Origin of the sequence: Pseudoalteromonas sp. S2755 (assembly GCF_005886535.1) — a bacterium.
Lineage (GTDB): Bacteria > Pseudomonadota > Gammaproteobacteria > Enterobacterales > Alteromonadaceae > Pseudoalteromonas.
In genome coordinates this window covers 1-54,202 of record NZ_PNDS01000131.1, presented here as the reverse complement: position 1 = coordinate 54,202, position 54,202 = coordinate 1, and the positions used below count along the sequence as shown (strand labels likewise).

At 44.2% G+C, this 54,202-nt stretch carries 41 protein-coding genes; 17 read left to right on the top strand and 24 right to left on the bottom strand.

Annotated features, from left to right (window positions below; genetic code table 11):
• Window positions 1-83: 83 nt before the first annotated feature.
• On the bottom strand, window positions 84-599 hold the full coding sequence (locus CWC03_RS18800) for an acyloxyacyl hydrolase (protein ID WP_138583187.1): 516 nt from the start codon (window positions 597-599) through the stop codon (window positions 84-86).
• 180 nt (window positions 600-779) lie between these two features.
• Here CWC03_RS18800 and CWC03_RS18795 point away from each other — a divergent pair, with 180 nt between their 5' ends.
• The 8 genes from CWC03_RS18795 to CWC03_RS18760 all read left to right on the top strand — a co-directional run bounded on the left by CWC03_RS18795 (window position 780) and on the right by CWC03_RS18760 (window position 10,746).
• The gene (locus CWC03_RS18795) at window positions 780-1,523 is read left to right on the top strand and encodes a substrate-binding periplasmic protein (RefSeq protein WP_138583186.1); all 744 of its coding nucleotides are present in this window, start codon (window positions 780-782) and stop codon (window positions 1,521-1,523) included.
• A 75-nt stretch (window positions 1,524-1,598) separates the two neighbouring features.
• The gene (gene ygjK / locus CWC03_RS18790; protein ID WP_249314081.1) at window positions 1,599-3,956 is read left to right on the top strand and encodes an alpha-glucosidase; all 2,358 of its coding nucleotides are present in this window, start codon (window positions 1,599-1,601) and stop codon (window positions 3,954-3,956) included.
• 78 nt (window positions 3,957-4,034) lie between these two features.
• The gene (locus tag CWC03_RS18785; RefSeq protein ID WP_138583185.1) at window positions 4,035-5,237 is read left to right on the top strand and encodes an iron-containing alcohol dehydrogenase; all 1,203 of its coding nucleotides are present in this window, start codon (window positions 4,035-4,037) and stop codon (window positions 5,235-5,237) included.
• 205 nt (window positions 5,238-5,442) lie between these two features.
• Complete coding sequence (locus CWC03_RS18780; RefSeq protein ID WP_138583184.1) at window positions 5,443-5,913, top strand: sigma-70 family RNA polymerase sigma factor; 471 nt, start codon at window positions 5,443-5,445, stop codon at window positions 5,911-5,913.
• 10 nt (window positions 5,914-5,923) lie between these two features.
• Complete coding sequence (locus CWC03_RS18775) at window positions 5,924-6,889, top strand: FecR family protein (protein WP_138583183.1); 966 nt, start codon at window positions 5,924-5,926, stop codon at window positions 6,887-6,889.
• A gap of 83 nt (window positions 6,890-6,972) precedes the next feature.
• Window positions 6,973-9,702, top strand: a complete 2,730-nt coding sequence (locus tag CWC03_RS18770) for a TonB-dependent receptor (protein ID WP_138583182.1) — start codon at window positions 6,973-6,975, stop codon at window positions 9,700-9,702.
• A 67-nt stretch (window positions 9,703-9,769) separates the two neighbouring features.
• Entirely contained in the window at window positions 9,770-10,360 is a 591-nt protein-coding gene (locus CWC03_RS18765) for a biliverdin-producing heme oxygenase (RefSeq protein WP_138583181.1), read from the top strand.
• Window positions 10,357-10,746 carry a YbaN family protein gene (locus CWC03_RS18760; protein WP_138583180.1) on the top strand — a complete coding sequence of 130 codons (390 nt, stop codon included), beginning with the start codon at window positions 10,357-10,359 and terminating at the stop codon, window positions 10,744-10,746. The genes CWC03_RS18765 and CWC03_RS18760 overlap by 4 nt, the downstream gene beginning before the upstream one ends.
• Before the next feature lie 237 nt (window positions 10,747-10,983).
• On the opposite strand, the gene CWC03_RS18755 is transcribed toward CWC03_RS18760, so the two are convergent.
• Both CWC03_RS18755 and CWC03_RS18750 read right to left on the bottom strand, forming a co-directional pair.
• Window positions 10,984-11,415, bottom strand: a complete 432-nt coding sequence (locus CWC03_RS18755) for an antitoxin Xre-like helix-turn-helix domain-containing protein (RefSeq protein WP_138583179.1) — start codon at window positions 11,413-11,415, stop codon at window positions 10,984-10,986.
• Between the two features lie 211 nt (window positions 11,416-11,626).
• Window positions 11,627-13,651, bottom strand: coding sequence for a methyl-accepting chemotaxis protein (locus CWC03_RS18750; protein ID WP_138583178.1), 2,025 nt, complete (start codon window positions 13,649-13,651; stop codon window positions 11,627-11,629).
• 198 nt (window positions 13,652-13,849) lie between these two features.
• Between CWC03_RS18750 and CWC03_RS18745 the strand changes: the two genes are divergently transcribed.
• Window positions 13,850-14,302, top strand: a complete 453-nt coding sequence (locus CWC03_RS18745) for a HugZ family pyridoxamine 5'-phosphate oxidase (RefSeq protein WP_138583177.1) — start codon at window positions 13,850-13,852, stop codon at window positions 14,300-14,302.
• Between the two features lie 3 nt (window positions 14,303-14,305).
• Here CWC03_RS18745 and CWC03_RS18740 read toward each other — a convergent pair whose 3' ends face one another.
• The 3 genes from CWC03_RS18740 to CWC03_RS18730 all read right to left on the bottom strand — a co-directional run bounded on the left by CWC03_RS18740 (window position 14,306) and on the right by CWC03_RS18730 (window position 17,142).
• On the bottom strand, window positions 14,306-14,716 hold the full coding sequence (locus tag CWC03_RS18740) for a GNAT family N-acetyltransferase (protein WP_249314080.1): 411 nt from the start codon (window positions 14,714-14,716) through the stop codon (window positions 14,306-14,308).
• A gap of 103 nt (window positions 14,717-14,819) precedes the next feature.
• Window positions 14,820-15,785, bottom strand: a complete 966-nt coding sequence (locus tag CWC03_RS18735; protein WP_138583175.1) for an AraC family transcriptional regulator — start codon at window positions 15,783-15,785, stop codon at window positions 14,820-14,822.
• The gene (locus CWC03_RS18730) at window positions 15,769-17,142 is read right to left on the bottom strand and encodes an MATE family efflux transporter (RefSeq protein WP_138583174.1); all 1,374 of its coding nucleotides are present in this window, start codon (window positions 17,140-17,142) and stop codon (window positions 15,769-15,771) included. The genes CWC03_RS18735 and CWC03_RS18730 overlap by 17 nt, the downstream gene beginning before the upstream one ends.
• A gap of 237 nt (window positions 17,143-17,379) precedes the next feature.
• Here CWC03_RS18730 and CWC03_RS18725 point away from each other — a divergent pair, with 237 nt between their 5' ends.
• Entirely contained in the window at window positions 17,380-18,834 is a 1,455-nt protein-coding gene (locus CWC03_RS18725) for a hypothetical protein (protein ID WP_138583173.1), read from the top strand.
• Between the two features lie 43 nt (window positions 18,835-18,877).
• On the opposite strand, the gene CWC03_RS18720 is transcribed toward CWC03_RS18725, so the two are convergent.
• From CWC03_RS18720 to CWC03_RS18655, 13 genes are all read right to left on the bottom strand, one after another.
• A complete protein-coding gene (locus CWC03_RS18720) occupies window positions 18,878-20,149 on the bottom strand; it encodes a sensor histidine kinase (protein ID WP_138583172.1) in 1,272 nt (423 codons plus the stop codon).
• Window positions 20,142-21,476: a sigma-54-dependent transcriptional regulator gene (locus tag CWC03_RS18715; protein ID WP_138583171.1), complete on the bottom strand. Its 1,335-nt coding sequence runs from the start codon at window positions 21,474-21,476 to the stop codon at window positions 20,142-20,144. Before CWC03_RS18715 ends, CWC03_RS18720 begins: the two co-directional genes overlap by 8 nt.
• 40 nt (window positions 21,477-21,516) lie before the next feature.
• Window positions 21,517-23,943, bottom strand: a complete 2,427-nt coding sequence (locus tag CWC03_RS18710; RefSeq protein WP_138583170.1) for an ABC transporter permease — start codon at window positions 23,941-23,943, stop codon at window positions 21,517-21,519.
• Window positions 23,943-24,665, bottom strand: coding sequence for an ABC transporter ATP-binding protein (locus tag CWC03_RS18705; protein WP_138583169.1), 723 nt, complete (start codon window positions 24,663-24,665; stop codon window positions 23,943-23,945). Before CWC03_RS18705 ends, CWC03_RS18710 begins: the two co-directional genes overlap by 1 nt.
• An 11-nt stretch (window positions 24,666-24,676) precedes the next feature.
• On the bottom strand, window positions 24,677-25,933 hold the full coding sequence (locus CWC03_RS18700) for an efflux RND transporter periplasmic adaptor subunit (protein ID WP_138583168.1): 1,257 nt from the start codon (window positions 25,931-25,933) through the stop codon (window positions 24,677-24,679).
• Between the two features lie 174 nt (window positions 25,934-26,107).
• Window positions 26,108-27,217 carry a hypothetical protein gene (locus CWC03_RS18695; RefSeq protein WP_138583167.1) on the bottom strand — a complete coding sequence of 370 codons (1,110 nt, stop codon included), beginning with the start codon at window positions 27,215-27,217 and terminating at the stop codon, window positions 26,108-26,110.
• A 27-nt stretch (window positions 27,218-27,244) separates the two neighbouring features.
• Complete coding sequence (locus tag CWC03_RS18690) at window positions 27,245-28,042, bottom strand: MBL fold metallo-hydrolase (RefSeq protein WP_138583166.1); 798 nt, start codon at window positions 28,040-28,042, stop codon at window positions 27,245-27,247.
• A gap of 76 nt (window positions 28,043-28,118) precedes the next feature.
• Window positions 28,119-30,632 (bottom strand): ATP-dependent helicase HrpB, encoded by a 2,514-nt coding sequence (gene hrpB / locus CWC03_RS18685; protein ID WP_138583165.1) that lies wholly within the window; start codon window positions 30,630-30,632, stop codon window positions 28,119-28,121.
• Window positions 30,633-30,708: 76 nt separating this feature from the next.
• Window positions 30,709-32,577 (bottom strand): GGDEF domain-containing protein, encoded by a 1,869-nt coding sequence (locus tag CWC03_RS18680; protein ID WP_138583164.1) that lies wholly within the window; start codon window positions 32,575-32,577, stop codon window positions 30,709-30,711.
• Entirely contained in the window at window positions 32,577-33,461 is an 885-nt protein-coding gene (locus CWC03_RS18675) for a type 2 periplasmic-binding domain-containing protein (protein WP_138583163.1), read from the bottom strand. Before CWC03_RS18675 ends, CWC03_RS18680 begins: the two co-directional genes overlap by 1 nt.
• A gap of 472 nt (window positions 33,462-33,933) precedes the next feature.
• Window positions 33,934-36,558 (bottom strand): methionine synthase, encoded by a 2,625-nt coding sequence (gene metH / locus CWC03_RS18665; protein ID WP_138583162.1) that lies wholly within the window; start codon window positions 36,556-36,558, stop codon window positions 33,934-33,936.
• Between the two features lie 9 nt (window positions 36,559-36,567).
• A complete protein-coding gene (locus CWC03_RS18660; RefSeq protein WP_138583161.1) occupies window positions 36,568-37,647 on the bottom strand; it encodes a homocysteine S-methyltransferase family protein in 1,080 nt (359 codons plus the stop codon).
• Complete coding sequence (locus CWC03_RS18655) at window positions 37,637-38,584, bottom strand: homoserine O-succinyltransferase (protein ID WP_138583160.1); 948 nt, start codon at window positions 38,582-38,584, stop codon at window positions 37,637-37,639. The genes CWC03_RS18660 and CWC03_RS18655 overlap by 11 nt, the downstream gene beginning before the upstream one ends.
• A gap of 177 nt (window positions 38,585-38,761) precedes the next feature.
• Here CWC03_RS18655 and CWC03_RS18650 point away from each other — a divergent pair, with 177 nt between their 5' ends.
• The gene (locus CWC03_RS18650) at window positions 38,762-39,652 is read left to right on the top strand and encodes a DMT family transporter (protein ID WP_138583159.1); all 891 of its coding nucleotides are present in this window, start codon (window positions 38,762-38,764) and stop codon (window positions 39,650-39,652) included.
• Between the two features lie 45 nt (window positions 39,653-39,697).
• Here CWC03_RS18650 and CWC03_RS18645 read toward each other — a convergent pair whose 3' ends face one another.
• Window positions 39,698-40,429: an Ig-like domain-containing protein gene (locus CWC03_RS18645; protein ID WP_138583158.1), complete on the bottom strand. Its 732-nt coding sequence runs from the start codon at window positions 40,427-40,429 to the stop codon at window positions 39,698-39,700.
• A 251-nt stretch (window positions 40,430-40,680) separates the two neighbouring features.
• Between CWC03_RS18645 and CWC03_RS18640 the strand changes: the two genes are divergently transcribed.
• A complete protein-coding gene (locus tag CWC03_RS18640; protein WP_138583157.1) occupies window positions 40,681-42,297 on the top strand; it encodes a tetratricopeptide repeat protein in 1,617 nt (538 codons plus the stop codon).
• Window positions 42,298-42,342: 45 nt separating this feature from the next.
• On the opposite strand, the gene CWC03_RS18635 is transcribed toward CWC03_RS18640, so the two are convergent.
• On the bottom strand, window positions 42,343-42,813 hold the full coding sequence (locus CWC03_RS18635) for a hypothetical protein (protein ID WP_138583156.1): 471 nt from the start codon (window positions 42,811-42,813) through the stop codon (window positions 42,343-42,345).
• Between the two features lie 368 nt (window positions 42,814-43,181).
• Here CWC03_RS18635 and CWC03_RS18630 point away from each other — a divergent pair, with 368 nt between their 5' ends.
• The 3 genes from CWC03_RS18630 (at window position 43,182) to CWC03_RS18620 (ending at window position 48,359) form a co-directional block, all read left to right on the top strand.
• A complete protein-coding gene (locus CWC03_RS18630) occupies window positions 43,182-44,783 on the top strand; it encodes a hypothetical protein (protein WP_138583155.1) in 1,602 nt (533 codons plus the stop codon).
• Window positions 44,784-44,833: 50 nt separating this feature from the next.
• Complete coding sequence (locus tag CWC03_RS18625) at window positions 44,834-46,822, top strand: hypothetical protein (protein ID WP_138583154.1); 1,989 nt, start codon at window positions 44,834-44,836, stop codon at window positions 46,820-46,822.
• A 91-nt stretch (window positions 46,823-46,913) separates the two neighbouring features.
• Window positions 46,914-48,359, top strand: coding sequence for a metallophosphoesterase (locus CWC03_RS18620; protein WP_138583153.1), 1,446 nt, complete (start codon window positions 46,914-46,916; stop codon window positions 48,357-48,359).
• 252 nt (window positions 48,360-48,611) lie between these two features.
• Here CWC03_RS18620 and CWC03_RS18615 read toward each other — a convergent pair whose 3' ends face one another.
• The 3 genes from CWC03_RS18615 to CWC03_RS18605 form a co-directional block, all read right to left on the bottom strand.
• Window positions 48,612-49,148, bottom strand: coding sequence for a hypothetical protein (locus CWC03_RS18615; RefSeq protein WP_138583152.1), 537 nt, complete (start codon window positions 49,146-49,148; stop codon window positions 48,612-48,614).
• Between the two features lie 14 nt (window positions 49,149-49,162).
• A complete protein-coding gene (locus CWC03_RS18610) occupies window positions 49,163-49,744 on the bottom strand; it encodes a hypothetical protein (protein ID WP_138583151.1) in 582 nt (193 codons plus the stop codon).
• 108 nt (window positions 49,745-49,852) lie between these two features.
• Window positions 49,853-51,988 carry a TonB-dependent siderophore receptor gene (locus CWC03_RS18605; protein ID WP_502705375.1) on the bottom strand — a complete coding sequence of 712 codons (2,136 nt, stop codon included), beginning with the start codon at window positions 51,986-51,988 and terminating at the stop codon, window positions 49,853-49,855.
• A gap of 318 nt (window positions 51,989-52,306) precedes the next feature.
• Between CWC03_RS18605 and CWC03_RS18600 the strand changes: the two genes are divergently transcribed.
• Together CWC03_RS18600 and CWC03_RS18595 are read left to right on the top strand one after the other, a co-directional pair.
• A complete protein-coding gene (locus CWC03_RS18600; RefSeq protein ID WP_138583149.1) occupies window positions 52,307-53,461 on the top strand; it encodes a PepSY-associated TM helix domain-containing protein in 1,155 nt (384 codons plus the stop codon).
• A 6-nt stretch (window positions 53,462-53,467) separates the two neighbouring features.
• Window positions 53,468-53,941 (top strand): PA2404 family protein, encoded by a 474-nt coding sequence (locus CWC03_RS18595; protein WP_138583148.1) that lies wholly within the window; start codon window positions 53,468-53,470, stop codon window positions 53,939-53,941.
• Window positions 53,942-54,202 lie beyond the last annotated feature (261 nt).

Here is a 54,202-nt window from a genome sequence, read left to right as displayed (position 1 = left end):
CCGCAGCTCAGGTTATTTAGTAAGAAAAAATTTCATCCTTGAAATCACAAAGGGAGATAAAACTAACTCAATGAAATTAAGCGTTAAAACCGCTTAACGTAGAACACATTAAAAAAATCAAGACCAGGGTTGTGGTCGCTCAAACCTGCATTAGAATAATGTAGATATCGGATCCCAACTTTAGTACTGGGGTTCAAATTAACACTAAGTCCAATGCGGTCTTCAAACTGATAGTGAACACCAATGTCTTTGCCCGCAAATCGAGTATCACTGACGTAGGTCATGCCAATCCCAAACTCAAAATTCACCGGCTTTCCAGCAAACTCGGTCAGTGGAACACTAAGCACTGGTGACAATGCAATAGCAAACGTCGTGTCTGAGCGTTTTGGTTTGCCGTATTCCCAATAGTTGGTGCTCAACTCAAAATAAACATAGGCACCTTCTCCAAAACCATAATCCGCTAAACTATAATGCAAGGGACGATACCCAAGCCGCAGTCCTTTTACATCCCCCTCTCCCATCACGTAATCAACTGCAACTTCACCAGCATGTGAGTAAGTAGACACAAACAACATAAGCAAGAATAAAACTAAGCGCATAACAACTCCTCTACAACAAGAGCAATTTTACGCCGTTATTTAATTCTTAAAAGACACCAAAAAACCATATAATAATTGCCAAAAAGGCACCAGTCAGGAATTTTAATAGGCACATTAATTTAACCAAAACCAATAACAAATTATGAGTTATACTGTTAAAAACGATCTTGAGAATGTGGTATGCAGTATATAATTGGGAGCGTTATAGGGATATTTAGTGTATTTAGTGCCTTAGCCGCACCAACAAAAGTAGATATCTATACCGAGCATTTCCCTCCGTACCAGATAGAACAAAATAATGGTACCATTACTGGGCTTGCTACTGATATTGTGCGCCTCATTATGTGGGAAGCGGAGCTAAGCTATCAAATTTATATGTTGCCTTGGACTCGCGCAAAAGCCTTCTCCAAAAAATCCCCATATTCATTGCTCTACTCGATCGCCAGAACCGAGCAACGTGAAAAAAATCATATCTGGATTGCACCACTTTGTGAGCTAAAGGTCGCATTTTATAAGCGTGCCGATATTGCCGATCAGCAAGAGTGGGAAATATGGAAAATCAAACAACATGTTGTCGCTGTGGCGGCCGATCAACTCTCCGAAAATTATTTAAAAGCACAAGGCTTTGTCGCTGATAACAACATGCTATCAGTAACCAGCTTGAGTCGTGCAGGTGAGCTGCTTGAAAGAGGCAGAATTGACTTTATTTTTGGTGCTGAAAATTTTGTAGATAGAATGGCTGCTAGAATGGGTTTGACGGAGCAATGGGACAAAGTGCTAGAAGTTCCAGAGTTAAGTAAAACCCTTTATTTAACGGCCAACCCCAGCGCTCCTCCTGAATATATAAATAGGCTACGCGCCGCCGCTGAACGAGTACAGATGCAACGTAAAAAGGTTGATGTCGGTTGCCCTATTGACGAGTAATTCATCGTTTGCTACTGAACTTTACGCATAGCTATGATAGCATTTTAAAATTGTATACTTTATTCAAAAATAAAAATGAAAGTACTCACAGGTCTGTTATTACTCTTGCTCTTTGTTGCATGCGAAGCGTACGCGAGCCCAAAAATCATCAACGCGGTTTCACGCTTTGGTCAGCCTCAAGTGATGAAGCCCGTAGACAAGTTTGGTCATAGCCCCTACTCACCACTTTTTGATAACGGCGCATGGCATGGTCACTTACTTCCTGATAGCGCTGTGGAATATGGTGGTTTCACGGGTAATGCGATTATCACCGAAGAGTATTTAACCTATTTATTTGAACGTATTGAACGCCTACAGATTTTTCATGATGAGACCAAATTGCAATTTGATGCGGCGCAGTACAGCCTACCCGGAGAGCTGGTACAAACACTCAGACATGAGCTCGCGACAGTGACGATCCGCTTACGCTTTGTAAGTGAGCGTGTTTCTCTTATTCAAACCACTATTCATACAAAGCAACGACTTACTTTAAAATTGGATGGCAAGTTACTCCACCAGCTTAATCAACAACAAACACTGGACCAACAATACCCTAAGCTCGCACCAACCATGATTGCCAACGAACGTGGGATCAGTACCACTTTTGGTCGTGTTCGCGATCCGTGGGCGCTTCTGACCTCTGGTAGCAACGAGTACTCAATCACCCGCACAATCCCTTTCAACAATGTGGTGGAAAACGACCGTTATTATAGCGAGACACAAATCTCTGGTGATCTGCAGTTTTATACCGCAATAAGTTATGTACACAATCAACAAGAACGCGTACAAACAGCAAAAATCGTTGCCAAAATACTCTCATCCCCTTTTACATATTGGCAACGCTCTAAAGCTCGCTGGACGGGCTATTTAGCACGCTATCAAACTTTACCACGAGATAAACAAACATTGGCGATAAAAGCTGTTGAAACCCTCATTGGTAACTGGCGTTCTCCTGCTGGGGCAATCGCGTTTGATACCGTATCGCCTTCGGTCACTGCTCGCTGGTTTTCCGGCAATTTAACTTGGCCTTGGGACAGCTGGAAACAAGCATCAGCACTGAGACTATTTGCACCAGATTTAGCCAAGGCCAACATTGATGCCGTATTTTCCTATCAAATAGCAGCGAACGATCCTGTACGCCCCCAAGATAAAGGCTTATTACCCGATTTAATTGGTTATAACCTGCCACCAGAACGCGGTGGCGATGGCGGTAATTGGAGCGAACGGAATTCAAAACCCTCGCTGGCCGCTTGGGCGGTGTTGAATACCTACTATGCCAGCAAAGACAAAGCTTGGCTTGCACGAATTTATCCTAAACTTGTCGCCTATCGTGATTGGTGGCTGCGCAACCGTGATCACAACCAAAATGGTATTCCTGAATTTGGTGCAACCATAGATAAACACCATAATAATCAAGCGGGTGAATTATTATTCTATCTACATGAAGGAAAGCAAAAGCATGCCCGCTTTGGGCTAAAAGCCTATCGCGATGCGCAAACACAAGGTAAACAGATAAGTATTCCCGCACAGACCGCTGCGTCATGGGAGTCTGGAAGAGACGATGCTGCTAACTTTGGTTTTATCTCACCACAGCAGCTTGAGATCTATGTGAAACAAGGTGGTGATGCTAAAGACTGGCAAGTCGAGTTTGCCAGCAATAAGGACGCCCAAGGCCAACTGCTAGGTTACTCTTTGATGCAAGAATCTGTTGACGGGGCCAGTTATTTTTATTCTGACACCAAAAACTTGAGTACCATCGCCAATATCTTGGCTAAGCCACAGGAAGCCAAAGCCTTTTCAGCACAAGCAAAGCAGATCGCCGATTATATTAACCGCTGCATGTTCGACGATAACAGCGGATACTACTACGACATTCGCATTGCCGCATCACCGCTTGAAAATGGCTGTGCAGGGAAACCAATCATTGAGCGTGGTCGCGGCCCGGAGGGTTGGGCTCCGCTCTTTAATCAAGTAGCAACAGCGTATCATGCTAAACGCGTCTCTGAAGTAATGCTCAGCCCCAGTGAATTCAACACCTATATTCCTCTGGGATCTGCATCCCAGACCAACCCTGCATTTGGCGCAAACATCTATTGGCGTGGTCGTGTCTGGCTTGACCAATTGTATTTTGGCTTGATGGGGCTAGGTTATTATGGTTATGGAACTGAAGCGAACACTTTGCTTGATCGATTTATGCAAAATGCAGATGGTCTGCTGCAAAACGCGCCTATTCGCGAAAACTACAATCCACTCACCGGCGAGCAACAAGGTGCACCGAACTTTTCATGGAGCGCGGCCCATATTTTGCTCATGATAGAAGCATTTGAGATGGACAAGCCCAAAGCGCCAATTAAAGAAGAAAAGCCAGTTTCGCAGCAAATCACCACAAATTAGCCTAAAATTTGCTAGCAATCCAGTGATGATCCGTCTACATTTTTTAAATGATACAAAAACAAAATTAGACGGATCGCAATGAGTTGGTTTTACCGTATTTACCACTTTGCCCTAAAGTGCATTGTTATTTTTATCGGGATCCCAAACCCCAAATTACATCAGGGAAAAACGGGGTTGTTAGACGCCATTGAGGCGCTTGGGTTAAAAAGTGGAGATAACGTCTTAGTCGTGACCGACCAAGTGCTCCTCAAACTCAACTTGCATCAGATTGTGGAAAACACACTACGTGAGTCAGAATTAGTTACGCATTATTACGCAGATGTTTTACCCAACCCAACCATAACAAACGTCGAAGATGGTCTAAAGGTCTACCAACAGCATCAATGTAAAGCAATTATCGCACTTGGTGGTGGCTCGGTACTCGACACAGGCAAGTTAATCGGTGCTCGGGCTGTCAAGCCGAACAAACCGGTGACTAAGCTCAAAGGGTTGTTTAAAGTCTTAAAGCGTCTACCGCCGAATATCGCGATCCCAACAACAGCGGGAACCGGTTCGGAGACCACCGTTGCCGCCGTCGTTAACGATCCTAGCAGTCACGCCAAATATGCCGCGACTGACTTTTGTTTAGTGCCGCACCATGCCGTGTTATTACCGGAATTAACCACAAGTATGCCCGCACATATCACCGCGACTACGGCAATTGATGCGCTAACCCACGCCATTGAGGCACTGCTGAGCATTAACTGTCTTAAGTTTAGCCGCGATCGCGCTCTTGAGGCCTGTAGAGTCATCTTTGAATATTTACCCAAAGCACAACAAGACCCACAAAATCTAGAAGCAAGAGCGCAACTACTGCTCGCTTCCCACTACGCAGGACAAGCTTTTACCAGAACCTCTGTCGGCTACGTACATGCAATCTCACACCAATTGAGCGCTCAATATGGTACGCCGCACGGACTTGCCAATGCAGTGTTACTCATGCCCGTGTTAACCTGGTATGGTGAGCGCATTAACCAGCAACTCGCACTCATCGCCAGATACTGCGGATTAACCTCGTTAGACTATCCCGTCGAGCGCCAAGCAGATGATCTTTTAGAGCACATTGAGCGCTTATTGCTTGATTTACATATCCAAACCACGCTCACTGAAGTACTCCCTGATGATGCGGCGCTACTCGCAGAGCTGGCGCTAAAAGAAGCACATCCGGATTATCCAGTGCCCCACTTTATGGATCACAGTACCTGCCAGCGCATTATCAAAGGTATCGCTCCTACGCCTTAATAGACACTCCATTTAGTGGTTGGATCCAAAAGAATTAAAAAACCTAATTTTTTCATAATCTTGCACTCGAACATCAAGTAAAAGCACTAAAAACATAAAATCTATTAACGAATGTTTTAAAACCAACAAACACAAACAAAAACGATTCTCAATAACAATTTTTAATGCTAGTATGCGCGACTTTTGAAAAGCAAACTGGTGTATTTTGGAACGTTATTACTCAGAAGTATTAAGTTATATCGCTCGTTCAGTGGGGTGCAAAGACAAAGCTCAAAATATAGTTCAAGAGGCGTATACCCGAATACTAAGTTATAAAAGCAACAATCCAAAGCAGGATAACACGCAAGAGCGCGCACTATTTTTTAAAGCCGCGAAAAATATTGTGATTGATCAGTATCGCAAAAATCAGGCTATTGCTGAGCCCGATGACTTCGAATTAGTCGCACCAAGTTATTATGAGCCCGAAGCTAAGCTCGCAAGTCAACAACAACTGGCATTACTGAATCGAAGTATCGACTCCTTACCCCTAAAAACCAAGCAAGCATTTGTGCTCTATAAATTTAAAAACTTAAGCCAGCCACAAATAGCGGAGCAAATGGGGATATCTGTCAGCATGGTCGAAAAACACTTAGCAACTGCCATGCTCGCTTGTCGTAACGCATTACAAAAACAATAAGAGAATCGCAATGGACCGTCATAATGTAACAATACAACAGCAAGTAAACCACTGGCTGGAACTCGAAAGGCAAGGGCTCACTATGGAGCAGCAGCAAGTGCTCAATCGTTGGCTTGGTGAAAGCAGAGCTCACCAAACAGCCTACCAGGAAAGTAAACAGGTAGAGCAACTGTTATCACAATTTTCAGAGCAAGACATTGCACAATTAGAGAGTCCTGTTACACACTCGAAGCTTAAATCAGAGATAACTCGACGGTACTTCGCCATTGCTGCATGCTTTGCACTTCTTACGTTGAGTTTCTTTGGCTATCAAACGTGGTTCTTTCAAGTAAACAACGACACCTTTCACGCCAGCTATCAGTCATCACGAGGCGAATTGCGCAATATCTCACTGCCCGATAACTCGCTACTGACCTTAGATGCCAAAACTTCCCTCGCTATTGATTTTGATGGCAACCGGCGCAGTAATAAGCTACTCAGTGGTCGCGTGCTGTTTGACGTTGCAAGTGACAAAAGCCGACCATTTGTTATCAGTGCCGGCAGCACAAAAATTACCGTATTAGGTACCCGCTTTTCCGTTGATAAAAAAGCCGATAGCGTTCGCATTGTGGTGGATCATGGCCGTGTAAACGTGCAAAGCCAAAATCAGCAAATAACGCTAACAAAAGGTCAAATGGCGGTCGTGGGCAGTGACGGCATTGTCAAGACTGAGTTTGCTCCAAACCTCAATCTCGTTGATGCGTTTAAACAAGGACGACTCGTGTTCGACAATGCGCCACTCAACGAAGTATTTGAGGAATTTAAACGGCATCATGCGATAAGTTACACCTTAACCGCTCAATCAACTGAGCAATTAGTAATTTCGGGTACTTTTTTAGCATCAGAACTAGAAAACTTTTTAAACTTACTTCCAAGTGTTCTCCCTGTAGAAGTTAAAGAGTCTAATAATCATATAGTTATAGTAAATAATCGATAACAAGAAAAAATATTCAAATTTTTATTGAGGAGTTCTCATTCTCATTCGTTTTCATCTTAGGTAATCTATTTGGACGCATAACAATGAGAACTCGCTCTGTTTTACACACAAGACTCACCCCCTTAGCATTTGCACTCGGGCTTAGCCTGAGCCCGCCTGCAACTGCGCAGAGTCAAGTTGCAATATATCAATTTAATCTTGTGCAGCAACCTATTAGCCATACCTTAACGCAGGTAGCTGAAACTGCGAATATGAATCTAATTGCCGATGCGAAATTATTAAATGGTCTGCAGGCTCCAGCACTTAAAGGTGAGGTAAGTTTAGCCGAGGCGCTAGAGCGCACACTAAAAGGTAGCCAGTTAACAGCGAGCATTATCGACAATAACATTGTTATTAAAGCGGCGATAAACGGGTCAGCGCCAGTAAAAAGCAAAACCAATAATACTCAGGCAAAGGCTAAGCACGACCAAACACCAGATCCGCAAGATAATATTGAAGTCATCACTGTCAAAGGCGATAAACTCAATCTTAATCGTGAACAGATTACTCGAACCAAGGGCTTATCTAACTCGGATATTTTCTCAACGTTTTCTGGTATAGAGGCAAACAATATTCGAAACGAAGCTGGCGCACTTGATATCGGTATTCGTGGCGTGCAAGGCGAAGGTCGAGTGCCGATTTTCATCGACGGCAGTTTGCAATCAACACACACAAACCGAGGCTATATGGGTTCGTCTGACAGAACCTATATCGATTCAAACTTGATAAGCTCGGTAAATGTCGAAAAAGGCGCATCGGCCAAAGCATCACCTTTTGGCTCTGGCGCAATCGGCGGAACAGTCAATATCCGTACCTTAGGCACGCAAGATATTCTCCAAGACGGTCAAAATCTCGGCGCTTTAGTTAAAGTAAATACACACAACAACAATAGAACACCTGAAATACCAGAAAGCTTTGCTCTACAAGAATATTATGAAATCAGCAACCACAACGATACGCTTGATTTTGCGGGTGGTGGGTTTACGCTAGCGGCCGCTTATCAACAGGATAACTTACAAGCGGTACTCGCTTACAGTAAAAAAAAGGTTGGTAACTACTTTGCTGGTAAAAATAGCTTTAGCGACTTTGTTGAAGCCAAGGAGTACGTACGTTGGGTACCTTCAACTGAGCAAGAAGGTCAGTATGAGCTGATCAATGAAGTAAAGCTAATACCTCCACCGGTTAACCAAAATGGCGAAGTCGTTAACACGAGCTTTGAAAGCGACTCATACCTAGCCAAACTGACCTATGCATTTACGGACGAGCAATCGTTAGAGGTGAACACACGTTATCATAAGCAAGAAGCAGGAGAAATGCTGGCCACCTATTGGTACAAGCAAAGAGCCGGTGACACCAAGGTTTGGCAAGTGATCGATGAAAATGGTCAAGTGCAATGGATGTCTGAGGAAATTCCAGAAGGCGTAGAAACTATGCCACAATGGGAACCTGGGTCTGCACTAGTAAACAGTGCCAGTGCCCTATACCGCTTTTTACCGAGTAATAACTCATTAGTCGATCTTAGTGTGAACGTATGGCGTACCAGCGCGAGGTTACAGCAATATAACGCCCTTGGTAGCAACCTAGGGCCAAATGCTGGACAATACTTTCACCGTTATAACAATAAGCGTCATGGGATAAGTGCATTCAATACCTCAGCATTATCGCTGGCAAGTACACCCGTTATTTTGACCTATGGCCTATCCTGGCAAGTTGAAAAATTGAGCCCACATAAAGACTGGAGAGACAACTTTAGAAAAGACTGGCACTCTGATGATTTTAAGCCGCAGTCCACTTCGCGACACGGTAAGCAAACAAAGCAGGCATTATTTACGAATGCCACTATCGACCTTGCACCTTTAGAACTCACACTAAACGTAAACCTTCATGACTCGGTAAACGAGGACTATCAAACAGGCGAAAAGCTTACCTTTGATGCCAAAGCAGATATGACTGTGCTAGCAAATTACCAATTGCTTGATAATACAGTCATTAAAGCCAAATATAGCAACGCATATCGTATGCCAAACCTGTACGAAACAACGGTTTCCAATGAGGTATTTTCTTACTCCAGTGACTACCCGATCATCCCTGAAAAAACGAAGTCGTATGATATTGGCTTTGAGAGTGACTTTAGCAACTTACTCAGTCACGGGGATAAGCTAATTATCTCGGCGGAGTACTTCTACACCCATATTGAAGACATGCTGGCCACTGGCTTTTTACCTAAACTTGATGCACCTTCATGGGAACAAACATTTACCTTTACCAACTATGACAAGTTTGAACTACCTGGCACGGAGTTTGGTCTTCATTACCAAAGCAACTTATTTTACAGCAAGTTATCTTACACCAAGTACACAAATGTAGAAATGTGTTCACGTTTAATTGCACAGGCTGAAGGCGCCGCGACTTGTAACGCAACGGGCTTTTCAGGCAGCTTAACCCCACTTCGTGTACCGCCAGAAAAAAGCTATATCGCTACACTTGGTATGACACTCTTTAACGACACAATTGATACGGGCTTCACCTACAAAAAACACTCCGAGAAACATCACCCTGGTGGCTTTTTGTCAGGGACAGGAGTAACTGCCCTTGAGTTTATTCCAGCAGGCTATCAACTCGACTTTTATCTTGATTATATCTTTAGCGACAACATCAAAGGCAACCTAGCGATCACCAACTTGACCGATCAGTATAAGGTTTCAAGTGGCTCAATCGTCGCGATGCCGGAGCCTGGACAGACTATTTCGATTGGTTTAGAAATCAAACTTTAATCAACACCTAGGCGCTGTACTTTTGCTTAAAGACAGCGCTATATTTTTACATCACCTTGGAGCATTAATGACTACCGTTACCTCTGCACTTTCTCGAGCGCAAAACTTAAAACATGCAACTGCAGATACCCACGACAATGTAGACAAATCCATTATGGCGCAAAACCCATTCGCTAATACACAAAGCTATCTCGATTTCTTGCGATTACAGTTTTATTTTTTAAAAGATGTGAGCGCCCTTTATGAACACCCAGAGCTGTTAGCGCTTATTCCTGATTTGGCCGCGCGCCGCCGCTTAGGTTTGCTAGAGCAAGACTTTATCGACCTTGAAACCGCCATCCCTGCTCCCTACTTAATGCCAGAAGTAACCAATAAGACCGACGTCGCCAGAGCGCTCGGCTGGTTATATGTGGTTGAGGGGTCAAAAGTAGGTGCAGCCATGCTGGGTAAACAAGTTGAGGCCAAGCTTAGCTATAATGCGCAGTACGGCGCTCGATATCTAGCAGGCCCAGGAGCTGGCCGCGGCAGCGCTTGGCGAGAGCTTGTGCAAATCATAGACTCAATTGAACTAAGCGAGCAGCAAGAGCAAGCGCTCGTTGAAGGTGCTCGTCAGGCATTCACTCGTTTTCAAGCATTCCAGACATACGTTTATTCATGATGTTTAAAGCCGCCTTAGCCAACTATAAAAAAATAGCCCTACTGCTATGTGGATACCTATTTGTAGCCCTCGGTGTTATTGGTATTGTTTTGCCCGTCATGCCAACCACTGTGTTTTTTATTTTGGCTTTGGCGTGCTTTTCAAAAGCTTCTCCTAAGCTTGCCTTGTGGCTGCTAAATCATCCAAAGTTCGGTACTTCATTAACATTATGGAAGCAATACAAGATTATTCCGCTCAAAGCCAAAGTCATGGCAACGGTGGGCATGGCTACAAGTTATGCTTTACTCATTTTACTCTCACCAGTGGCTTGGTTGGCTTGTGTTGTTGGCAGTATAAAAATCGCAGTGATGTCTTATATTTATTCCAGACCATCAAAGCGTTACTAAGTAACATGAGCTTCGGATAATGGATGACTTTCTAGCAGCCAGTCAGTTTTAGCGCTAACTGCGTTAAAAACTTCTCGTTTAGAATAACTAAATGGCAAAGTTTTCACCTTGCCACCATGGATGCAGATACCTTGGCGATTACAGGCCGTGTTAGGGGGGCTATCGACAAGGTTTTCTCGCCTCAAAATAGATCAATAAATTCAGGGGATTGGCACTATTTGTAAGCCAAGTTTTACTCTATATTACGCCATGTTCTAGACGCTTAATTAAACTTGAAACCTGTGCACTTCCCTCATTATTCACAAATAGGCTAAGCGGTTTTCTGCCGTTAAGCCATATTGCTGGATTATTCACAAAGAAGATAACAGAATCCCAATCTCCTTCGAAAAGCGTCAAAGCTTCATCAAGCACCATTATCATCTTATAAAAACGCTGGCTCTGTGAGCGAGAAAGCTTATTATTCTGCGCGATTTCTATCAAACTTGATGGTGATATACCCACCGCCTTTGCTAAATCAAACTTATCAAGCTTTAGCGATAAGGCAAGTTCGGTAAAAACGGAGAACGGAATACCGTCTTCCAGTCGTTTATTGGGATTCACTTCGTTCGTTAAGCCAATCTCATTTAATATTGTTTGGAAACTATTTGTTGCTGGACTACGATGCTGCATATACACCCCAAATCAAATAATGCGGATGAATATAACAGAAATATTAACAAGCACAACCCACTCTTTAACCAAAATTATGCAATAACATAAACTAAATTACACTCCCGATAATACTAAGATTGTTATTCCACAGTTTCACCAGTGCCTACTATCTATATGTCTTTTAAGAATAAAAAAAATGACTAAGTATAAAGTTAATTTAGAGAACGCTTCACAGTTTAAATCGCTCCACGAGAGTGGCTAGACGGTGCGAGAAGCTACTGAGTGACTCACTGCCTTTCGCCAAGCTTTGCATCGCCTGAGCATTATCACTTGCGGTACTTTGTGCATCTAACATCACTTGCTCAATTTGCTGGCAATCTTTCGCTTGGTGATCAGCGGCTTGACTCACTTCTTCGCTTAGCTGAGTGACCTGCGCAAGTGCATTGGCAATTTCATCCATCGCACTGGCAAGTGCCTCGCTTTGTTTTACACATAAGGCTACATCGCGCTGGCCGGAATTAATGGCCTCAGAGGCGGCATGTGTATCTTGTCTCAGTGCTGCGATCATTTGGTTAATTTCATTGGTCGACTCCTGCGTCCTAGACGCAAGCGTTCTAACCTCATCGGCAACCACCGCAAACCCTCTTCCCTGCTCACCAGCACGGGCTGCCTCAATCGCTGCGTTTAACGCCAACAGATTAGTTTGCTCAGCGATAGATACAATGGTGTCCAAGATGCTGCCGATATTCTCGCTATGAGTAGTCAGCTTGGTCATACTCTCTACTGCTTCACTCATGCGTGTGCTAAGCGATAGAATATGTTCTTTATTGTCTTGCGTGTACTTACTCACTTCGGTTTTATGCTGGTTGGCGGTATGGATACTTGCAAGGCTGTCAGACGAGCGTTCTGAGACCGCCAAAGCACTTGCTGAAATACTTTGTGCTAAACGGTTGGCATTGTCCATACGACGCATTTGCTCGGTCGCATTATTGGCTATTTGTTTGCTTTCGCTTAATGATGACTCAGATAGATCTTCTAGTTCATGAACTTGGTTATTGATTGACTCTAGCAAAGCACGGAGGTTGTCTTTAACCTGATTGATATTATCAATTAACTGACCAAACTCATCATCACTGCGTTTACTCATTTGCCTAGAGAAATCTCCAGCAGCGAGGTATTTGAGCATTTTATTCACCACAGCCAACGGCCCAAGCATTGCTCGGCTGGTTGAAACCGAGATAAATGCGCCTAAAGTAATAAAGACAACCACCAATAAGATGGCAATATTTTGCGCTCGCTCGATAAGGGTTTCAGCATTATTTTGAGAATGATTAAACGCCGCATTAGCGCTTTGCTGTATTTTCTCAAGCTCGGTTAAAATGGCAAACGCATGCTGCTCTGACTGCTTGTATAACATCGCTGCTTGCTGCTGCTGACGCAGTTTCTCTTGTACCGCAATATAAAGGTGACCTGGCTCACCAAGCTTTTCTCTGAGCTTAGTCATGCCCTCACTAAACTGATTTAACAAATCATCTGCATCCATGTCATAGGCTTGTCGCTTTAAAAACGTTAAGTTGTTTTCAATATTATCTAACAAAAACAGCATGTCTTGCTGATGCTGTTCTACTTGCTCTAGCGTTAACCCACTGATCCGCTGACTGTTGTTTTCCAAAGTAAACAACATGTCATCAATACGAACGCCGGTCCCGACCATTTCCTCCAACTGCCGAGTGTTGTCTGTCTCGATTAACTCAAGATCCAGCATGGCATTGCTGGCTTGTTCTTTACCCTGTTTAAGTGCTTGATATTGCGATTGGATCCGGTGCTTCGCCTGTACAACATCTACCTTTGCCTGCAACATTTGTGCTGCGGCACGACTGAGTTGGTCACCCAACGCCAGCGTTTGCTTTAATGGTGTAACAAATTCAGGCATGGCTTGCGTTAATGACGTTAAGTGCTGCTGGCGCTCAACATACAGTTGCTGCTGTGTGGTAAATTGCTGTCGAGCCCGATTGATATCTTGCTCGCTTTCGAGGGTATAAGCTTGGGAAATCAATTTACTGAGCTTAAGCTGCTCAAGTTGTAAGGCATCAGCACTGCGCTGAATCGGCAAAGTGACTTGCCCCATATTTTGGTTAGCTGACTTTATTTGCGCCAGTGCTAAATAGGCCAGCACGCATGCAAGTAACAGCAGCACGCCTAATGCACTAAAGCCTAAAGTAATTTTTTGTTTTATTGTTAGTTTACTTAGCATAATGTCATTGCTCTATTTTGAGTAAACAAACTATGTTACAAACGAGATAAAAAACCAAGTAAATACTCTAAAAATTACCAACATACCTTTTAAAAAGGTAGCTTCAAATTTGCAGTTTTGCTTACTTAGTTTTTGATTTTATTTTTAGTTTTAGCGATCATAGCAGTTAGGAATTGTATTATTTAAGGGCATAACAAGATGAGAGAAACTGCAATCAGCGAAGCAAAAGCCTTATGCCAAAGCCATAAGAGCGCATTTTTATCTACTTTCTCTAACAATCAAAAGGGTTTTCCTTTTTCTTCTATCGCTCAATATATTTTTCTTGAAGATAATCACTTTTACTTCTTTATTAGTGATATCGCCCAGCACACCAAGAATTTAGCCAAGCACCCGGCACTTTCGTTTATGGTGCTTGGTGATGGCACGGTTGAGGATGTAGAAAATGCGCGAGTTACTATTCTTGGGCATGCCCACAAACTGCCAAGAGCAGATAGTGAAAGCCTGATTGCACAATTCGTAAAAAAGCACGAAAAAGCTCAGCAATATGCCATGCTCGGTGATTTTCACCTATGGCGAATTGAAGTGGCTAGGGTTCGATATGTAGGCGGTTTTGGCCGTGCATTTTGGCTAGAAAAACAGGAATGGTACTAGGACCTACACTGCAAAAGCGTGTTCAAACTCGCTTTCTCGTCCAAGCGATTGATTGGTCATTTCAGCCAAGGTTTTGCGCCAAAACCCGCACGAACTTTCAATCTTATCTTGCATGCGTACTTTCCAACGACCTTTGTATACCGACCAAATGTGTGCCATAAACTCGGTGGCATAACGCTTTCTGCGCTCGGAAGGGGTAATATAAAGCGCGCAGACTTCAAACTCTCGGCGGTTTGAAATACCAATTACGGTAAAGCCAACCAGCTTACCACCTGCATAAAAAAGATAAGCGATATTGGTTGCGCTACACAGTTCAAACGAGCCCACTTGCTTTTGATAATGGCTCGCTTTTAGCAAATGTGTAAAAGTCTGCTCGCTGTATTTATCAACTCGAATTAACTCTAGTTCAACCACTTTTCTAATCTCCCGCTTGGTGTACAGTTGATCATGCTTAAAGTTTGTGGGCGAATTGTGAAGTTTAAAAAAAACACCAATAAAGTATTTTAACAATTTAATTTTATTTGAATTTTAGCGGCTTGACCTTTAACCAAATTTCCAGCGCAATCACCTTTTCACTTGGCGAGCCTCCATTTTCTTGTGAAATTACTTCAGGATAATGTTCTATTAAGGGCGTATCTTCTGGCTCGTACCCGCTTTGTGGCAGCCACTTTGCGAAAATATCTAATTGGAAACTCAACAAGTCTTTAATTGCTCCACGGTAGTCAAAAATTGCGTATTTTCCCGCGCTGAGCACATTGAGTTGATATGGCCGAGTCACCGCAGATTTTAACTCATCGTTAATCACAATTGCGCCATCGTAACGCGCTTTATCTAGTGGCGTAAAAACGGGATTATCATGACCAAAACCAAACTTTTGTACTTGGCTATAATCCAGTCCGTGTGCACTAGCCCACGCTGCAAGCTGCTGCCAACAGGCGCTAATTCCTTGCAATTGGTAGCCTTGTGACGCGCGTAATGTACATAAGGGTAGCTGTGAAATAGAGTGTAGTTTAACCGGCTGAATAACACTGTGTCGCTCAGCTCTTAATGCGTGTATCCGGGTAAGTTGTATCGTGTTAAGGGCCGGCTCAATGTTATTGTTTGCCACCAGCTTTCGTAGTTGTTCTGTTTTTCGCACACTTGAGGGAGTCACACCAAAGTGCTCTTTAAACGCTCGCGAAAAGTTTGCGCTACCAGAAAAACCAAACTGTAGCGCAATATCTGTCACACTGTACGCTTCGGCTAGCAACAGCATATTGGCCGCGCGCTCCAACCTCACGCGATTAGTGTACTGGCTCAAAGACTCACCAATCACAGCTGCAAAAATGCGCTGGAAATGAAACTTAGAAAAATGGCTAAGTTTCGCCGCTTGCTGTAACGAAAGCGGCGAACTTGGATTGCTATGCACCCACTCAATGACAGGTTGTAACCGCCCTAAATATATCTCTTCAGCGCTTAACTTTTGCTCAGTTGATTGATGCAAGCTGTATCTCTCCCGATTGACTCTTAGCTTGTTGATAGTGCCGCCAACACAGTATAAGTGTTAACCCTGCCGCTATAAAATCAGCCCCCACAAGTGCCATAAATACACCATTTAAGCCAAAGTAGTGCGGTGCAATAACGATTAATGGAACTAGAATAAACATCACCTTCAAGGCACTGTAAAAACAAGCGCGTTTGGCATCACCTTTCGCTTGATAAAATCCAGACGCTAAAATTACCACACCAAATAGCGGCATCCCCCATAGTGCTGAGCGAAAAACACGCTCTCCTATTTCGAGAAATTCACTCGCTTCGGTAAACAAGCTCAGCCATAGCCTCGGCAATCCCATCAACCCTAGCGTCAACAACAGCGCAAATCCTGTCATACCCAAAAAAGCAACACGCGTACACGCTCTTACTCGCCCACTATGTCCTGCCGCTAAGTTGTAGCCGACAATAGTTTGAAATGCGATCAACATTGCAATCGCGGGTAGAATTGCGAAATTAATAATACGTCCCAGCATGCCGTGGGCGACTACCCAATTTTCGTTTGCAAAAAACAACAGCTGCCAGTTAACCACCGCCGTTTGCACGCCAAGGCAAAATTGCGTGATCAAGATAGGCATACCGATTGCGAGGATCGGTAGCCAAGCTCGAGGTTTCCAACACACCTTAACCGCAAGCAAGTTAGTACGCTTTCTTTTGAGCTGAAGCGCAATAATCAATGCCCCCAATTGCGCTGCGATTGTCGCATATGCCGCACCTGCAACCCCCAAACCAAATTGCGCGATAAATAGATAATCAAGTAGTATATTGAGCACAGCTGAGACTAATAACAACAGCATCATCAACTGCGGTTTACCCTGACCACGGAACATATCAGCCACAATAGGTAATAAAACTCCAGTAATGGCACAAAGATATAACGGCTGTATGTAGCTAAGCGCATCCTTTACAAAAACCGCTTCCACTTGCAAAAGTGATAAGAGCTCAAGTGGATAAAGCCAACCAAGTACCAAGAATACCACGCTAACTATACCGCCAATTATCAGTCCATGGCCGATAACCTCCGCGGCTTTATCTACTTGCTTTGCTCCGATTAACCTTGTCATAGTGGCCGCCATGCCTGCAGATATCATAGCGGTTAGCGCTATCATTAACACCTGCAGCGGGTAAACCATAGCCACCGCGCCAAATGCCATCTCTGACACATAGCGACTAATAAACCAGCCGTCGACCAAGGCATATAAACCCACAACGAGTAAACCGATACAAATGGGAATACAGGTTCGAATAAACAGCGCTAATATGGGCATCTCAGCGAGCTGCACGAGTCCTAATTGATTTTTATCTTTCATGTAAACTAATCCTCAGTTGCCATAACATGGCAAGGTAAAACTACTTATCTGGAGAGGTTACAAATTCCAAACAAAGATAAATATTCAAATATTGCGAAGTTGATGAAATTGACGCACAAAAACTGGCATAACAAAAAATCCCGCTAAGATAACATTCTTTTACAACTCTATTTTGTTCCTAAGTTAGTATATTTTGTAACCTCTACTTCTTTGATTCACTTTTGAAAGGATTTTACTATGCGTTTAGGATTAACTATTGCAGTTGCAACTATTACCCTACTAACTGGTTGCGGTAGCTCTTCAACTGACTCACAAGACCAGGCACCGCCACCCAAAACGGTCACACCACCCCCCTCTGCCACAGAAAACAAACTCAATATCACGGCACTGGACCAAAACAATCATGTTTACTCGAGCGACTTGGGTTACACCACGACTTTGGAGCGCGTCTTCAACTTAAAAGACAACAAACTATTAGTGCTTGGAGAAACATCAAGTGTTGAAGAATCAGGTAATAAAGAAGGATTTTATGCGATCACGAACCTAGAGGGTCAAACTTATCAATATGAGAAAACGCAAGAAGGATTTGTTGATGCCTGTGTTTTTGACTCAGGAGAATACGTCATAGGTCGATTTAAACGTGAAGATACTGATCAGTTCAGTGTACAACTTGAACGCTACGATGGCTCTGGAACTTTGCTACAAAGTGCTGAAATGAAGGCGTTATCAATGGACGTTAAATATGATATCCCAGCTGATAAGAGTGCTTGGCTTCAAAAGCCATTCACTATTATTCCGACAGACAATCCATTGAGTGAGATTCCATATACGCAAACTAGCATTACATGGTGGCGCTTTAACAATGTAAAATTTTCCTGCCATGACAACAACTTGTACGTCAGTTATAACAACGGAGGTCAAAAGGTTGCGAAATACGACGTAAACCTCCAACTTAAATGGCAAAAGCTGATCGATATTCGTTACTGGGCTAACAGTTCGCGTGCGTCTGAAGCAATTGAAATGGCGCTCTCTGAGAACGGATTTTTATACACAGTGCAAAATATTAGTACTGATGCAATTCCTGCCTACAATCATAAGTTTTCAACCAACCATGTGATACCCGATAACACAGAGCAAAGTGCGATGCACATGATTGTAAAAACCTTTAATGTAGACGGCGAACAACTCAATGAACAATTTATCAGTGATACTGACTCATCGTTAGTGGAGGATGTTCAAGTACACCAAGACAGTGTATTTGTTGGTATATCGGCACGCCGCAACAAAACGGGTAAAACAAGGTATTCAAGCGAATGGGATATTGGCTTAGTAAAAATTTACCATGGTGAAAGGGCTGCTGAGCGTTATTGGTATGACTTAGATAAAGAAGATGTGCTACGTGGAGTAAAGATCAGCAACGACACATTATTTGTGTACGGCCATACTGGTGGTGTACAAGTGGACACAAATAGCTGGGTTGAACATAGCAAGGCGTTTATTGGAAAAATCAACCTTGAAAACCTAGCCGATATTGCTGTTGAAACCACTAGCACAGCACGTTCCGCCAGTTTCCAAGATTTAACCATTCAAAATGGCGTGTTAAGCGCCGTGGGACTTGAGAATGCGCCCATGACACATTCTACTGATATCTCTATGGCGGGTTTGTTGATTAAAAAAACACTCAACGATTAGACCTGCCAGATGGTGATAACGACCAAGTTATCACCACTTATTATTAACGCGAAAGCAAAGTAACCACAGCTTGAGCTCCTTTATTGTCAGGTAAATTCGCCAAATGCAACTCCCCTTGCTGATTACGAATAAGCTCCCGGCTCAACACCAAACCGATACCTGAGCCATTTGGTTTAGTGGAATAGAAAGGTACAAAAAGGTTATCTGGATTGGCGATACCAGCGCCGTTATCTTCTAGGGTAAAGCACCAATTTTTTGGTTTATCTAGGGTTAGCGTTATGCCATCATTCCCCGCAGATTGATTTGCTTGCTCAGCATTATTGACAAGGTTTATCATAGCCTGCGTTAGCTGAGCTTCATCACAATAAACCAAGCCTTTATTAAGCGCCTTTATCTCAACACCGGGAAACAAAGCTTGCCAGCGCGATACCAGCAACTCTACCTCAATGCTGTGCATATCAACGGGTGGAAGCTGTGCTACTTGTGCGTAGTTTGCAACAAATTGCTGTAAATGAGCGGCACGGCTTTCTATTATCCCGAGCATAGTTTGCTGCATCTCAGGTGAAATTATATGACCATCTTGTTGTAGGGATTGTGCCATTGAGTAGACCGGAGTTAAGGCGTTTCGCACTTCATGATTGAGCACCGACAGTAGCTTTTGCCATACCTGCTTTTCATTATCTCGCAGCGCTTGCTCTACTGAGAAAAACACCAGTAATTGATAGACCCGCTGCCCCCGGTATAGCTTATGAGCCGCAATGCTAAATCGAGAGATGTGCTGCGTATGCTGCCATTGTTCATCCACATACTGAAGCGCCAGTGTTTTAGCATGTGCACCATGCAACACCTGCTCTGGATACACCGTATTCATAGCATGATTGGCAAAATACACATGATGATGCGCATCAAGTACCACAATTGGCAGGGTGAGTTCGCTAATAAAATTAAATACAAAAGCTTCATTCTGACCATATTCTTGACGCTTTTGCTGTAGTCGTGTGGCAGCTTCTTTGAGCTCGGCCTTGAGCAATTCAACCCGGCCCTTGCGGTATTGCGCTAACTGCCATACACCAAACTCTTCGTTGGTCACACCGTCCAATTGGACAGCCAAATTTTCAAGCACCTGCATTACTGCCCGATAACTGTAGCTCAGTGCGAATGCAGAGGGGAGCATCATACCGAGCAACAAAGTGATTGCACTTAACAGCGTAAGCTCAAAATAGTAGATCATCCCAAGCGCGAGCATAGCAAGTGTGATTATAGGTATCGCAAAGCCCACCTGTAACTTGTGCTCAAGTGATGCCAGCTTAGTCACCAAGCTCTGCCTTTGGGCTAATATCATGCTTTTCTAGGCGTCGATAAATTGCAGATTTACTCAAGCCCAAAAACGCTCCTGCGGCCACTACATTGCCATCGAAATGGCGGATCGCTCTTGCAATCATGCGTTTTTCGGCTTCTTCTAGGCTCAAAAGTGGGATCTCTTGCTCTGGTACACCTTCCTCAAGCTCAATATCATCCGCCGTTATCTCAGGCTGAAGTCCTAAAATCACTGCTCGTTCAATGACATGAGATAGCTCACGAATATTACCAGGCCAGCTGTAACTCAATAATTTGTCCAGCGCCGCAGCAGTTAGCGTACGCGCCCGTCCGGTATCATTACCATGACGCCTAGTGTGTTTAGCTAAAAAATGGGCTGCTAAGTTTGGAAGCTCTGCTAACCTCGCTCTAAGTGGTGGCACCTTTAGCACCACCGTATTTAAGCGATAGAGTAAGTCCTGTCGAAACTGCCCAGCGTTAATCGCTTCTGACAAATCCGTATTAGTGGCAGACACGATCCGCGCGTTACTGCGGCGCGTTTCAGAATCTCCCACGGCTTCATATTCACCCGTTTCAAGCACGCGTAATAGCTTGCCCTGAAGTGGTAGCGGCAAGCTGCCGATTTCATCTAGAAACAAAGTGCCATTTTCAGCCATTTCAAACCGTCCAATGCGGTTTGCTTTTGCATCGGTGAATGCGCCTTTGCGATGGCCAAATAACTCACTTTCAAATAATTCCGTTGGAATAGCGGCCATATTCACGCTCACAAAAGCGTGCTCAGAGCGACCGCTATTCTCATGAATATATTTAGCTAACTGACTTTTTCCGCAGCCATTTTCTCCCAAAATAAGTACGTTGGCATTGGTTTTTGCAACCCGCTGAGCTTGCTGAAATAACTGAGTGGTTGCGTTCTTGTCTGTGCTTAGATCATGTGGTGACGATAGCGCTTCAGCACTTTTGGTGTAGCGTCTAACGGTGTTCAACAGTCGCTGGTTTTGCCAAGGTTTTTCAATGAGGTCACATGCGCCCAACTGCATTGCTTGGACCGCAAGTTCAACCTTGGCCCACGCAGTAATAACAACCACAGGCACACTTATTTGCGCTTGTCTCAACCAACTAAGAAATTGCAGCCCTTCTTTTCCTGAGGTTGTATCTCTATTGAAGTTCATATCAAGCAAAATAAGCGCAACGGGCTGCTGCGATAAAAGAGCTTTAGCTTCATCTGGGTGTGCGGCTTCAAGACTCATAAAACCATGACTTTGTAGCACTATGGTGGCTGACATTCGCACGTCAGGGTTGTCGTCGATGATTAAAACTGGCGTCATCACTTCCTACTTATATTTTATTTGGGCTTACGCCCAAACTTTAATGTTTTAATGCACGCATTGGTGTCGAGTTTATTAACTGTTTCATTGGGTAAATCGCCGTGGCTAACGCAAAAGCCAACATGGTAACAATCACCACCAGCAACCAGCTAGATTTTGCCAACAACCAATCTGACGAAACACTCATATAAAATCCCGCAACAACCATAATGGCAACCAACATCGCCACTAGCATAGGCGCGATGGTATCTGACAATAACAACCGATATAAACGGTGTCTTTTGGCACCAAGTGCCATTCGCATTCCAAACTCGTAGCGTCTTTGTTGAAAGCTATAGTTAAGCACACCGTAAATGCCCACCCCAGATAACAACAAACAAAAACCACAAAGCGCAAAGCTTAGCAGTAAAGTCAGGCTCTCCAAATAGGTAATGCTCTGATACGTCTTTGTTAAGTTTGAAAAACGCCATATTCCTGCCTGACCATTCACGGTACTGATGGCATTTTGGATCTGAGCGCGAGTAAGTGATGCTCCCGGCTTCATTTCTATCATAAATGGATAACCTAAAGGCAGCGCGGGTAGCCAAACCGTTTTACCTTGAAGCGTATGATGACGTTTAGGGTGGTTGAAGTTTTTTGAGATACCGACTATTTCAACAGGTACGTCTGGGTTAAAAATAAAATACGTTTCACCAATCACATCACCACCTGGTTGTAACGCCTGTGCCGCAGCCCAAGAAACAATAGCCTCTTCCTTTTCGCCTCGAATTGCAGCTTCGCTAAAAGTGCGTCCGGCAACGAGCTCAAGCCCAGTTAATGCAAAATAATCCGGCCCAACGTTACCTCTAACCATGCTCGGTGTCCATTCACCCGCCATATCCTGCATAGCAACCACAGGGACATCGCTTCGTAATGGACTTTCTCCATGGGCGACGCCTAACACGCCCGGAATGTTAGCCAACGCGAGTTTGAATCCTTCAATATTGGCGTAACGCGCGGGAAATGGAGTGGGATCTGCAGGAATATGTAGCATCACGCTATACATATTGTCCAACTTTGTTCCGAGCGGTCTAAGCAAGGTATCGGCGCTTTTACACAACACCAAAGTCGCCCCAAGTACCAGCACTGTGGTAAAAAACAGCTGTACCGCAACCAGTGTTTTTGTCGTCGCTATGCGTACCGCTTTTACGCTGCCCTTACCTGACGACCGTATGCTTTGCTTAAGCTGGCTAAAATCAATCATGCGTGAGGTGACAAACGCAAACAATAAAGCCAATAACAGTACGGTTAGGATAGCACTAAGCAGCACTGTGGTATCTATGGTTAAGGTATCAATCAGCGGCAAATAACCACTGGTAAGCGCTTTAACTAATCTCAACTCCCACGCCGCGATAAATAACCCCACCAGCACAGCACCTGACACCAATAACAGCGCTTCTAGCAAAATGCCACGAAACAACAGCTTACGCTTCGCACCGAGCATAGCTTGTAAGGCTAGTTGCTGCTGGATGGTGTGAGCTCGAGAAATAAACAAATTACTCACATTAAAAATTGCAATGAGTACCAAGCATGACACACTCAACAACACGATAATGGCAAGCTTGTCATGTCCCGCCAATTCTACCTCTCGATATGAACGTACTATAGGTTCAATATCAAGTAACGCTTCGTCGGCCGATTTCCATTCGCTTTGGTGCAGTTGAACATTTTGATATAGCTGCTCTGCGAGGATATCCTGACCACTATTGGCTGGTAATATCGCCAGTAACTTCAAGTTGTTTAGTCTGCTACTCCAAGGATGATACTCGCCGCGCTGATCACCAAAAAATCTCTCATCTTCAGAGAAACTAAGCCACAGCGCCCCATTTCCTTCACTTAAAAAGTAAGGATCACTATGCGTGCGCGCAGCAACACCGACGATGGTGTACAGTCTGCCAACAATCCGCAGACTCTCCCCAAGCACATTGTCATCACCATTGAAGTATTGTTGCCAAAGTTTGTAGGAAATAATGATCTCTGGATTTTTCTGGCTAATGCTATTCGTCGGCGTTAGGTATCGCCCCAGTGCTAGCGGCATTTTCACCATACTAAAATAATCCGAACTTGCAAAAGTCAGCGTAAGCTTTGGTTTGCCAGCTAGATTTTCAACCACATCGGAAAAGCTACTGATCAAAGCTCGCTTTTCGTATATGGAAGGAGTCTGATACCAGTTCAGCATATTTTGAAAGCTTTGCAGCCCTTCAGACGCCCTGTCTTGGTATACATTTTTTTGTTCTACCACCACAAATCGTGATTCATTTTCAATCTCAAGCGGCTTAATAAAAAAGCCACTAAACAGACTCAATGCGACAAAAAAGCAGCTTAATGCGAGTGCCAACGTCAGTACTAGCGTGATACAAAAATTTGGTACTTGAAGCAAACTTTTAATTGCCAGCCCTAATTGACGCCGAAGTTGCAAAAACCCCATTACATCACCTCCGCAGTACAAATATCACGTTTTGCAACGCTTGATGAAACCTGTACACCATCTAAAAGCTGAATTTGCCGCTTGGCATAACCTGCATAGCGAATATCGTGCGTCACCATACAAATGGTTGTGCCTTGCCTATTCAACTCCCCCAGCAAGGCCATTACCGCATCACCATTTTTAGAGTCGAGGTTTCCAGTTGGTTCATCAACTAATAAGATACTTGGCTCGCCTGCAAGCGCACGCGCAATAGCCACTCGCTGTTGCTGTCCACCAGATAGTTGGTTTGGTTTATGTTTTGCTCGGTGGGACATTTCAACTTGCTTAAGCGCGCCCATCACACGGCGCTCAATTTCGTCAGTCGCAAGCGCAGGCTCTCGATATTGAAGCGGTAAAGCCACATTATCAAATACCGTTAACCCATCCAGTAGATTAAATGACTGAAAGACAAAACCGATATGCAAATTACGCAGCTCTGCTTGCGTGTCTGCGTCTAGCGTACTGGTTTCTGTATCTTGGATGCGATAGCTGTCCGAAGTGATGTCATCTAATAGTCCAAGAATGCTCAATAGAGTGGATTTTCCCGATCCTGAAGGACCTGTTATCGCAACGTAATCGCCCGTTTCAATTTCAAGGTTAATGTTGCTAATGGCGTGAGTTTCAACATCCTCACCAAAGAACACTTTACTCACTTGATGTAATGCCAAAATTGTCTTGTCCATTTGTTCTTCCTTTACCGATTGAGTGATTTAATTGTTATTTTTTCTAGGTGCTGGTAGTCAGACATTTCTGACACCACCACTTGCTCACCGGATACACCGCCTTCGAGTACTTCTATGGCATTGCCGACTAGTTTACCAAACTTGAAACTTTTTTTGATAAGCATGTTGTTTTGTTTATCTAAAACAAATAATTGACTCTGAGAATGTGGAATTGCACGCGGTGGCTTAATCAGTGAAAGTGCGGCGGTCTTTTTTGCTGTAAAAATTTGCCCTTCAACAGTCAAAAGTGGGCGGGCATTGCTTGGCAGCTCTCCAAGTAACGCTAGCTCTATCGCAATACGCCCGTCTTGTACGATGGGCACAATGCGGCTGACCTTAGCCTCAACCTGACCAACAAAGGTGTCTACTAGCGCTCGTTGACCTAAGATAATCTCGCTTGCTTCTCGCTCTGGCACCAGTAAATCGGCTACCAAAGTTCGCTCACTGCCCACCACGGCTAGCGCCTGCCCGCGTGTAATTGCTTGACCTTGACTAACATGTACTTGTTGCAACATGCCGCTGATCCCTGCTGTGACTTGTAATCGCTCAACCGCCTGAAGCGCGACCTGATAGCTCAGCTCATATTCTTTTAATAGCTCTAGCTCAATCTCAATTCTTTGCTTGTGTAATGCTCTAGTTTGGCTAAGTTGCTGCTGAGCGAGCTTTACTCGCTCGCTTAACTGAGCGACCGTTAATATTGAGCGCTGATGATCTAAGCTTGAAACTATACCTTGAGTGACTAATTGGCGCTCAGCCTGCTCTCGCAATTTGGCATTTTCAAGCTCACTGCTGAGTAGGGTATTTTGTCCTTTCAATGCTAGTCGCTCACTTTCTTGGCTTAGCCTTAATGCTTCAACATTGGCTTTTTGCCTTGCAAGTACTAGTCTTTCTCGGTGGAGTTGCTGAGTTAACTCAGGATTGGTTAACTGTAAAATAATGGTGTCTGGCTCTACCCTGCTGCCAGGAAGATGCAGTACGGTTTCAACTTGCGCTGCAAATGCGGTCGTGATCTCTCTACTGATCTTTGAGCGTAATCGGCCATAACCTTTAACACTAAACTGTATCGGTCCGGATTGAACGGTGGCAAATTTAAGCTTTTTTGCATCTATTTGCTGGTCGTGAGGCACAATCCATACGCGCATTGCAGCGAGCAAAATAAGAATTGTTAACAACCACCGCAAACGAAATGGCTTTTTAGTTGTTTTGGCAAGGCTAGTGTGAATATCCATCGAATTACCATGTTATTATTTTTATACGGTAATACGATATTCAGGCCAAATTTAACCTGTTGATTTTTATTAAGTTAATATAATAAACCTTTTTGAACTTTCCCTAACTTGGGACTGTGTAATATCAGTTATGGGAAACCTGCCGCTCAGCAAAGAATAACTGGTTTAGATAGCCTATTTAATTCGCCAAATCGCTTTAAAGGTTTTGCTCGCCAAATAGAAAAACAACAGCGGCATTAATACTAACTTCAGCACTAAAAGCGATACCACGTTTAAGAAGTCGATAAAGAGTGACTCAGCGGCGTCGAGCATATCGCTAATACCACTAGAAACCGCTTTAATTGCTCGGCTTAGCGTCCCCTCATTGCTACCGTGAAGCTGCTCATTGAGCTTTTCGATTGCGTGTTGATGTTGATCTTTTTCTCTATTGATAAGCGCTATTTGAGTGTCGAGTTTTGTTTTATCGCTGGCCAATCGCTGTTGCTTTTCAATCAGTGGTTTTGCCTCTTCACTTTTGGTAAATGTTAACCATTCGGATAAACTTCGGTTCGCTTGAGCCGCTTCAATATCACCTTCCAGCGCGGTAATTTCAGCATTTAGTTCAGTCGCTTCACCATGAAGACGGATCTGCTGTTTAGTCAACAGCGCTATTTGCTCACTATGGCTTTGCTTTTGGCTGGTGATTTGGGCTTTTATTTTTGCACTTTGCGCACTGGTCTTTGTTGCTTGAGATTGAAAGAGGTCAACACTGCTTGACACCACTTCACTTTGTTTATTTATTTCTTGGTCCAGTAACAGTTGGCTAGTGAGACCCGTCGATAGAATGACAAACGGAACCACAAAACGGATCAGTAGCATCGTGGCTAATATTTTAGTTCTAACCGTTTGCCAAAGCCTTAAATAGCAGCATACGAAATACCCAATTACGATGACGGTAAAAGCAACACTGAATAATATATGAGTGGAAATAGTGTAGAGAATACGTTGGATAAACAAAGAGCCAATGGCTAGTTGCATCACATCAGAAATGTATTCGGCTAAATCATTGATAGGATCGAGTAGCTGCGCAGGCTGAATACTGGCAACACCAATCCCAACCTCTGCAGATTGCAGCAAAGAAATAGCACCATTTACCGTACGTGCTGAAGCATAGACGAGTGAAGACTGCAGTAGCGCATCATCAATAAAGGTCATCATGGCAGTATTAAATTCTGGCAACCAACTTATCACCACAAGGATGACCAACAGAAAATATAAAGCTATTTTTCCACTTTTTGTTTGCATATCAGCCCCAGCCTTTTAGCAGTTTTATTAAGCTTTGTTCGCTTGCTCTAGCACGGTAATAGTGCGCTCAATGAAGCGGGTAAGCGCCCGCTCTGGAAGAAAAGGTTGTCTTCCTTCAAGATTAAACTGCGCTAATAAGCGCTTGATCTCCTCATCGTTCTTTATTTGCTCAACCGACTTACCTGCCTGATTCAAAATCTTCACCCGCTCAACTAAAGCGAATGTTTGAATTCTATGTTGTTCGAGTTCTCTTTTCGTTGTAGGTTTGCCATGACCTGGCACAATCAGCGTATTTTGATCGCCAATAGACAAAATCAAATCGACCGCTTTATTAAAACCCGTTAAGCCCCCAGCATAAAATGTTGGATGCCAGTTTGTGGTGTAAATGTCTCCGGTGAACAAAATATTGCTCGTGGGATGATAGAGAATGTTATCATTGGCGGTATGTGAAACGGCTTGAGTATGCTTTATCACCCCAAGCTCCTTTAACCCTTGTGGGCTCTCAACAAGTGTAAAACCTTGTTGTTGGAAAAAAGCATTACCACCTGTGTGATCCGAATGACGATGTGTATTTAGCAGGTATTTTTTCTCGCTCTGAAAATTATTCTTTATCAAATCATTGAGCTTTGGCAAATCCGTATCTTCAGCGGTGGGGTCAATGATCACCACTCCCCTGTTCGTTGCAAAGATCCCAATGTTTGTGCCGTAACTTTTATCTCTAACGACTTTTGCTGTGTCAGATTGATAAAGCACTTCAAACTCGCCGCTATAAGTTGGCTGAACAACAATTAAGCCCAATAAGATGAACGCCATAATAGACCGCATTTCACACTCCTTTCTACATTAGACTGTTCACGTTATAGTCATTATGACTTCTTTACAAGCCTATTGCTCCACCAGCCTACTTTCCTCTCGGTTTTATGGAGCGGCCAGGCTTTTCCTCGAGCGGTTTATCTGGCCATCGGTGTTTTGGATATCGACCACGCATTTCTTTGGCCACCTCAAAATAAGAAGTTTGCCAAAAGTTGCTTAAATCGCTGGTGGTTTGGATTGGCCTTTTCGCTGGAGATAACAGCTCAAATCGCACTGCGACTTGGCCGTTGGCGAGCGTTGGCGACGTCAATTGACCAAACATTTCTTGTAACACCACAGAAACGGTTGGCCCTTGGTGCTCATCGTAGCGGATCGCGACTCGCTTATCGCTTGGCGTAACATAAAACTCAGGTGCTTGCGCTTCGAGTTGCTGTTGCTGATCCCAAGTGAGTGTCGCTTGAAGCAGGTTAAAAATATCCAGTTGCTTCAGTTGTTTGATAGTGTTTACGCCCGTCAAATAGGGCAATAACCAAGTATCAAGCTGCGCTATCAAACTTGCCTCAGAGATCTGTGGGAAGGTATTCAAGTGCTCACTTAACCATTTAGCTCGAGCGAGCCAAGCGTGACTTTTTGCCGACCAATTGAGTAAACCAAGCCCTTCCGATGTGATAATATCCTTCACACATTGGGCAAACGCTTCTTTGGGGATCTGACTCAGGTTTTGCTCTTTTAATACCAGAGCATGATATTTAACTTGTTGCCGGCCCTGAATCCCCTCCTTTTTACTATCCAGTTGATACCGCACCACCTCACTCAAATATGGCGCCAGTTTCTCAAGTAATGTGCTCTTTTCGATTGCGCAGCTCTGAAATATCAAGCCATCCTTATTTTTGCCATCCACATCACAAACTATCAAATAGGCCTGACCTTGCAGCGGATCACCGTCACGTAATGTTACTCCCCGACCATTCGCAAGCAAGTAGCGGTTATCCCCTTGAGGACGTTTTTGCGCAGCTCTGTCAGGAAAGGCATGGAGCAATAAAGTAGGCACTAAGGTTTGAATATCTACAAGGGTGATTGTTTCACTCTTGAGCTTAATTCCCAGTTTGTGCGCAAATGATTTGGCCAATTTTACGGCCTGCTCTGCGGCAGCTCTATGCAAGCGATATGCTTTGGCGGCACGGGTACGGTCTTGAACAAACTCAATCAATGCCAAAACTCGCTCACATACATCGCTTGTATTGGCTTGCACTAAAATATCTCGCTCGCTCAATATCGCCGCCAAAAAACAAGCTAGTTGTTGCGCAATTGGTGTTTCACATCGCAGTAGCATGCTGGCAAGACGAGGCGAAACACCCAGTTGTAGTGCTCGCTGCCCAGCAGTTAACACTTTATTATGCGCATCTACCAAGCCAAGCGACTGATTTAATTGACAGGCCACCGAAAAATGTTGCACCGGTGGCGGTGTTAGCCAATTCGCGTCCTTGTATTGTGTCACTCCCCACGCGCTGAGCTCCAGTGCTAAGTCACAAAGGTCCGTGGTGGTGATTTCTTCTGGCTGAAAGTCACTTAAATTATTATGCTCACTTTCGCGCCAAAGACGTAAACAATGGCCCGCTTGTAGACGACCCGCACGCCCGGCTCGTTGTGTTGCTGATGCCTTTGAGATCATCACCGTATCGAGCCGCGAGAGGCCGTTTTTAACATCATAGGTTAAGCGTTTCTCAAGGCCGGAGTCTATAACCATAGTGATCCCGGCAATAGTCAAACTGGTCTCAGCAATATTGGTTGCAAAAATAATACGTCTTGACGCGCTACCGCTTTTACTGAGCACCTTTTCTTGTTCAGATAAGGGTAATCCGCCGTACAAAGGCAGAAGCTCAATATTACTTTGGTCAAGCACTTGGCAAGCTTCAATGCAGCGCTGAATATCAGCCTGCCCGGGGAGAAATACCAATACATCGCCATCGCTTTGTAGAGTGAAAGCATGGCGCAGCGCACTTAACACATGATCTGCCAAGTAACGGCTCGCTTTACCGACATATTCAATTTCAACAGGATAAGTATTACCGGGGCAAGATAACCTTGGTGCGCCATCCAGATAGTTAGATAAAAGCTCGGTGTCTATCGTTGCGGACATCACCAGCAATTTGAGGTCATCGCGATACGCTTGTTGCACTTCAAACGCGAGCATTAAAGCTAAATCCGCATGAATAGAACGTTCATGGAATTCATCAAAGATAATAAGTGCAACATCACTGAGTTCGGGATCCGCTTGAAGACGGCGAGTCAATACGCCTTCGGTGACGATTTCCAAGCGGGTGTTGGATGAAACACGTTGCTCGTTTCGGATTTGATAACCAACTCGCTCACCGACCGATTCTCCCAACTGTTTGGCTAAAAAGGTCGCAATAGATTTTGCCGCAACGCGACGTGGCTCAAGCATAATGATTTTTTTATTACCGGAAAAAATATCAGCTTGCAGTAAACGCAGTGGCACTAAGGTCGATTTACCTGCGCCGGGCTCGGCCTGTAATACTAAACGGTTATCATTGGATAAGGTGGAAATAATCTCAGGTATAAAGGCTTCAATCGGCAGCAAAACTCTAACACTTTATTATTCTGTCTTGCTCAATATGATACACCTAAACTTGATGCCGCCAAACAGCCGAATTCGCTTAACGAGTATTACAAACATAAATAAGATCGGATAGATTTGACCACGTTTTTAGTTTGCCCGCTTGTAAATATGAGCGTAGATTTTGCACCATGTGCTCTGCCGGACTTTGCACTTCCTCTTCTCCAGTGTGGACGCCAACCCAAGCGTTACGATGAGATTCTTTCGCAAGATATAAACCACCGTCGGCTAACTCCAACACGTGCTCCCAGCTAAGCTTATCTGGTTGTGTTGGGTCAAACGGGAATGGCGCAAAGCCAATTGAACAAGTACAGTTAATCGTTTGATCGTTCACCACAAATGGATAGCTCTCCACTTGGCGACGGATCCGTTCTGTTACTTCGTGTGCAGCCGCTCTGTCCATATCCGGCATTACCAGCAAAAACTCTTCTCCACCCCAACGCACTAAAATATCTGACTCTCTTGTGCATTGCTTAAGGATTTCAGCAAAGTCTTGCAGCACAATATCTCCCGCCGCATGACCAAAGCTGTCATTGATATTTTTAAAGTGATCAATATCAACAATGACAAAAATCAGATCGGCACTCTGCTGTCTTTGCGGAACTTGCCACTTTTGCCTGTGTACCTCAATGGTACTATCAATCATACTAAAAAAGTGGTGTCGATTACTCAGCCCGGTTAAGCTATCTGTGAAGCTTAGGGTTTGCAAACGCTTGTTTCGTTCCGCCAGCTCCTCAGTCCGCTGCGCAACCTGACTCTCTAACAGCTTGGTGTAACGGCGATTCTGCCATCGCCAATAAAACACCAGCACCAGAGTAAATGCAAGCAAGGCTATCAATAGCCAACGCTGCTGGCTTAACCTAGCGTTTTCTATCTGTTGTTGGTGCGCCATAATCTGTTTTGCCTGCTGGGCATTATCACGCTCTAGTTCGTTAAGCGCTTGCTTTTGTTGTGCAAGAGAGTATTGCGCTTCTAGCTTAAGCAGTTTGTTATTACGCTTTTGCAAATTTAGCGACTGCTCGGTAACGGCATAACGCTTTAGATAGCGATGTGCTTGTTGATAATCTCCAAGCTGAGCATAGGCTGACGCCAGTATCCATTGCAACTGAGATTGAAAAAGTAAGAAACGTGTGCCGAGCGTATCTCTCAGCCCAGCCTGAGCTAAATCAATTGAAGTTGCAAAGTCACCACTTTGTAAAGCAACTCTGGCACGCTGCACTGCCGACATAATCCGCATTCTTTGGTTTTGAACCAAATAACCCGCATTGTCTAACTCATCTAGAATTTGTTTGGCTGGTAAATATTCACCGAGCTGTAAATGAGCCCAAGAACGCGTCAGCTTTAACTGTGCTAGTGTCTCCTGGCGAATACCTGAAACCTCTGGTACTAAAGCAGACTTAAGTGCTAAACGATAAGCGCCCTTATCCATATTCAAGCGCGACTGCCATAAACTGATATCGGCTTTTATCTGAGCATTATCATCAATTTGCTCAGCCAGCAATGAGGCCTTATCCAAATAGCGCTGCGCTAACTCATAGCTCTCTAAGTCAATATCAAGGTGTGCGATGGCGAGATAGGTGTTTGCCTTTAAAAATGTATTGTTATCGGCTTCGGCCAACTGCAATGCTTGTTGGTGCAAATTCAGACCATCTTCAAAATCACCAAAGTGTTGAACTATACTACCCTCTAACAGTAATGCTTTGATTTGCAGCGGCTTATTACCTTGCGCACGCGCTTGTTCTCGCAGCGCTCTGATATCCGGTAATAAAGACAAGTCATAATCTTGTTCAGCCGACATTTGTAGCGCATTTAAATTGCGCTGTATTTGTTCCGATGATTCGTAAGCAAAACCACAAAATGTAATTAGCGCACTTACCAATATGCAAAGCGATACCACAGCTGGTTGCATTAGTCCCCCCCCACCAGCATTTCAGCGTTAGCCACCTGCCAATTCGCCACTTTTTTGTTGATAAAACCAGATTCTGTCAACGCCCGTTTGATCACGCCTCGTCGTTTAAGTATGTTTAACCCACGATTGAGTGCCGCAAATATTTGCACGCCTTCAGGATGGTTTTTACTGACAACAAAATGCCGAGAGTCTGGCAAGACAACCTTAATATTTTCGATTGGAACATATTCTTTACCTTCAAAATTTAGAGTTAAAGAATCACTCACGCTAAAATTAATCAACATAGTGTCGACAACATCGCTTTCTACCATTGCCAACATGGTTTCCCACGGGCCAATAAAGCTCACCATGTGTAAGTCTGTATTCATCAACGCACGCCAATCCACTTCCCATTGCGGGTTAGACACAACATTCAACTGCCGAAGCTGTGAAAGCGGCGTTTGCTGCAGTGCGACGTTACGCTTGGTGACGTAAAGCCCTGCTTCGTAATCTCCAACTTCAACAAGCGGATCTGAGATAAATAATGAGCCGCGATAGTCCACGATATTTTCATGCCAAACACTGCGAGCAAGGATTAAGCTTTCCCCAGCGATCAGATCAGAAAACTCTAGAATATTCACCGAAGGTTTTGGATTAAATACGACTTTACGTGTTTCACCACCAAGAAACAGGGCCTGCTGTAATAGCACCATTTCGATGATTTCAATATGAGAACCTTTGGTGGTAGGAAAGAAAGAATCAACGTCTAAGACGTCACGACCAGCAAGAAAGTGCTCGTAACGCTGACTGAAATTTTCGCTACTGATTATATCAACAACCAGCTGATTGCTCCCCCAACAGAGATTGGAAATAAAAAGGAGTGAAAACAGCCATTTCATCTTCATTGTTGAGTAAAGCCTTATTATTAACAGTTATTCAATTCAGTATACTTGAATTTAGCGCGCTCTGTTAACCACTAAACAACATATTCTAATGAATTTGGATTTACTGCTAGCACACAGGTAAGTAGCCAGACTTGAGCCCGAATTTAAGAAACAAAATTACGCTTGACGTAAATGAAAAAATATCCAGCCTACAAATCAACAACAAAGAAAAAGGGAGTTAAAATGTTAAACATAAAATTAAATAAGAAAATAATTAAGCAACCTCTAACCGCCTAGATAATAAAATGACACCTCTAGTGAATGGTGCAAATGGATCTATCTGAGCGGATCCTGTACCAAGCAAACATCACGCATCTTGTGAAAATAAAGGAGGCTGTCATTCAGCTATAGGTTGTACCATGTAACGAAAGCTTAACTACAATCGAAAGCGGCCTTGCGTGTAAAAGGCCGCCTTAGTTAAGTACAAATTTGCTTAAGTTTCATATCCTAAATTAGGACCAAGCCAACGCTCCGCCTCTTCTAACGACATTCCTTGACGCGCGGCATAGTCTTCTACTTGATCTCTTTGAATACTCGCAACGGCAAAGTACTTAGAATCTGGATGCGAGAAATACCAACCCGACACTGCTGCTCCCGGCCACATGGCGTATGAACTAGTCAACTTCATACCGATACGGTTTTCAACATCTAACAACTGCCAAATTTTTTGTTTTTCGGTATGTTCAGGGCACGCAGGATATCCCGGCGCTGGACGGATCCCTTGATAGTTTTCACGGATAAGCTCTTCGTTACTTAGCGCTTCATCCGCCGCAAATCCCCAGTGCACTTTACGCACTTGCTCATGCAAGTATTCGGCAAATGCCTCGGCTAAACGATCTGCGACCGCTTTAATCATGATCTTGTTGTAGTCATCTTGCTTGGCATCAAATGCATCTGCTAAGTCATCTTCTTCAAGGCCACCAGTGACGGCAAATGCACCAAAATAATCAGGTGTGCCTTTGGGTGCAATATAATCCGACAAACAATAGTTAGGGAAATCGGTTTTTTCGGTTTGCTGGCGCAGCTGACATGACGTAACCAAGACCTCACTTCGTGACTCATCTTTGTAAATCTCAATATCGTCACCCACGCGGTTAGCAGGAAACAAACCAATCACACCCAGTGGCTGCAAACTACCATCTCGCTCTAGTTGATCTAACATGGCATTGGCATCATGAAACAGCTTTTGCGCCTCTTCACCAACCACTTCGTCTTGTAGAATACGTGGATATTTACCGGCCAATGACCAAGTCATAAAAAATGGCGTCCAGTCGATATAATCACGTAGCGTTTTGATGCTCACATCTTTAAACTCGGTGATCCCCAACTTACTTGGCACTGGTGGCGTATAGTTTTGCCAATCAAGTTTTACCGCATTATCGCGAGCTCGCGCCAAGGTAACCGGTTTTGAACGTGGTTTTTTACGCGCCTGCTGCTCTCGTACTTTGACGTATTCATCCGCGGTTTTTGTTAAAAATTCTGGCTTTTGTGTTTTACTTAGCAGGCTAGATACCACCCCAACCGCACGACTGGCGTTGTTGACGTAAATCACACCTTTGTCGTACTGGGGTTCAATTTTAACCGCCGTATGCGCTTTCGATGTGGTTGCACCACCAATGAGTAGAGGAATATCGAAGCCGCGACGCGTCATTTCTTTCGCAACATGCACCATTTCATCAAGGGAAGGCGTAATAAGACCAGACAAACCAATGACATCAGCGTTTTCGTCAATGGCCGTTTGCAGAATTTTCTCTGCTGGCACCATTACACCCAAGTCCACAACTTCGTAGTTATTACATTGTAGTACCACGCCCACAATGTTTTTGCCAATGTCGTGTACATCGCCCTTAACCGTGGCCATGATCACTTTACCGTTACTCGAGCCTTCTTCTTTTTCGGCCTCAATGTAAGGGTCGAGGTAGGCAACTGCGCGCTTCATCACTCGAGCAGATTTCACCACTTGAGGCAGGAACATTTTGCCCGCGCCAAACAAGTCGCCAACCACGTTCATGCCATCCATCAGAGGCCCTTCAATCACTTGAATTGGCTTATCAAACTGTTGGCGACAGGCCTCGGTATCCTCGTCGATAAACTCGGTGATCCCTTTAACTAAGGCGTGCTCCAAGCGTTTTTCAACTGGCCAAGAACGCCACTCTAAATCTTCCTGTTTTTCGGCTTGCGCCATACCCGAGTATTTAGGCGCGATTTCAACCAATCGCTCGCCAGCACCGGCGTCGGTATTGAGGATCACATCCTCAACGGCATCACGGAGCTCTTTTGGAATATCGTCATACACGGCTAACTGACCCGCATTGACGATCCCCATATCCATGCCCGCTTTAATCGCATGGTAAAGAAACACAGAGTGGATCGCTTCACGCACCGGGTTGTTACCACGGAATGAGAAGGATACGTTCGACACGCCCCCTGACACTTTACAATGCGGCAGGTTTTGCTTAATTCTGCGCGTACCCTCGATAAATTCTACGGCGTAGTTATCATGTTCTTCGATACCCGTTGCGACCGCGAAAATATTGGGGTCAAAAATAATGTCTTCTGGCGGAAACCCAAGCTCGTCAACCAAGATTTTGTAAGAGCGCTGACAGATCTCAAACTTTCGTTCCGCGGTTTCCGCTTGACCAACTTCATCAAAAGCCATCACCACCACGGCTGCACCAAAACGCTTGATGATTTTAGCTTGGTGGATAAATGGAGCCTCACCCTCTTTTAAGGAGATTGAGTTTACAATGGCTTTACCTTGAATACATTTCAGGCCCGCTTCAATGACTTCCCATTTAGACGAGTCAACCATGATAGGAACTTTAGAAATATCTGGCTCTGACGCTATCAGATTAAGAAACTTCACCATCGCAGCCTTTGAGTCCAACATGGCTTCATCCATGTTGATATCAATCACTTGCGCGCCGTTTTCAACCTGCTCTCTGGCAACATCCAGCGCGGTTTCGTAATCTTCTTCTAAAATTAAGCGCTTAAATTTTGCCGATCCCGTTACATTGGTACGTTCACCGACATTAGTAAATACTGCTGTTTGTGTCATGGTGAATTCCTAATTTAAGTTACAGGCTTCAAGACCTGCCAAACGCATCCGCACTTCGATGTCAGGCAAACTACGTGGCTGGGTTTGCTCAAGGCCTCTCGCGAAGGCGCGAATATGCTCAGGTGTGGTACCACAGCAGCCGCCAACAATATTGATAAACCCTTCTTTACCCCAATCGATAATCTCTTTTGCCATGTCGTCGGCTTCTAGGTCGTATTCACCAAACTCGTTAGGCAGCCCTGCGTTTGGATGCACAGAGGTAAAGGTCTCACAAACCCGTGACAGCTCTTCTACATATTGTCTTAATAAATCTGGGCCTAATGCGCAGTTGAGGCCGATAGAGATTGGCTTAATATGGCGAATAGAGTTATAAAACGCCTCGGTGGTTTGCCCTGATAGCGTGCGACCGGAAGCGTCGGTGATCGTGCCCGAGATCATAACAGGCAGAGTGACACCCGCTTGCTCGAAGGCTTCTTCTACGCCGTAAGACGCAGCTTTGGCGTTGAGCGTATCAAAAATAGTTTCAATTAAAATAAGATGAGCACCACCCTCGATAAGAGCAAGTGTTGATTCAACATAGGCTGCAACCAATTTGTCAAAAGTGATATTGCGAAAACCAGGGTCGTTTACATCTGGAGAAATTGAACAGGTTTTTGACGTTGGACCAAGCACACCAGCCACATAGCGAGGCTTGCCGGGGTCTTGGGCGGTAAATTCATCACATACCGCACGTGCAAGCTTCGCCGATTCAAGATTAATCTCTCGGCTTAGGCTTGCCATGTCATAATCTTCCATCGAGATGGTGGTAGCATTAAAAGTATTGGTTTCAATGATATCCGCGCCAGCAGCTAGATAATCGCGATGGATCTGTTTGATTATCTCAGGCTGCGTCAAACTTAACAGATCGTTGTTGCCTTTGATAAGGACATGCCAATCTTTGAAGCGCTCACCGCGATAGTCTTGTTCTTCTAATTTGTGCTTTTGGATCATGGTTCCCATTGCACCATCTAAGATCAGAATACGTTGCTGCATTGCTTGCTTAAGCTGCTCTGCTATTTGCTCACCGTTTACGGCTACATTATTCGGCATAATTGTTAGTCCTTACATCTTGGCTAACTAAGTTAATATCATAAGGTGTGGTTTGGTAAACATAGTAGTTTAACCAATTTGAGAATAACAAGAATGCATGGCTTTGCCATGTCTTAGATGGACGTTTACTGGTGTCATTCTCAGGAAAATAGTTCTCAGGCAGCGGTGCGTTGGCCATTTTTTCACGATCGCGAAGGTATTCTTTTTGTAGCGTATCGGCGTCGTATTCAGGATGACCGGTAATATAGACTTGGCTACCTGAGTGATTTTTAATTAAGTAAGCGCCCACTTTTTCAGAGCCAGCTAATACAACAAGGTCTTTACACGCATTAATTTTATCGATGTCGATGTGGCCATAGCGAGAGTGTGGCACCAAAAACTCATCATCAAAACCACGAGTGAGCGCCCCGTGGTCAAAATAACAGTGATGCTTAAATACGCCGCACAGTTTGTCATTTTTGAGTGCTCGCTTTAACCCATAATGGTGATACAAACCGGCATGTGCGGCCCAACAGGAAAACAAGGTTGAAGTAACATGGTGCTCAGCCCAATCAAAAAACGCCTGTAATTCCTGCCAATACACCACATCGTCATATTCAAGATGCGCCAGCGGCGCGCCGGTGACGATCAATGCATCATAGTTTTGATCTTTCACATCCGAAAAGTAGCGGTAAAACATATCTAGATGCTGCTCTGAGTTTTCAGAGCTGCGGTGGGTGTCCAGTCGCAACAAATCAACATTCACCTGCAAAGGGGTATTTGCCAGTAATCGAATAAATTGCACCTCAGTCTCCACCTTATTCGGCATCAAGTTTAATATCGCGAGCCGCATTGGGCGGATCTCTTGCGTTGATGCACGACTTTGTGGCATCACGAACACATTTTCATGACGCAATTGGGCAATGGCTGGGAGTTCGTCGGTGACGGTGATTGGCATGCGCTGCTCCAGACTAATCGAATGGCATTATTATGGACAAAAACTGGAAAATTTCAACCTCTAGATGTATGGACGTCTAAACATTTTTAATAATAATTTGATGCCTCATCTCTCACTGATTATTTCAATTTATGTATACTTGCCATCATATAAATAAACACAAGAAACTTGATATTTATGATTGGTATTGGCGAAGCCGCAGCGATTGCGGCGGCTGGGGTATGGGCTGGCTCAACTATACTGTATAAACGATTTAGCCATCACCTTAGCCCATTTGAGTTGAACGTCAGCAAAGGCGTCATCGCTTCTGCTTTGATGATCTTGTGTTTGATCATCGCAGGTGATGCTATGTACCCGACCTTACTCTCGAGCTGGGGCTGGCTGGTAGCCAGTGGGGTACTGGGCATAGCGATTGGTGACAGCGCCTACTTTGCCGCACTTAGAAATATAGGTCCTGCTCGCACTTTGGTTATTGAAAGTCTTGCACCTGCCATTGCGGGGATCTTAAATATTGTACTCCTTGGTGTTTATCTCAGCGCATCCGCTTGGCTCGGTATTGTAGTAACGACCGCTGGCGTGATGCTGGCGATTAAACCAAGTAGAAGCCAGCCGGTATTAGACAAAAAACATTACCTATTGGGAGTCTGCTTTGCACTCACGGCTGCCATTTGCCAAGCTGCGGGTATGGTACTGTCCAAAGGCGCGCTAAATAACGAAAGCATTAGTAGTTTGTGGGCGGCACTTATCCGCTTGGGATCCGGCACCCTATTCGTGGCCTTTATTGTTGTTTATTTGAAATCACAAAGCCTGTTTAAAGCACTCACACTAAAGCAAATCGACGGTAAAAACTGGTTATTCATTGCGGTGTTTTTTGGCACTTTTATTGGGCTTTGGCTACAGTTGATTTCCGTTAATCATACTGATCCCGCTATCGCACAAACCATCTTTGCAACGGCACCACTCATGGTGATGACGATTGGACTACTGCGCAGAGAAGCGATTACTAAGTCTATGATGTTTGGAGGCCTAATTGCTTTGGCTGGGGTATTTTTATTGCTAAAGGGATAGCCAATATCACACTTAATATGTATGCATATTGGCCTGAATTTGGGGTTAATTTGCTACCGAAATAGAAACTGTCGCTGGCGCGCTTGTAATATCATAAAGGTTATTACCCTTAATGCGATATTGGAACGAATCCTGACCAACGAACCCAGCTTTAGGTGTATAGGTAATGGAGTAGTCACTGTTAACAGATACTGTACCGTTAGCTGGTGAGCTAAAAATCTCAACACCATAATAATAGGGTACGCCACTATCGTTATCTTTAACGTATACATCAACAGGCTGGCCTGCAACGGTTTGTGCCAAGTCATCACTCGGATACACATCGTAATTACCACCAAACGCTTGGTCTAAGCTAACTCTGATCTCTCCCCACTCCGATGTTTCTCCAGCGGGATTAACAATCCGAAAAGAAATCGTATCTATCTTTTGGTTACCGTTGTCTTCGCCTGAAAAATAAAGCACCTTACCCTTAAATTTAACCCAACGTCTGTCTAATGTGTTGTATGCAACCGCCTGACCGTATGTAGTGTAAACTTTGTCATAAAAGCCAATTTGATCGTAGCTTTTGCTACTATTCAATTGAATACGTAGCTCACTATTTGGATAATTAGGATCAGTCACGTTGCCATCGGCAAAGATATTAAATTCCTCTTGAATGTTTAATCCAGCATTGTACTCAAATATGGCTTTATCAAGCTGAGGAGCGGCACTCACTAATGGTGCAAATAACGTAACACCGACGCTAAGTGACTTTAGCCACATTGTATTTAACTTCATTTTTATTTCCTTATGGATTGATTTCCAGCTTCTTCAGCTGGGCCTTAATTAGCAACAAGACCATACCAAAAACACATTAAACTAACAATATTAACAAATAGAGACTTGGTTGTTCTGACAAGATTAAACAACAGCAGCTAGACAGGAACAAAATACAAAAAAGCAGTCAACCTGAGATTTATTAATGGCAGACACGACTTTTTGTTACCACTATATTAATATGTAAAAACAATGTATCTAGACTAATATTTATGCCTTTGCTTGCTTTGTTTTTCGCATTACTGCTCGTTGTGTTACCAGCGCATGGTTCAGAATGCCCAAGCGCGAATAATGCTAACCTCACAAGCCAGATTTTGTCTTGTAAGCGACATCTGGAAACCCTTGAACCCTCCGGTGTCCAAGCTTTTGATGCACACCTTGAGCTTGTTAGCTTGTATCGACGAGCGGGTGACATAAAGCTCAGTAATCAAATACTGGATGAGTTGATGGCATGGAAGTTAACCACATTCCAACGCTTTCAGGTGTTAAGACAAAGTGGTATTAATCGTTATCGCCAGCGCAATTACATTCAAGCGTTGGGGAGCTTCCACGAAGCGCAAATGCTTGCGGCTAAACTGCAACAAAACGAACTCCTGGGTAAATCGGCCAACGATTTAGCTAATGCTTATCAGGCACTTGGAGATCTAGATACCGCCCTCACTTTATTTTTAGAAAGCTATCAAATAGCGAAAGCAACAAATGACCTGCAGAGACAAGCGATCACGCTTAACAATTTAGGAAATGTGTCAAGGGATATTAATCAGTTGGACGATGCCATTCTCTCGTTTCGTCAAGCCCATGCACTCCACCAGCAAGCCGGCGACCAAACTAAAGCGAACCACACCTTGCTAAGCATCGCGGAAGTATTTTACAAAAAGCGCGACTTCAACAAAGCAACTGAAATCATTGAAGATTTACTTCAACCATTGACACAAAGTGGTGCCTATACTCAATTGTCTCGAGCCTATTTATTATTGGCCGAAATCGCCATTGCTCAAAATCATATCACTCAGGCACAACAGCAACTCGCTTCATTCAAACGCACTCGGCAACTGATTCAACACGGTAAAGTGGATCAGCGAGCACTACTTATTGAGTCCAAACTCAAGCAGCTTGAGGGCGATAACCTAACAGCGCAAACGTTACTAAAACAGGGGCTTGAAGCACATAATCAGCAAAATAGTCAGCTTACCGAGTTATTTTACATTGCCTTATTGCAGTCCCAACTACAAACACACGCTTATAAAGAAGCGGTAGAGACCGCACAGCGTTATAATGACATGCTTAAAAGTAGTCGCGTACAGAGTGAAAACCTTTATCAATTTCGCCTTCAAAGCGCTAACGTCTTGGCCGCGCCTAAGTACCAAACAGAGACAAGTATTTTGTCTCATATATTCATTGGCCTTATCGCATTTTTTGTGGGTGTGCTGGTTACTTACTGCGTTGTTCGCTATACCGCCCGCACCGGTACTCATGGCGTGCACAGTAAACATACGAGCGTTGACGAACAGGCCGCAAGACAATTAATGGTTGAGGTAATGACACTTACTTTGGCGCTTTGGGAGCAAAGTAGCGGCAAAACTCGTGTCGAATTAGCGGAAGAAAGTAAAGTATGGAAAGTGAATATCGATGATGGTCGTTTACGAGTACGTACTCTTGAACGCTATCTTAATATCAAAACGCTGCCCAAAAAGCCGCGTATTCGAAATATTGTTACCACGGCACAATATGTACTCACTCAATGCCAAGACGCTAATTTCAATACCGCGCCTCTTTGTGAAAAAGTTGCACAACTGGAACAAATCTTAGCGAGCTCCAACGCTGCTTGATATCCACAACAAAGGGGCTTTCGCCCCTTCTGGTATTTACAGGCCCTAGTTAACCGTCGCGGTCTCACATAAATAGCATGCTAAAGTCACGCCCATACCGGCCTCATATTCTTGGTGATGACGGTCTCCTTTGAATTCAAAAGGCCCTTCAAAGCGTGGATACACTGTCACATCAGGTTTTAAGCTATTACTAAAGCCTTTCATATTTTGGTGTAGAGATTGACACATTTTATTACCCATATCATACGCAAGTCGCCAGTCATCAAACTGGCCACAATCTAGTTGTGGTGTAATGCGACCAGAAATACTTTGCTTAGGACTGGTACAAACGTTACTGCCTTCACTGTGTAAATATTTAAAGGTCCCAGCAGTTAATGTCATTTTACCTAGCAGAATCGTTTGCCGCTTTGGACATTTCGCCCCATCAGCAACTTCGAGCTGCGCTATCATTTCTGGGCTATGGGCTTGTACAAAACTCGCAATCAAAGTTGCTCCCAATACTATTACTCGTCTCATAACTGTCTCCTTATTGGTTATGACACCGTTATTAGAGTGCGAATGAACTCACGCTGAGACTCCAATAACGGCGATAGCAAAATCCTGCCTCAAGCGAATATTGATTGCAGCAAAAGTTACGGGGCAATTGGGTAAATTCGGGTAAAAATATAAGCAGACCTTTGATATTTAAGTTTTTATTTACCACAGCTTGATATCAACACTTACCTAACCCAATGCGTCCGTTTAATATCAAAGGTTTTACCCAAGTTGGCCCTAACTGGCCCTACAACCTCCTATTCAATCGCTGAAAAAGTTTCCAACATCACAAGGCAAGTTAACAATGCATGAGGCATGTTGACTCTGCACAACGATGAAGGAATAGAAAAATGAAACAGAGAAATTTCACCCCAAAATTAATCAGCCTAGTCACCAGCACGTTGTTACTGGGTAGTATTTCGCTACAAGCCGCAGAAGAGTATGGGGAAATGGCCCCCTCTCAAGTGAGCCCAGAAGCGTGGCAAGCCATTTCAAACTGGTCTCAAGACCGTGTTTCCTTGCTTGAATATATCTCCGACAATGACGAAGAATATGAATTAGACCGCTATGTCGATAGCTTGATCCGCGACTATCGAGATGGAGAGATGCTAAACCAAGCAAAAGCTTTAGATCAAAACGTGTTATCAGCATGGGAAAATGCTTTTACCGAGCAAGCGCCTGAAGATAACTTTTTCTTTACTCGATATCTTATTCAATTTAAACCGACTGTATTCGAAAAATGGACACAACAGCAAAAAGTGCCAACACTCAGCCAACATTTAGAGCTAAATGCACCGCAGCTTTACAACACTTGGCATAAAGAATACGCAGCGCCGAAACGTAAAGGACTCTCGGTACTTGAATACGACAGGACGCTACCGTCAGATATTCTTGCCGAATTAAAAGAATTGCTGACTAAAAAACCCATCTTTGGGCCTAAGTCACAATGCTCATGTCAAATGGTGACCCCTTCAACCAGCACAGGCCAAGTGGTCACTAACTACCCATCAACCCAAACGCCTTGGAGCACATCCAACAGCGATGGTAGTGGTTTTTCTAAGCACCATGCTTATGTCAATACCTCAGCCTACGGCGCCTTTCACTCAGCTAAGGGGAAACGTTGGTCAAAAAATAAAGCGCTCAGTTTCGACAATACCTCAGCCCATAATTCGACAGAGTTCCACGTCAAAATGTTGTGTGCAGACACCGGGGGATTTGCATGTAATCAAAGCAATGCCTGCTCGGGCAATTTAGAAGTCAGAGGCACTTATTCAGCTCGCTACCATGTAACTGGGCAAGCTAAAAAAATCTGGTCAAAAGGTACCAACTCGCACGCGACAGACGGCGCAAAATTTGCGGTCGATTTGCCAGGAGCTGCACCTGAAGTCATCTTGTTCAATAAAGCCGGTGGCGCAGCCATGGGATACAACACCACATGGAATTTAAACTCCACCATTGGAGTCGTCAAAGCCGCACTTGGCATTACTTCTGCCATCGTTAATGGCAACCCTGGCAGCTTGCTTGACGGTCAATTGGCCGATGCGCTTATCACCAACTTGGCAGGCATGATCACGCGTTCGGGTAATCAAGCCAGTGTTACCACCACAATGCGCGCGCGCTTTGATTCGTCCGACGTCAGTCCTTTTCTGTTGCAACCCAATGAGGTGTATCACTTTACCCTTGATTCAAAAGGTCGGGTACAAGCCAGAGGCTACGGTGGTTATTCGGACAGTCATTACGAATATGGTAGCTCAGGCGCGGTGATGTATGCGGCAAATCACTTTACCTGTGGCAGCAATGTCAATGCCCCAGCACCAACAGGGTTATGGTTCTATTCGTCACAATCCGGTCCTGATAGTGACGCGTCGTTACGTAGTGACGTTGAAAACTGGCTCTCTGTGCAGCTCAACAAACCCGTTAATGCAGGCCAACGCCAAGGCATCATTCACTAGGTTTTTGTTAAGGGTGGCTATGCGCTGCCCTACTCCAATAAGGAAAGATTATGAATAAGTTCATCGCCACCACGCTTACCTGCTGGGCTTTGTCTTTAAGCGTTAACGCCTCTGCAGAGTCAGAGCACTACGACACATCAACCCTACCGTTATTATTTCACGCAGGACAACAAGGTTATCAAGCCCTTTCACCTTGGTATTCTTTTCAGTATCAGAACCAACGGATCACCTTACAAACATGCGCAGAAGATGCCTGCAAACAAACGCTGCAATTTCCCCAATTAGAGCAAACTGCACCATTCAATAGCGAGACGTATGAGCCCAGCTATCAAGGTGAAGCTGGAAACATGAAAAAGTTAGAGAGTTACTCTCAACTCCAGCTCGGTTATCTAAAAGAAAACAGACTCTATGCCAGCGGCAATCAACGGCGTTTACTGTTCACGTTACAACTCGCCTCGGGTAAAGGTGAGTTACCCTTTGTATTTAATGATAACTATGACGAATCTCTGGCAAAAGATAAGTCATCCCTTACTCGAAGCTCCCCCTCCTGCGCCAAAGCCTGTAATACCACTTGGCAAGCATTTAGCGTGGATAAATCTGGCCAATATAGTCCGGCTATTTTTGTTCGAGATGAAGCCGGAAATTGGCTTATTCAAAGTACTCGCGATGCCATTCGCATTGAACTTACCACCTTAGTCGGACAATATCAGCCGCCGGCGCTGCGTCATCACCACAATGACACCACACAGTCTAGTTATTCGTTGAATGACGATAGTTTAATTGTTACTCGCCAATCTGATAGCGTATCTCGCCACATACTTAACCAAACTCAGGTTGTTGGCCTAAGTGATAAGCATTGGTTGCTGCTTCAAAATACCGACCTCACCCTCACGGATAACAACTCAAATATACAAGCCAAGCGTCCAATCGCACAACTTGAGCTATCACGCTTACTGGCAAGCTATCTTGATAACGATCGCTTATATTTATTAGGGTTATCACCAAGAGACGCTGTGATTAAACCATCGCAGCAAACGATTATGACGCAGTATCCAAAGCTTCATGAAGACGCCCTCGTTGCCACGTATCTACTAGAATTGGACTTAGGGCTACAGGTTATTTCGGCCACAACGGTATTTATTCCTGACACCGAATTTGCTGATATTCGCATTACTCGCAATGCTTGGGGAATATTGGTTAGCTCCGGCGAAGTTTCGTCACGTTCAACAACACATACATATGAAAGCAACCAATCGGCATCAGCAATGTCTGGCTGCCCGATGATAGCCAATGGCTATGGTTATGGCTTGCTATGCTGGAAGGCGTTAAATAACCCAACACTCGCCTATACTCCCAATGCCGCAAGCACAATGATCCCAACGACGGTGGTTGACAACACAACGCCAAATCTAATGAATCAATTAGAAAACAATCAATATGGGATTATTTTTAAAAATGGGGCAACGCCAACCGATCCGGGTGGAGTGTGGACTCACCCAGATAATGTTGCCACCAGTAAGGAAGATTTAGGATTGGCTGTGGCCATGTACCATTATCGCTGGGGATCACCTGTCGCGGCAAATATCGTCTACCCATCAGGAAGTCCCGCACATCCTGTGATGTTTAGAAAGGTGGAGTATCAAGCGGCGAATAGCAGTAATTTGCCACATAATGTTTGTAATCATTTTGCTGCCAGCTCAGGTTATCCTGAGTATCAGGCGGCTGATGCTTGTATGACACAGCCAGGTTTTGGCCTATTTAGCCTCGAAGATCTTACCTTCGACCGTTGGCAAGGGGGGAATTATTATCCGAATCAAACAGTCAGCGGGCAGGATAATTCTTGGTTTCCTTGGTATACCAACTTTGTTGGTGATCCACCAGTAACAGAAATCTTTGAACAGGCCTCGAGTGCTGAAATGCTTGCACGGCTGCAATTTAACCTAGCGCAGTTTGGTAAAATCAACCAAGACACCTATGTTAACGGCACACGTTTTAGCCAAGACACAGTCACCGGCTTCTACCGCTGCAGCCACCAATAATCAGCTAAGAATAAGGATATTCGTATTCGAGACTCGCAAATTGTTAACAATGCATTAAACTTCATTCAACTGTTCAAAAAGGAATGAAGTCATGCGCATCATCATCGCCATTGCGACGCTCAATTTAATTGCTTGTAGCAGCACGTTTGCAGTCCAACAAGCGAATACCAAAGTATTAGGCGCTTACTCAATGTTTGCGCCTTCCACTACTGAAGCCCCAAATATCTACGCGCGCGTCGTTGTTGACGGCGTGCTAAGCGACGCCAATCAATGCCCAAGCTTGCTCTTTGGTAAAAAATCCATGCCGATGCAGTTGCGAGGAATGCGTCCGAACCAAACACATTTTCCAATCACTGTATGCGAGGCAAAAATCTCCCCAAACACGGCTTATACCGTCAATGGCAGCCAGTTCTCGTTAGCGCCCGTGACATTCGATCCAAATAAAATTGCGGTTTTTGGCGACACTGGCTGTAAGTCATCCGTTTGCGAAAACAACACTGCTGCCGAGCCGTTTAAAACCCTCGCAGAGCAAGGGGCAAAGCAACAACCACAATTATTGCTCCATATGGGGGATTTCAACTACCGAGGCACGGGTGGTGCGATTTCCGGTGATACCTATGCCTATGACGCAGGCGATGGTGGATATGGCGGTACTAGCTGCGGTCTTAACGATACCTACTACAGTCAAAACGCGTTAAATAGCCCAAGACCAGATACATGGAGCAACTGGCAAGCCGACTTTTTTGCCGCAACAACGGATCTTTCAGCAACCGCACCATGGATTTTTGCGCGAGGCAATCATGAACTTTGTAGCCGCGCAGGAATTGGCTGGTTTTACTTTTTTGGCCCGGGAGCCAACCTTCCTGATGCCATTGAGCAACAGCAATGTCCTGCACAGGGGGATTATAATCAACCGCCACAATCTGCAAGTGCCCATATCATTGTGCAAAACTCCTATACCATCAACTTAAAACCGCTCAGTGTTTGGGTCATGGATAGCGCCAATGCCTGTGATGCCAGTGCAGACAATGGCCTAACAAAAGTCTACCAACAGCAATATCAACGACTCAATGTCAGAAGCGAACTACTCAAAGCCAAACCCATGTGGATTATGAGCCACAGACCCATCTGGGGCGTTGAAGACCCGACAACCAAAGACACACTAAATGTGATGTTGCAAACCGCGCTGAAGAACACCAGACAAGGCAAGTTGCCTGAACACGTGACTTTATCACTCGCAGGACATATGCATATTTATCAGTCTTCAACCTTTGCCGCGAGTACCGCACGTCCTCCGCAAATCGTTGTCGGCAATAGCGGCGTCAGCCTTAGTGATACCGATGCCTTTAGCGAATTTGGTTATGCACTTGATAGCCAAAACGCACTCGTTAATGAGCAAGGTAAGTTCGGCTTTTTATCCATTAAGCTTGGCAAAGATGGCGCGTGGCACGGGGAGTTTTTGGATGAAAGTGGTACCGCTTTTCTAACCTGCAGCAGCGAAACTACAGATAAACAAGCGGTATGTCGCGCGAAGTAAGCGCGACTTTTACATCCTAATCACTGACAACTTGAGTTACTCGCCTTGTATCGTGGTGTTTTTGATACCAGGCGAGTAGCAGCAAACGCGAGCCCCGAAACAAACATCACTACTGCCAAACCATAAACGTGGTTAACACTGGAGTAATAGCACGCTCGCGGTCAATGTGAATATCGCAAAACGTACCGCATACGAATTATTAAACCGTATTATGCCAGCTTAGATTTTACTAAATAAGAACAGCACGCTGAATCATTCGAACTGTTCTAGCGTATGCATAAGACTAAACGGATGTTGTAAAAACTCGGCTTGGTAGGTTTTATTGCGAACACTTTCTGGTAGCTGGTTAAATTCCAGCTCCGTTTCAACATAGTCGAAATAAACGCTGGAGCTTACCGTGTTTAGCGCATTGACGAACCTTAAGACTTCTGACTGCTTTTGCACCGCTAAATTCGCGGCAACAAGTCTGGCGAATTCGCCATACTCTTCGGCTTCACATTCCCTTTTTTGGTGAATATAAAAATAAGATAAAACGATACCTCGCTGCTGCGGGGTAATATTAAGACTGTGTAATTGTTTTGGTGTAATAACACGCACATTTTCGCATGCAGCTTTTCTATCACCCAGTTGTGTTACGCTATTTAATAGCTCACTAAGCAGCGTCTTTTGAACAGGTTCAAGTTGTTCAACTGGATACTCAATAGTCGGCGTAAGATCTACTGACATTGTTTCAGCGTTAATTTGCGGCGCAAACGCAAACAATATCAAAACTAATAGCAAGGGTTTCACAAATATTCCTTTTATCACTCGTGTCCGTGAACTTGCTCCAAGCTTTGAAACAAATTAAAGTTATCTCGAAGAAAATCCGCTTTTAGCGCGGCCGTTTTAACGGTCTCAGGTAAAGCGTTGAACTCAGCCTCAAACTCAATAAAATTTGCGTAACGCCCAGAAGATAGCACGTTCATTGCTTTCACCAGCTTAAGCTCCCTCGGGCTCTTATGCATCACATAATTGATAGCGACTGTCCTTGTAAAAGCGCCAAACTCCGCAGATTCACACTGATTTTTGTTCAAACCATCAACATAAAAAAGCACAGTGGTGTAGTACTCTACATCCATTTTGAGTGAGTCCAATTGCGACCTTTTCAACACAGTCGCAACGTTGGCACATTCTATCCGTTTGTTGTGTAATCGGTTATAGCCCTTAATTAATTCAGCCATAGCTTGCTGCTCAAGGCTATGTAGCGCTAGGTCATGCAGTAAAGTGGTAAGTTCATTAGGTGGCAGCGGTAGCTGGTTAAGCACATTTTGATAGTCCGGAGTGGCGGACGCTGTACTCATATTTACTATAAAGCCAGCGACCAAAAAAGCAGGGGATAAATTCATTGTAAAATTCCTTTTTGACTGTACTACCCCCAAGCCTACAGTTCTTGCAATAAATAGACAATGAACGAAGCGTGGCTCACTAGCCACGCTTCGTTAGTTTACAGTCTGCTAAAAATCATAGCTAAAACTTAAGCTGTAATTTCTCGGCGCACCATAGCGATACTGATCAAAGAAGCCAATTTGGCTGTAGTATTTTTCATCGAAGAGGTTTTCTACGTTGAGTTGTAGCGCCATATTGTCTGCCAGTGCGTAGTTTGCCATCAAGCTAACCAGTGCATAGGCATCTTGCTCTAGCCTATCGTTGCCCGTTACTGAATAAGTGTCATCCTGCCAGTTCACGCCACCACCAATCGTCAACTCAGGTAAAGCATTCACAAATTGGTAAGTCGTATACAACTTAAATTGCTTTCTTGGGTTATCCGTATTCACTTCAACGCCGTTGGCATCTTCTGCTTTGTATTGTGAATAACCCAAATGCACATCAAAACCGTCAGTTAACTGACCCACCACTTCAAATTCGAAGCCTTTACTGGTTGTACCTTCAGCAGCATATTGCGCGACTGTATTTACCGAACCAGGAACTATGTATCCAACATCATCTTGAGCTAGGTTGTCCTGTTCGATTTGGAAAATCGCCAATGTGGTTTGCAGCGTGTCATCTAGATAGGTGCTTTTTAGTCCTACTTCGTATGATTTTCCTTTGATTGGATCAAGGAAATCACCATTACGGTCTTGGGCATTTTGCGGCTGGAATATTTCTGTGTAACTTGCATACACTCGCTGCGTTGTCGACAAGTCGTACAAGGCACCAGCGTAAGGTATAAATACACCATTGTCGCCAAAATCAGTGATGACGCCATAGCTTTCGCCTTCGCGCTGCCAGCTCGACAAACGACCACCCGCTATTACTTTAAGTTCATCGCTAAGATTTAGCCTTGTTGCGGCGTAAAACCCTTTTTGCTCGGTATCCATATCTTGAGCAACTGAGGTTTCTGTGCCCCACGTCGGCTCAGGGAAATTGCCGTCCCACTCGTAAAAATTGCCAACTGGCAAAAAGGCATTATCGAGCGCAGCGAAAGTGAGTGTATCGGCACTCTGCTCACTGTAGAGCGCGCCAGTTACGAAATCATGCTCACGACCGGCGAGTTGATAAAAACCTTTAAGCTGGATATCAAAGCTGTCTTGGTTACTTTCACCTGTACTTTTATAAGGCCAAGAAGCTAAGCCCTCACCTGTTGTTTTATCCAATGTGCCGAATAAATACAGCAGCTCTGTATCTTGCTCGTATTTCAGCTTGTTGTAATTGGCAACCAGTTCCCAGCCATTTGCAAAGTTGTGACTAAAGTTCACAAAAGCATTGGTGCCAGTAGTTTGCCACTCTGTCCAATTTGCAGCCGTGGTTTTTTCGACTTCCCAGTCTGTTTTACTTCCATCGGTAAAGAAAGTAGGTAATGCCCCCCAAGTTGGACTGGTAGGGTCGTTACGTTGATAGCTAGCACCAACGCGGATTGTCGAATGCGTGCTTAAATCCGCTTCTAGTACCCCATAAAGCACGGTACTTTCGTCAGAGAAGAGAGCTAAATACGAGTCACCTTCTTCATACTTCGCCACCACTCGTCCACGCACACTGCCATCGTTAGTTAATCCATTGGCAACGTCCACCATCACTTCTTTATTGTTCCAGCTCCCCAAAGAGACACTAGCAAAACCTGTGAGGTCGGTGCTATTTGCATGTTTGCGTACTAGGTTAATTGAAGCTGAAGGATCGCCCGCGCCGGTCAATAACCCCGTTGCACCACGCACAAACTCCACGCGCTCGTATATCGCAACATCCGCGATGGTTTCGCCTGAATCCCCCGCTAAACTCCATGACAAAGGAACGCCATCAATTTGATAGTTGGTAATGTCAAAGCCACGTGACTGCAACGTATTACGAACATTATCAACCTCTTTCGCTGACACCCCAATCGCATTTAACACGGTGTCGGTCAACGTATCGAGCTTTTGCTCTTTGATCCGTGCAGCGGTAATAACGCTAACAGATTGCGGCGTCTCAAGAAGAGATAACCCTAAGCCAGTTGCGGTGTCTATCACTTCATTGACGGTGTATTTTCCCGTCACAACTATTTTTTCAATTTCTTCATTATCTTGCTGTGCTGCTTGCACCTGTAATGCTGACGTGCCGAGCGCTGCCATAACAGCAAATGAGAGCGTTTTGAGAGGCAGAGTGTTCACTGGGTTCATCCTAATATTGTAAAAATCGAAACGATAATAATGCAGATGATAACCATTAGCAATAACATTAAGGTAAATTACAACCAGTTTCTAACCCGATTTAAGGAACGTCCCCAAAACAAATAACTAACTAATTTAAAACAACTTTCCTATAAAAGAAACAAGAAAGGTAAACCGCTAAACGAATAAAACATGCCATTTAACGCACATTCAAATGAATATAATTGCTATTTACACTTTTAAAAAGATATACTTTATTTACATTTTTGCGCAAATACTCCCTCAGCTTTAATTTGTCGCCGTCATTCAAAGAACTAGGAACACACAATGGCAAAGAAAATAAGCAACAAGTTTTGGTTTCAGTTGCATGGTTGGTTTTCACTGCCAATATGGCTACTGTTTTGCTTTATTTGTATCACAGGTACCATTTCCGTTTTCAGCCATGAACTTACATGGCTTACTAACCCTGATTCTCGGGCACATAACCCCAGTCAGGTAAGTGAGATGTCAGCGGGCTCAGTGTTACGCGCGTTTAAAGATGAGCACCCAAGTGCAGATGTCATGGGGCTTAATGTGAGAGAGCCCTATTTGACCTATGTGGTGATGTTTACCGACGTCGACAAGCCCTATGCGCTTGCATACGTAAACCAGTACACAGGGGCTGTTCAGGAAATAAATGACGGCAATACGTTTATTAACTTTATGCGCTCATTACATGGCTGGCTGCTATTTCCATGGCAAAACGGCTACAGTGTTGGTTACTATTTAGTGGCGTTTATGTCACTGATCCTACTGGGCGCGTTGATCACAGGCCTGGTGGTATACAAAAAGTTTTGGTTAGCGTTTTTTCAGTTTAAGCTGCGTAAATCACAAGGAGGTCGTACCCTTGCAGCTGACATCCATAAGCTCAGTGGAGTATGGTCGCTTTGGTTTATGACCGTAATGAGCCTCACCGGACTGTGGTATTTAACGCAAGCGGTGCTGTGGCATGCAGGTGTTGAACTAGAACATCATGAAACATTAAATGCAGCGGATATACCCAACTCTACAATAAACGCGAATGCAGTGGAAACCAGTGTTGACCTAGCGCTCGGTGAAATTCAACAGCAGTACACCGACTTTCGTCCAAGTTACATCATGCTACCTGAGCATAACCGCGATACGCTCAAAATCAGTGGCGCAAACGACTACGTACTCTATGACGATTACAGCATTAATATTGCCTACAACACTTGGAATGATACAGTCGTTCATCATGCAAACCCTGATTCAATGACAGGCTTACAAACGGTTATGCACATCACAGATCCACTGCACTACGGCACAATTGGAGGGATCTGGACAAAAGTCATCTGGTTTATTTTTGGCTGTATTTTATCCGGGATGTCAGTTACCGGATTTATCATGTATCAGCTTCGGACCAAACGCGCGCGTAGTCAAGAACGGAGCAATGCAAGACAACTAAAAGCACAACAAGGGTAAATTGCCATGAATGCAGTCAAACGCTTTATACAACACAATAAATATTGGTTAAATGCCCTATTGCTGGTGTTGCCAGCTTGGTTTTATTATCAATCATTACATCCAGAATTTCCCGCTCCATTGGCGGAGCAAACACTTGGAAAGTACAGCATCACGCCAATGCCTTTTGACGACAAGCCGCCATACATCCACGATAACTTATACGTCAAAGACTTCTTATTGCTATTTAATAAAGGCGATGTTGATTCTGTGCGCCAAGGCTATCTCAATATCGGCCCCAACGCGATGCCACTTGCACAGCTTGTGGAGCATGAGCTCGGGATCCTTCATGGCACAAAACACGGTCAACACGTACATGCTTTAGCAAAGAAAACATTATCAAAAGACGACAGGGTTTGGCTGACGATCGAAACTTGGCAAGGCGAAGTCATCGTCATGAAATGGCGACTGCCAGAGTATTTAATCAAAGAAAGCGCATAGAAAAGGGGCATCTCGCCCCTACTCGATTTAAATTACACTTAAGACTCAATGGAAATCAGGATATTATACCAGTTGTATTAAGTAAATGATCTATCTTGAAGCAGGGAAATAGCTCTAGTAGCACCGCTCTCGCGTCCTGCTACCGCTAAGGTACCTATATCCATATAGGCAAGGCAAAAATTTTGCTATTTAGTTGTTCTAAATGAGAAATTTTTAACGAAGCTAATATGCTATTTCACCCTTCAAATTGATTAGATAATT

Bases quoted from the DNA above. Each gene is read 5' to 3' on its own strand.
- CWC03_RS18800 (WP_138583187.1), bottom strand. From the start codon at position 599: ATGCGCTTAGTTTTATTCTTGCTTATGTTGTTTGTGTCTACTTACTCA.
- CWC03_RS18795 (WP_138583186.1), top strand. From the start codon at position 780: ATGCAGTATATAATTGGGAGCGTTATAGGGATATTTAGTGTATTTAGT.
- ygjK (WP_249314081.1), top strand. From the start codon at position 1,599: ATGAAAGTACTCACAGGTCTGTTATTACTCTTGCTCTTTGTTGCATGC.
- CWC03_RS18785 (WP_138583185.1), top strand. From the start codon at position 4,035: ATGAGTTGGTTTTACCGTATTTACCACTTTGCCCTAAAGTGCATTGTT.
- CWC03_RS18775 (WP_138583183.1), top strand. From the start codon at position 5,924: ATGGACCGTCATAATGTAACAATACAACAGCAAGTAAACCACTGGCTG.
- CWC03_RS18770 (WP_138583182.1), top strand. From the start codon at position 6,973: ATGAGAACTCGCTCTGTTTTACACACAAGACTCACCCCCTTAGCATTT.
- CWC03_RS18765 (WP_138583181.1), top strand. From the start codon at position 9,770: ATGACTACCGTTACCTCTGCACTTTCTCGAGCGCAAAACTTAAAACAT.
- CWC03_RS18760 (WP_138583180.1), top strand. From the start codon at position 10,357: ATGATGTTTAAAGCCGCCTTAGCCAACTATAAAAAAATAGCCCTACTG.
- CWC03_RS18755 (WP_138583179.1), bottom strand. From the start codon at position 11,415: ATGCAGCATCGTAGTCCAGCAACAAATAGTTTCCAAACAATATTAAAT.
- CWC03_RS18750 (WP_138583178.1), bottom strand. From the start codon at position 13,651: ATGCTAAGTAAACTAACAATAAAACAAAAAATTACTTTAGGCTTTAGT.
- CWC03_RS18745 (WP_138583177.1), top strand. From the start codon at position 13,850: ATGAGAGAAACTGCAATCAGCGAAGCAAAAGCCTTATGCCAAAGCCAT.
- CWC03_RS18730 (WP_138583174.1), bottom strand. From the start codon at position 17,142: ATGAAAGATAAAAATCAATTAGGACTCGTGCAGCTCGCTGAGATGCCC.
- CWC03_RS18725 (WP_138583173.1), top strand. From the start codon at position 17,380: ATGCGTTTAGGATTAACTATTGCAGTTGCAACTATTACCCTACTAACT.
- CWC03_RS18715 (WP_138583171.1), bottom strand. From the start codon at position 21,476: ATGACGCCAGTTTTAATCATCGACGACAACCCTGACGTGCGAATGTCA.
- CWC03_RS18710 (WP_138583170.1), bottom strand. From the start codon at position 23,943: ATGGGGTTTTTGCAACTTCGGCGTCAATTAGGGCTGGCAATTAAAAGT.
- CWC03_RS18705 (WP_138583169.1), bottom strand. From the start codon at position 24,665: ATGGACAAGACAATTTTGGCATTACATCAAGTGAGTAAAGTGTTCTTT.
- CWC03_RS18700 (WP_138583168.1), bottom strand. From the start codon at position 25,933: ATGGATATTCACACTAGCCTTGCCAAAACAACTAAAAAGCCATTTCGT.
- CWC03_RS18695 (WP_138583167.1), bottom strand. From the start codon at position 27,217: ATGCAAACAAAAAGTGGAAAAATAGCTTTATATTTTCTGTTGGTCATC.
- CWC03_RS18690 (WP_138583166.1), bottom strand. From the start codon at position 28,042: ATGCGGTCTATTATGGCGTTCATCTTATTGGGCTTAATTGTTGTTCAG.
- CWC03_RS18680 (WP_138583164.1), bottom strand. From the start codon at position 32,577: ATGCAACCAGCTGTGGTATCGCTTTGCATATTGGTAAGTGCGCTAATT.
- CWC03_RS18675 (WP_138583163.1), bottom strand. From the start codon at position 33,461: ATGAAGATGAAATGGCTGTTTTCACTCCTTTTTATTTCCAATCTCTGT.
- metH (WP_138583162.1), bottom strand. From the start codon at position 36,558: ATGACACAAACAGCAGTATTTACTAATGTCGGTGAACGTACCAATGTA.
- CWC03_RS18660 (WP_138583161.1), bottom strand. From the start codon at position 37,647: ATGCCGAATAATGTAGCCGTAAACGGTGAGCAAATAGCAGAGCAGCTT.
- CWC03_RS18655 (WP_138583160.1), bottom strand. From the start codon at position 38,584: ATGCCAATCACCGTCACCGACGAACTCCCAGCCATTGCCCAATTGCGT.
- CWC03_RS18650 (WP_138583159.1), top strand. From the start codon at position 38,762: ATGATTGGTATTGGCGAAGCCGCAGCGATTGCGGCGGCTGGGGTATGG.
- CWC03_RS18645 (WP_138583158.1), bottom strand. From the start codon at position 40,429: ATGAAGTTAAATACAATGTGGCTAAAGTCACTTAGCGTCGGTGTTACG.
- CWC03_RS18640 (WP_138583157.1), top strand. From the start codon at position 40,681: ATGCCTTTGCTTGCTTTGTTTTTCGCATTACTGCTCGTTGTGTTACCA.
- CWC03_RS18635 (WP_138583156.1), bottom strand. From the start codon at position 42,813: ATGAGACGAGTAATAGTATTGGGAGCAACTTTGATTGCGAGTTTTGTA.
- CWC03_RS18630 (WP_138583155.1), top strand. From the start codon at position 43,182: ATGAAACAGAGAAATTTCACCCCAAAATTAATCAGCCTAGTCACCAGC.
- CWC03_RS18625 (WP_138583154.1), top strand. From the start codon at position 44,834: ATGAATAAGTTCATCGCCACCACGCTTACCTGCTGGGCTTTGTCTTTA.
- CWC03_RS18620 (WP_138583153.1), top strand. From the start codon at position 46,914: ATGCGCATCATCATCGCCATTGCGACGCTCAATTTAATTGCTTGTAGC.
- CWC03_RS18610 (WP_138583151.1), bottom strand. From the start codon at position 49,744: ATGAATTTATCCCCTGCTTTTTTGGTCGCTGGCTTTATAGTAAATATG.
- CWC03_RS18605 (WP_502705375.1), bottom strand. From the start codon at position 51,988: ATGAACCCAGTGAACACTCTGCCTCTCAAAACGCTCTCATTTGCTGTT.
- CWC03_RS18600 (WP_138583149.1), top strand. From the start codon at position 52,307: ATGGCAAAGAAAATAAGCAACAAGTTTTGGTTTCAGTTGCATGGTTGG.
- CWC03_RS18595 (WP_138583148.1), top strand. From the start codon at position 53,468: ATGAATGCAGTCAAACGCTTTATACAACACAATAAATATTGGTTAAAT.